Annotated in this window: 52 protein-coding genes, 1 tRNA gene and 1 other RNA gene (2 of these 54 running past the window's edge); 17 read left to right on the top strand and 37 right to left on the bottom strand. The window is 61.4% G+C overall.

Features of this window, described 5'->3' with window-relative positions; genetic code table 11:
- The 15 genes from GTP23_RS08325 to ndk form a co-directional block, all read right to left on the bottom strand.
- On the bottom strand, window positions 1-472 hold the 5' end (the start) of the coding sequence (locus tag GTP23_RS08325; RefSeq protein WP_155434883.1) for an adenylosuccinate synthase. It extends 839 nt beyond the left edge of the window; 472 of the gene's 1311 nt are visible here — the first part of the coding sequence; it begins with the start codon at window positions 470-472; its stop codon lies off the left edge, out of view.
- Between the two features lie 4 nt (window positions 473-476).
- Window positions 477-1637: an ATP phosphoribosyltransferase regulatory subunit gene (locus tag GTP23_RS08320; RefSeq protein ID WP_161034773.1), complete on the bottom strand. Its 1161-nt coding sequence runs from the start codon at window positions 1635-1637 to the stop codon at window positions 477-479.
- A 195-nt stretch (window positions 1638-1832) separates the two neighbouring features.
- On the bottom strand, window positions 1833-2747 hold the full coding sequence (hflC, locus tag GTP23_RS08315) for a protease modulator HflC (protein ID WP_161034772.1): 915 nt from the start codon (window positions 2745-2747) through the stop codon (window positions 1833-1835).
- Window positions 2747-4042, bottom strand: coding sequence for an FtsH protease activity modulator HflK (hflK, locus tag GTP23_RS08310; protein ID WP_161034771.1), 1296 nt, complete (start codon window positions 4040-4042; stop codon window positions 2747-2749). The genes hflC and hflK overlap by 1 nt, the downstream gene beginning before the upstream one ends.
- Window positions 4042-5235 carry a GTPase HflX gene (hflX, locus tag GTP23_RS08305; RefSeq protein WP_161034770.1) on the bottom strand — a complete coding sequence of 398 codons (1194 nt, stop codon included), beginning with the start codon at window positions 5233-5235 and terminating at the stop codon, window positions 4042-4044. Before hflX ends, hflK begins: the two co-directional genes overlap by 1 nt.
- A 37-nt stretch (window positions 5236-5272) precedes the next feature.
- The gene (gene hfq, locus GTP23_RS08300; protein ID WP_155434878.1) at window positions 5273-5509 is read right to left on the bottom strand and encodes an RNA chaperone Hfq; all 237 of its coding nucleotides are present in this window, start codon (window positions 5507-5509) and stop codon (window positions 5273-5275) included.
- 195 nt (window positions 5510-5704) lie between these two features.
- Window positions 5705-7051: a ribosome biogenesis GTPase Der gene (der, locus tag GTP23_RS08295; RefSeq protein ID WP_161034769.1), complete on the bottom strand. Its 1347-nt coding sequence runs from the start codon at window positions 7049-7051 to the stop codon at window positions 5705-5707.
- Window positions 7052-7054: 3 nt separating this feature from the next.
- Window positions 7055-8191 carry an outer membrane protein assembly factor BamB gene (gene bamB, locus GTP23_RS08290; RefSeq protein ID WP_161034768.1) on the bottom strand — a complete coding sequence of 379 codons (1137 nt, stop codon included), beginning with the start codon at window positions 8189-8191 and terminating at the stop codon, window positions 7055-7057.
- A 51-nt stretch (window positions 8192-8242) separates the two neighbouring features.
- Complete coding sequence (locus GTP23_RS08285; RefSeq protein ID WP_161034767.1) at window positions 8243-8896, bottom strand: YfgM family protein; 654 nt, start codon at window positions 8894-8896, stop codon at window positions 8243-8245.
- Between the two features lie 55 nt (window positions 8897-8951).
- Entirely contained in the window at window positions 8952-10304 is a 1353-nt protein-coding gene (gene hisS, locus GTP23_RS08280; protein WP_161034766.1) for a histidine--tRNA ligase, read from the bottom strand.
- Window positions 10305-10321: 17 nt separating this feature from the next.
- Window positions 10322-11590, bottom strand: a complete 1269-nt coding sequence (gene ispG, locus GTP23_RS08275) for a flavodoxin-dependent (E)-4-hydroxy-3-methylbut-2-enyl-diphosphate synthase (RefSeq protein WP_155434873.1) — start codon at window positions 11588-11590, stop codon at window positions 10322-10324.
- A 30-nt stretch (window positions 11591-11620) separates the two neighbouring features.
- Entirely contained in the window at window positions 11621-12697 is a 1077-nt protein-coding gene (locus tag GTP23_RS08270; RefSeq protein WP_161034765.1) for a helix-turn-helix domain-containing protein, read from the bottom strand.
- A gap of 13 nt (window positions 12698-12710) precedes the next feature.
- Window positions 12711-13532: a type IV pilus biogenesis/stability protein PilW gene (gene pilW / locus GTP23_RS08265; RefSeq protein ID WP_155434871.1), complete on the bottom strand. Its 822-nt coding sequence runs from the start codon at window positions 13530-13532 to the stop codon at window positions 12711-12713.
- Window positions 13532-14704, bottom strand: a complete 1173-nt coding sequence (gene rlmN, locus GTP23_RS08260; protein ID WP_503826589.1) for a dual-specificity RNA methyltransferase RlmN — start codon at window positions 14702-14704, stop codon at window positions 13532-13534. The genes pilW and rlmN overlap by 1 nt, the downstream gene beginning before the upstream one ends.
- Window positions 14705-14806: 102 nt before the next feature.
- A complete protein-coding gene (gene ndk / locus GTP23_RS08255) occupies window positions 14807-15214 on the bottom strand; it encodes a nucleoside-diphosphate kinase (RefSeq protein WP_155434869.1) in 408 nt (135 codons plus the stop codon).
- Window positions 15215-15465: 251 nt separating this feature from the next.
- Between ndk and GTP23_RS08250 the strand changes: the two genes are divergently transcribed.
- Together GTP23_RS08250 and GTP23_RS08245 are read left to right on the top strand one after the other, a co-directional pair.
- The gene (locus GTP23_RS08250) at window positions 15466-16146 is read left to right on the top strand and encodes a Bax inhibitor-1/YccA family protein (RefSeq protein ID WP_155434868.1); all 681 of its coding nucleotides are present in this window, start codon (window positions 15466-15468) and stop codon (window positions 16144-16146) included.
- Between the two features lie 163 nt (window positions 16147-16309).
- Window positions 16310-16861, top strand: coding sequence for a hypothetical protein (locus tag GTP23_RS08245; RefSeq protein WP_161034764.1), 552 nt, complete (start codon window positions 16310-16312; stop codon window positions 16859-16861).
- Between the two features lie 44 nt (window positions 16862-16905).
- Here GTP23_RS08245 and GTP23_RS08240 read toward each other — a convergent pair whose 3' ends face one another.
- On the bottom strand, window positions 16906-17406 hold the full coding sequence (locus tag GTP23_RS08240; protein ID WP_161034763.1) for an HPP family protein: 501 nt from the start codon (window positions 17404-17406) through the stop codon (window positions 16906-16908).
- 121 nt (window positions 17407-17527) lie between these two features.
- Between GTP23_RS08240 and GTP23_RS08235 the strand changes: the two genes are divergently transcribed.
- Complete coding sequence (locus GTP23_RS08235; protein ID WP_161034762.1) at window positions 17528-18064, top strand: TetR/AcrR family transcriptional regulator; 537 nt, start codon at window positions 17528-17530, stop codon at window positions 18062-18064.
- A 71-nt stretch (window positions 18065-18135) separates the two neighbouring features.
- Here GTP23_RS08235 and GTP23_RS08230 read toward each other — a convergent pair.
- The 5 genes from GTP23_RS08230 to GTP23_RS08210 all read right to left on the bottom strand — a co-directional run bounded on the left by GTP23_RS08230 (window position 18136) and on the right by GTP23_RS08210 (window position 23791).
- Window positions 18136-18225, bottom strand: a tRNA-Ser gene (locus tag GTP23_RS08230).
- Window positions 18226-18285: 60 nt separating this feature from the next.
- The gene (locus GTP23_RS08225; RefSeq protein ID WP_161034761.1) at window positions 18286-20370 is read right to left on the bottom strand and encodes a putative bifunctional diguanylate cyclase/phosphodiesterase; all 2085 of its coding nucleotides are present in this window, start codon (window positions 20368-20370) and stop codon (window positions 18286-18288) included.
- Between the two features lie 3 nt (window positions 20371-20373).
- On the bottom strand, window positions 20374-21540 hold the full coding sequence (locus tag GTP23_RS08220; RefSeq protein ID WP_161034760.1) for an EAL and HDOD domain-containing protein: 1167 nt from the start codon (window positions 21538-21540) through the stop codon (window positions 20374-20376).
- 241 nt (window positions 21541-21781) lie between these two features.
- Entirely contained in the window at window positions 21782-22396 is a 615-nt protein-coding gene (locus GTP23_RS08215; protein ID WP_161034759.1) for a response regulator, read from the bottom strand.
- Window positions 22397-22429: 33 nt separating this feature from the next.
- A complete protein-coding gene (locus GTP23_RS08210) occupies window positions 22430-23791 on the bottom strand; it encodes a cache domain-containing protein (RefSeq protein ID WP_161034758.1) in 1362 nt (453 codons plus the stop codon).
- Between the two features lie 194 nt (window positions 23792-23985).
- On the opposite strand from GTP23_RS08210, the gene GTP23_RS08205 reads away from it, so the two are divergent.
- The 6 genes from GTP23_RS08205 (at window position 23986) to GTP23_RS08180 (ending at window position 30165) form a co-directional block, all read left to right on the top strand.
- Window positions 23986-26070 (top strand): carbon starvation CstA family protein, encoded by a 2085-nt coding sequence (locus GTP23_RS08205; protein ID WP_161034757.1) that lies wholly within the window; start codon window positions 23986-23988, stop codon window positions 26068-26070.
- Window positions 26070-26270 carry a YbdD/YjiX family protein gene (locus GTP23_RS08200; protein ID WP_155436495.1) on the top strand — a complete coding sequence of 67 codons (201 nt, stop codon included), beginning with the start codon at window positions 26070-26072 and terminating at the stop codon, window positions 26268-26270. Before GTP23_RS08205 ends, GTP23_RS08200 begins: the two co-directional genes overlap by 1 nt.
- Before the next feature lie 158 nt (window positions 26271-26428).
- On the top strand, window positions 26429-27295 hold the full coding sequence (locus GTP23_RS08195) for a ThiF family adenylyltransferase (RefSeq protein ID WP_161034756.1): 867 nt from the start codon (window positions 26429-26431) through the stop codon (window positions 27293-27295).
- Window positions 27292-28392, top strand: coding sequence for a nitroreductase family protein (locus tag GTP23_RS08190; protein ID WP_161034755.1), 1101 nt, complete (start codon window positions 27292-27294; stop codon window positions 28390-28392). Before GTP23_RS08195 ends, GTP23_RS08190 begins: the two co-directional genes overlap by 4 nt.
- The gene (locus GTP23_RS08185; RefSeq protein ID WP_161034754.1) at window positions 28392-29057 is read left to right on the top strand and encodes an acyltransferase; all 666 of its coding nucleotides are present in this window, start codon (window positions 28392-28394) and stop codon (window positions 29055-29057) included. Before GTP23_RS08190 ends, GTP23_RS08185 begins: the two co-directional genes overlap by 1 nt.
- 160 nt (window positions 29058-29217) lie before the next feature.
- A complete protein-coding gene (locus tag GTP23_RS08180; protein ID WP_161034753.1) occupies window positions 29218-30165 on the top strand; it encodes a PEP-CTERM sorting domain-containing protein in 948 nt (315 codons plus the stop codon).
- Between the two features lie 110 nt (window positions 30166-30275).
- Here the strand turns inward: GTP23_RS08180 and GTP23_RS08175 are convergent, their stop codons facing one another.
- Entirely contained in the window at window positions 30276-31496 is a 1221-nt protein-coding gene (locus GTP23_RS08175) for a glycosyltransferase (RefSeq protein WP_161034752.1), read from the bottom strand.
- Between the two features lie 184 nt (window positions 31497-31680).
- Between GTP23_RS08175 and GTP23_RS08170 the strand changes: the two genes are divergently transcribed.
- The 6 genes from GTP23_RS08170 to GTP23_RS08145 all read left to right on the top strand — a co-directional run bounded on the left by GTP23_RS08170 (window position 31681) and on the right by GTP23_RS08145 (window position 40499).
- Window positions 31681-34512: a hybrid sensor histidine kinase/response regulator gene (locus GTP23_RS08170; RefSeq protein ID WP_161034751.1), complete on the top strand. Its 2832-nt coding sequence runs from the start codon at window positions 31681-31683 to the stop codon at window positions 34510-34512.
- Between the two features lies 1 nt (window position 34513).
- Complete coding sequence (locus tag GTP23_RS08165) at window positions 34514-36712, top strand: putative bifunctional diguanylate cyclase/phosphodiesterase (protein ID WP_161034750.1); 2199 nt, start codon at window positions 34514-34516, stop codon at window positions 36710-36712.
- Window positions 36713-36784: 72 nt separating this feature from the next.
- Window positions 36785-37753, top strand: coding sequence for a hypothetical protein (locus tag GTP23_RS22580; protein WP_202412096.1), 969 nt, complete (start codon window positions 36785-36787; stop codon window positions 37751-37753).
- Window positions 37740-38816, top strand: coding sequence for a radical SAM protein (locus tag GTP23_RS08155; RefSeq protein ID WP_161034749.1), 1077 nt, complete (start codon window positions 37740-37742; stop codon window positions 38814-38816). The genes GTP23_RS22580 and GTP23_RS08155 overlap by 14 nt, the downstream gene beginning before the upstream one ends.
- Before the next feature lie 7 nt (window positions 38817-38823).
- Window positions 38824-39831: a hypothetical protein gene (locus GTP23_RS08150; protein WP_161034748.1), complete on the top strand. Its 1008-nt coding sequence runs from the start codon at window positions 38824-38826 to the stop codon at window positions 39829-39831.
- Window positions 39832-39833: 2 nt separating this feature from the next.
- Entirely contained in the window at window positions 39834-40499 is a 666-nt protein-coding gene (locus GTP23_RS08145) for an FkbM family methyltransferase (RefSeq protein WP_161034747.1), read from the top strand.
- Here GTP23_RS08145 and GTP23_RS08140 read toward each other — a convergent pair.
- The 4 genes from GTP23_RS08140 to dnaX are packed head-to-tail and all read right to left on the bottom strand — an operon-like array spanning window position 40496 to window position 45262.
- Window positions 40496-41710, bottom strand: a complete 1215-nt coding sequence (locus GTP23_RS08140) for a CaiB/BaiF CoA transferase family protein (protein ID WP_161035541.1) — start codon at window positions 41708-41710, stop codon at window positions 40496-40498. The two genes, GTP23_RS08145 and GTP23_RS08140, sit on opposite strands and share 4 nt — an antisense overlap.
- On the bottom strand, window positions 41710-42300 hold the full coding sequence (gene recR / locus GTP23_RS08135; protein WP_161034746.1) for a recombination mediator RecR: 591 nt from the start codon (window positions 42298-42300) through the stop codon (window positions 41710-41712). Before recR ends, GTP23_RS08140 begins: the two co-directional genes overlap by 1 nt.
- Window positions 42301-42318: 18 nt before the next feature.
- Window positions 42319-42645 carry a YbaB/EbfC family nucleoid-associated protein gene (locus GTP23_RS08130; protein WP_155436507.1) on the bottom strand — a complete coding sequence of 109 codons (327 nt, stop codon included), beginning with the start codon at window positions 42643-42645 and terminating at the stop codon, window positions 42319-42321.
- A gap of 37 nt (window positions 42646-42682) precedes the next feature.
- Window positions 42683-45262 (bottom strand): DNA polymerase III subunit gamma/tau, encoded by a 2580-nt coding sequence (dnaX, locus tag GTP23_RS08125; protein ID WP_161034745.1) that lies wholly within the window; start codon window positions 45260-45262, stop codon window positions 42683-42685.
- A 155-nt stretch (window positions 45263-45417) separates the two neighbouring features.
- Between dnaX and GTP23_RS08120 the strand changes: the two genes are divergently transcribed.
- The gene (locus GTP23_RS08120; protein ID WP_161034744.1) at window positions 45418-46071 is read left to right on the top strand and encodes a hypothetical protein; all 654 of its coding nucleotides are present in this window, start codon (window positions 45418-45420) and stop codon (window positions 46069-46071) included.
- A gap of 78 nt (window positions 46072-46149) precedes the next feature.
- Here the strand turns inward: GTP23_RS08120 and ffs are convergent.
- Both ffs and ubiD read right to left on the bottom strand, forming a co-directional pair.
- An RNA gene (gene ffs, locus GTP23_RS08115) (signal recognition particle sRNA small type) lies at window positions 46150-46248 on the bottom strand.
- A 15-nt stretch (window positions 46249-46263) separates the two neighbouring features.
- Complete coding sequence (gene ubiD, locus GTP23_RS08110) at window positions 46264-47748, bottom strand: 4-hydroxy-3-polyprenylbenzoate decarboxylase (RefSeq protein WP_155436510.1); 1485 nt, start codon at window positions 47746-47748, stop codon at window positions 46264-46266.
- Between the two features lie 500 nt (window positions 47749-48248).
- Between ubiD and GTP23_RS08105 the strand changes: the two genes are divergently transcribed.
- On the top strand, window positions 48249-49139 hold the full coding sequence (locus GTP23_RS08105; RefSeq protein WP_161034743.1) for a transglycosylase SLT domain-containing protein: 891 nt from the start codon (window positions 48249-48251) through the stop codon (window positions 49137-49139).
- Between the two features lie 70 nt (window positions 49140-49209).
- Here GTP23_RS08105 and GTP23_RS08100 read toward each other — a convergent pair whose 3' ends face one another.
- The 9 genes from GTP23_RS08100 to GTP23_RS08060 form a co-directional block, all read right to left on the bottom strand.
- Window positions 49210-49779, bottom strand: a complete 570-nt coding sequence (locus GTP23_RS08100) for a hypothetical protein (protein WP_371866863.1) — start codon at window positions 49777-49779, stop codon at window positions 49210-49212.
- A 287-nt stretch (window positions 49780-50066) separates the two neighbouring features.
- Window positions 50067-50537 carry a transcription antitermination factor NusB gene (gene nusB / locus GTP23_RS08095; RefSeq protein WP_155436513.1) on the bottom strand — a complete coding sequence of 157 codons (471 nt, stop codon included), beginning with the start codon at window positions 50535-50537 and terminating at the stop codon, window positions 50067-50069.
- A gap of 84 nt (window positions 50538-50621) precedes the next feature.
- The gene (gene ribH, locus GTP23_RS08090) at window positions 50622-51110 is read right to left on the bottom strand and encodes a 6,7-dimethyl-8-ribityllumazine synthase (RefSeq protein WP_155436514.1); all 489 of its coding nucleotides are present in this window, start codon (window positions 51108-51110) and stop codon (window positions 50622-50624) included.
- A gap of 35 nt (window positions 51111-51145) precedes the next feature.
- Entirely contained in the window at window positions 51146-52255 is a 1110-nt protein-coding gene (gene ribBA, locus GTP23_RS08085; protein ID WP_155436515.1) for a bifunctional 3,4-dihydroxy-2-butanone-4-phosphate synthase/GTP cyclohydrolase II, read from the bottom strand.
- A gap of 159 nt (window positions 52256-52414) precedes the next feature.
- Window positions 52415-53050 carry a riboflavin synthase gene (locus tag GTP23_RS08080; protein WP_161034742.1) on the bottom strand — a complete coding sequence of 212 codons (636 nt, stop codon included), beginning with the start codon at window positions 53048-53050 and terminating at the stop codon, window positions 52415-52417.
- A gap of 31 nt (window positions 53051-53081) precedes the next feature.
- Complete coding sequence (gene ribD / locus GTP23_RS08075; protein WP_161034741.1) at window positions 53082-54173, bottom strand: bifunctional diaminohydroxyphosphoribosylaminopyrimidine deaminase/5-amino-6-(5-phosphoribosylamino)uracil reductase RibD; 1092 nt, start codon at window positions 54171-54173, stop codon at window positions 53082-53084.
- Between the two features lie 6 nt (window positions 54174-54179).
- A complete protein-coding gene (locus GTP23_RS08070) occupies window positions 54180-54752 on the bottom strand; it encodes a GspH/FimT family pseudopilin (RefSeq protein ID WP_229256009.1) in 573 nt (190 codons plus the stop codon).
- A 69-nt stretch (window positions 54753-54821) separates the two neighbouring features.
- Window positions 54822-55277, bottom strand: a complete 456-nt coding sequence (locus tag GTP23_RS08065; RefSeq protein WP_161034739.1) for a type IV pilin protein — start codon at window positions 55275-55277, stop codon at window positions 54822-54824.
- Window positions 55274-57398, bottom strand: partial view of a pilus assembly protein gene (locus GTP23_RS08060; protein WP_229256008.1) — the 3' portion only. Its footprint extends 83 nt past the window's final position; 2125 of the gene's 2208 nt are visible here — the last part of the coding sequence; its start codon lies off the right edge, out of view; the stop codon is at window positions 55274-55276. The genes GTP23_RS08065 and GTP23_RS08060 overlap by 4 nt, the downstream gene beginning before the upstream one ends.

Below are 57398 nucleotides of genomic sequence, written 5' to 3'. Positions count from 1 at the left end.
TCAGCAGGTCGGCCACGCGAATCGCGCGACGGGCCACTTTATCTTCATAGGCCGGGCCGATGCCCTTGCCGGTGGTGCCGATCTTGGCAGCGCCACGGGCCGCTTCACGGGCCAGATCCAGTGCCGAGTGGTACGGCAGAATCACTGGCGCTGCATCCGACACTTTCAGACGCGATGCCACTTCCACGCCGACTTTTTCCAGCTTGTCGATTTCGCGCAGTACATCCGGCACCGACACCACCACACCGTTACCGATGTAGCAGGCCACGCCCGGACGCATGATGCCCGAAGGGATCAGTTGCAGCGCAGTCTTGACGCCGCCGATCACCAGCGTATGGCCGGCGTTGTGACCGCCCTGGAAGCGGACCACACCCTGTGCATGATCGGTCAACCAGTCGACGATCTTGCCTTTACCTTCATCGCCCCATTGGGTGCCGATGACGACGACGTTTTTTGCGTTTTTATTTGACATCACACTAACCTAAGTTTTTAAGAATCCAGTTACTACCATTATCGTCGAGCACCAGCGCGCGATCGCACTCGAACTCGTCCAGTTCGTTGCTGTGACCCGGCAAACTCTGGATCACCACTTCGCCGGACTTGCGCAGCTCGGCGATTTTTTCCTTCAATTCCGGCGCATTGCCCCATGGTGCACGGATCGAATGCTTACGTTCCGCCGTGGGCAACAGACGCGCCAGTTCGCGCAAATCGAGCGAGAAGCCGGTGGCGGGACGTGCCCGGCCAAACGCCTCGCCGACGTGATCATAACGGCCACCGCGCGCCACCGCATTCGGCAGGCCGGGCACGTACAGTGCAAACATCGCACCGCTTTCATACTGATAACCGCGCAGGTCGGCCAGATCGATGGCCACTTCGGCCCGGCCCAGTGCCGATGCTGCCAGCGCGGCCAGTTCGGCCAGCGCCTTGCTGATACCGGGCAGGTCCGGCAGCACTGCGCGCGCACGCCCCAGCACTTCCACGCTGCCGTACAGGCTAGGCAGGGCCAGCAGCGCGTCGCGCACCACCGGCGTGTAGTCACGCGTCAGCGCCTGCAGGCCCGGCACATCCTTGGCGCGCAGCAGTTGCACGATCTGCGCCGCATCGCGCGTGGCCGCAGCATCACCCTCGGTGATGGCGCGCAGCACGCCGACATGGCTGAGGTCCAGACGGGCGCTGGTGAAACCGGCCAGAGCCAGCGAAGCCAGCGCCAGTTCCTGAATTTCCGCATCCGCTTCCAGCCCCGCATGGCCGTAGATCTCGGCACCGATCTGGAGCGGCTCGCGGGTAGCGTGCAGGCCCGATGGACGGGTATGCAGTACGCTGCCGGCGTAGCACAGACGGGTGACGGAGGCGCGGTTCAGCAGGTGGGCATCGATGCGCGCTACCTGGGTGGTCATGTCGGCGCGCAGGCCCAGCATGCGGCCCGACAGCTGATCCACCAGCTTGAAGGTGCGCAGATCGGTATCTTCGCCCGCGCCCGTCAGCAGCGACTCGAGGTATTCGAGCATGGGTGGCATCACCAGCTCGTAACCGTACAGACGGAAGTTATCCAGCATCAGACGACGCAATTCTTCAATCTTGCGTGCTTCCGACGGCAATACGTCGGCGATATTCTCGGGCAAAAGCCAATTTGGCATGGGGAACTGGTACGGAATATTTAATTAAATAAAGAGCAATACGCAGCAATAGACTGCGCGCACGGCGACCGACAAGCGGTAGGCCGAACCTGATATTTTACGCGAAAATGGATTTTAAGACGAGAAAAGATGCGTATAAGCACCTGAAAACGCCGCTACCGGACTGCCATCTGGCAGCCCGGCAGGGTTGTGACTTTACTTCTTGCCGCCGGCAGCAGCAGCGGCCGGAGCTGCGCCCGTGCCTTTGAAGTATTTGAAGAAGTCCGAGCTGCTATCCATCACCATCACGTCGCCGTGGTTCTTGAAGGTGGCGCGGTAGGCTTCCAGACTGCGGTAGAACTTGTAGAACTCGGGGTTCTTGCCGAAGGCTTCAGCGTAGATGGCCGATGCCTTGGCATCGCCCTCACCCTTGATCTGCTCGGCGTCACGGTAGGCCTCGGCCAGAATCACCGAACGCTGACGCTCGGCATCGGCACGGATTTTTTCCGAATCGGCCGAACCGGTCGAACGCAGTTCATTGGCCACGCGCAGACGCTCGGCCTTCATACGGTCATACACCGAGTTATTAATCTGCTCGACATACTCGACCCGCTTCAGACGCACGTCGATAATCTCGACGCCGATCTGGGCCGCTTCCGCCACCACCTTGGTGCGTATGCCTTCCATCACCTTGCCGCGCTGGCCGGAGATCACTTCGCCCACGGTACGCTTGGTGATTTCTTCGTTCAGGGCAGCCTTGATAATCTGCGACATGCGGTCACGCGCACGGTTCTCGTCGCCATTGAAGGTGACGTAGTACAGCTTGGGCTGGCCATCGGCACGGCCGATACGCCATTTGACGAAGCTGTCGACCAGAATATTCATCTTCTCGGCCGTGATGAAACGCTCGGCATCAGGCGATTCGATGGTCATGATGCGGTTGTCGAGGAACAGCACGTTCTGGAATGGCGGCGGCAGCTTGAAGTGCAGGCCCGGCTCGCGGATCACTTCCTTGATCTGGCCCAGCGCGAACACGATCGCATACTTGCGCTGATCGACCACGAACACGGTGGACGACAGCAGCAGGAAAGCGACGAAAGCCGCCACGAGGAAACTGGCTATACGATTCATTAACGGCTCTCCCGGTCACGTAAGGCTTCGCGCGAACGCGGATCGCGCGGACGGTTCACTTCCACCGTCTGCATGGTCTCGCTGCTGCCGGCGCTGCTGATGGCAGCCGGCTTGGCGGCACTGGCGCTGGCGGCAGCATCGGTCGCCGCAGCCTGCGCAATCAGCTTGTCGAGCGGCAGGTAGAGCAGATTGCTGCCCGACTTGGCGTCCACCATCACCTTGCTGGTGCTCGAGTAAATCTGCTGCATGGTGTCCAGATACATGCGGTCGCGCGTGACGGCCGGTGCTTTCTGGTACTCGGCCAGTACCTGCTTGAAGCGGGCTGCGTTACCGGTAGCATTTTCCACCACCATCGAGCGATAACCTTCGGCTTCCTGCAGCAGGCGCGATGCCGTACCGTGGGCCTTAGGAATCACATCGTTGGCATAGGCCTGACCTTCGTTCTTCTGGCGCTCGCGGTCCTGCCCTGCGCGCACGGCGTCATCGAAGGCTACCTGCACCTGCTCGGGCGGCTGCACGGCCTGCAGGGTAACATTCGAGATCAGCACGCCGGAAGCGTAGCGGTCGAGAATCTGCTGCATCAGCTGCTGGGTTTCCAGCGCCACCTTGTCGCGGCCTTCGTACAGCACGAAGTCCATCTTGTTCTTGCCGACGATTTCGCGGATCGAGGTCTCGGCAACCTGACGCACGGTATCTTCTTCGTCGCGGTTATTCAGCAGCCATGCCACCGGGTCCTTCAGCTTGAACTGCACGGCGAACTGGATATCGATGATGTTTTCATCGTCCGTCAGCATCAGCGATTCGCGCGCCTGCTTGTTCTTGATATTGCCGCGATAGCCGATTTCCACCACCCGCATCTGCGACACTCTGACCACTTCGTCGCTCTGGAACGGATACGGCCAGCGCCAGTTAAAACCCGCACCGGTGGTGTGGCTGATCTTGCCGAAGGTGTAGACCACGCCGGTCTGGCCTTCCTGCACGATGAAGGAACCGCTGGCCAGCCAGATCAGGGCCGCCACCACGGCTACCGCACCGGCCGTGGCACGCAGGCCGCCCGCATCGGGACGGCTAGGCGGCACGCCGCCATTGCCACCGTCTGGACGGTTCTTCTGGCCGAACATGCTGTTCAGGCGCTGATTGAAATCGCGCCACAGCTGTTCCATATCGGGCGGGCCTTCGCCCGGCTTTTTGCCTTCATTGGCTTGCGGCTTGCCGTCCTGCTGATCCGAACCCCAGCGCGGGTCGTTCAGATTGGCTTTCAGGCCGAGACGTTTGAATATCGAGGAGACACGCATCAGTGTGATCCAACTTGAGTGAGGGTGGGACTGCTTTCGGCTGCTTCGGCGTCATCGGCTAGTTCAGCGTCATCCGCCAGCTCTTCTTCATCAACTGCATACGACTGGTTCAGGCGCGCGCCGGGCGCACTCATGGCCCATTCGACGATAGCACCGCGCAGCAGATCCAGTCCGGCGCCCGTGCGGGCACTGAGGAAAACGCGGGAAATCTTATCATATTCATCGCGCTCGACCGAAGGCTCCAGCTCGGCCGCATCGATCTTGTTCCACACCAGAATCTGCGGAATATGGTCGGCACCGATTTCCTTGAGCACCAGATTGACCTGCTCGATCTGCTCCATGCGTACGGGCGAGGATGCATCGACCACATGCAGCAGCAGATCGGCGTGGATAGTTTCTTCCAGCGTGGCGCGGAACGCGGCCACCAGCTGGTGCGGCAGTTCGCGCACAAAGCCCACCGTATCGGAGATCACCACATTGCCCACTTCCTGTCCCATGTAGACGCGGCGCGAAGTGGTATCCAGCGTAGCAAACAACTGGTCGGCCACATACACACCGGCCTTGGTGACAGCATTGAACAGGGTGGATTTGCCGGCATTGGTGTACCCCACCAGCGAGACGGAGAAAGTCTGGCTGCGGCCGCGCGAACGGCGCTGGGTTTCATGCTGCTTGCGCAGCTTGCCCAGACGGGCACGCAAGGCTTTGACCCGCTCTCCGATCAGACGGCGGTCGGTTTCCAGCTGGGTTTCACCGGGACCGCGCAGACCGATACCGCCCTTCTGGCGTTCCAGGTGGGTCCAGCCGCGAATCAGGCGCGTGGCCAGATGCTGGAGCTGGGCCAGTTCCACCTGCAGCTTACCTTCGTGGGAAGCGGCACGCTGGGCAAAGATATCGAGAATCAGGCTGGTGCGGTCCAGCACCCGGATATTCAGGCGCTTTTCCAGATTGCGCTGCTGGGCAGGCGACAGCGCATGATTGAAAATGACGATTTCGATGCGGTGATCCTGCACCGCCATAGCGATTTCGTCGGCCTTGCCGCTGCCGACGAAATAGGCGGCATCAGGCGCCGCCCGCTTGGCCGTGATCGTCGTAATCGGTTCTGCACCGGCCGAACGGGCCAGTAACTGCAGTTCCTCGACGCTGGCGGCAAAGTCGCCCTGACCGAAATCGATACCAACTAAAGCTGCACGCATACGGTCAGGCTAGAAGATGTAGCGGTAAGGCAAACGCTTATTCCGCGTCCGCATCAACGCTGAGGTTGACGGCGCGGGCTGGCACCACGGTCGAAATGGCGTGCTTGTACACCATTTGCGTCACAGTATTGCGCAGCAGCACAACGTATTGGTCGAAGGATTCGATGTGACCTTGCAGCTTGATGCCGTTGACCAGATAGATCGAAACAGGCACATGCTCTTTACGCAAGGCATTGAGGAATGGGTCTTGTAACAGTTGCCCTTTGTTGCTCATAACAGCTCCATTTTTGTGTTGTTGTGTTCGGATTTGGAGGCGAAACGCTTAATTTCAAGTACGTGGCTCAACGAAAGTCAAATGATTTCCGCTGAAACACCGCTCGCCGAAGGAAGAATGGTGCTTCTAAGCCACTGTAACCTGTTTTGACTTTTTTTGCAGTTATGTACAGCAAAAAAAGTCCTTAAAAATGCCTTATTTCGCTGCCGTCTTGGCAAACGGGTTCTTACCGGTACGCAGTTCGATGCGCAGCGGCGTGCCTACCAGCGCGAAAGTATCGCGGAAATGCTTTTCCAGATAGCGCTTGTAAGGCTCGCCCACTGCATCCAGTGCATTGCCGTGAATCACGATCACAGGCGGGTTCATACCGCCCTGGTGGGCATAACGCAGCTTGGGACGGATGCCGCCCTTGCGGCGTGGTTCCTGCTTCTCGACGGCTTCGATCAGCGCGCGCGTCAGCTTAGGCGTGGACAGGTCCGACATCGCTGCAGCATAAGCGGCATCGACGGATTTCATCAGCGGGCCTATGCCCTGTGCGCGCAAGGCCGAAATGAAGTGGGTCTTGGCGAACGACAGGAAGTCCAGCTTGCGGTCGATATCGATCTTGATTTCGTCGCGCTCATCGCTGCGCAGACCGTCCCACTTGTTGACGGCTACCACCAGCGCACGGCCAGTCTCCAGCACGAAGCCGGCGATGTGGGCATCCTGCTCGGAGATGTCCTGCTGGGCGTCCAGCAGCAGCACCACCACGTTGGCTTCGGAAATCGACTGCAGCGTCTTCACCACCGAGAACTTCTCGATCGCTTCGAACACCTTGCCGCGGCGGCGGATACCAGCCGTGTCGATCAGGGTGTACTGCCTGCCATCGCGCTCGAACGGAATCTCGATCGAATCGCGCGTCGTACCCGGCATGTCGAAAGCGATCACGCGCTCTTCGCCCACCAGCGTATTGATCAGGGTGGACTTGCCCACGTTAGGACGACCGACCAGCGCGATCTTGATACCGCGTTCGTCTTTTTCCAGTTCTTCCGGATCTTCCGGACGCTGGGCAAACGCCAGATCCAGCGCTTCCTGCACCAGATCGGCCACGCCGTCGCCATGCGCCGACGAGATCGAATACGGTTCGCCCAGACCCAGTTCGTAGAAGTCGGCCACCACGCTGGTATAGCGCATGCCTTCCGATTTATTCACCACCAGCATCACCGGACGACCGCTCTTGCGCAGGAAGTCGGTAATGGTTTTATCGTGCGGTGTCAGGCCCTGACGGCCGTCGACCAGAAACACGACCACGTCGGCTTCGGCCACAGCCTGCTTGGTCTGCAGCGCCATCTGATACATGATGCCTTCCTTGGCCACGGGTTCGAAACCACCCGTGTCGATGACGAGGAAGGGACGTTCGCCGACACGGCCCTCGCCATAGTGACGATCGCGCGTCAACCCAGGCAAGTCCGCCACCAGCGCATCGCGCGAGCGGGTCAGACGATTAAACAAGGTCGATTTCCCTACATTGGGTCGACCCACTAGTGCGATTACCGGCTTCATTTTTTACTCGACTGCGAGTGCAGTCACTGTCCCTGATTGGGTTTGGAAAATCAAATTCGCGCCAGCGATGACAGGGTCCGCTTGGATCGGGCTGCCATCGGTCGCGGCGCGACCTATAAATGCGCCATCTTCCCGCGAGAGCAGATGGACATAACCCTGGAAGTCACCCACTGCCACGGCACGGCCGTACGACACAGGGGTCGACAGGCGGCGATAGGACAGTTTGTCGTTCTTCCAGGCGTTGCTGCCGTTTTCACGGCTGTAGGCGGCAACTTCACCTTTGTCGTCGGAGACGAATACAAAGCGCTGATCGACCGTCACGCCCACATCGGACGATGCCGGCTTGCTCCAGTGCGGAGCACCGGTCAGCGCATCAAAGCAGGCCACACGGCCCTGATACGATACAGCACACACATCTTTTTCGAAGATCACCGGTGTGCCGGCGATGTCCGTAACACGTTCCAGTTCAGTCGCGCCGCGTGGCTCGCCCACCACCACTTCGTAGCGCTGCAGGCCGGTGGCCAGCACCAGCACCAGCAGCTTGCCGCCCGGCTGGGCCACATACACGTTAGCGCCGTTGATCACCATGCCCGGTGCGTTACGCAGCGTCAGAGCCGGCGTGGTACGGGCCACGCTCCAGCGCTTGGCGCCACTCTTGGCATCGAAGGCCGTGATCTGGTTGTCGACGCTGCGCACTACCACCATGCCGCCGCCGACTACGGGCGAGGACAGCACTTCGCTGGTCGCCTGGGCTTTCCACAGCTGCTTGCCGCTGGCGTCATAGGCAAGGATAGCACCCTTGACACCACCCACTGCCACTACCTCGCCATCACTGCCTACACCCGCCGTCAGATCGGTGCCGGTCTTGACGCGCCACTGCTCCTTGCCGCTGGCCGCGTTCAGACGTGCCAGCACGCCGTCGCCATCGGCCACATACAGGCTGTCGCCCACCAGTGCCGGCGTGAACACGGCATTGCCGGCTTTACCGAGCGAGTATTTCCATACGGTGCGCGGCGTTACGCCACCCTTCAGGTCCACCAGTGCTGCTGGCTGAACCTTGGTATCTTTCGACGAGAACAAGGAACAACCGGCCAACGTCGCCAGCAAGCTTGCAGTAATAACTTTTTCGGTAATACGCATATTTCAACCTTGATCGGAAAGCGCCGCAGCCAGGCTGGCGGCGCCAAAATATTAAGCTGCGTCTTTAGCGGCTGGCACGGCGCCGCCGATGGCTTCAAATTTCAGCTGGATCAGCTGGCGGCCGGGTGCCTTCTTGTCGCTGGCATCCAGTGCAGCCTGATAGGCCGCACGGGCCTCTGCCAGCTTGTTCTGGGCTACCAGAATGTCGCCCTTGCGGTCGGCTACAGCGGCTGCGAACTGGGCTGGCACTTCGCCGGCCAGTACTTTCAGCGCTTCGTCGTAAGCTTTTTCATCCAGCAGCACGCCGGCCAGACGCACTTTGGCCACCGCCTTGAACTCGTCGCCACCATGCTCGATCGCCCATTGCAGCTGGGCCTTGGCCGATTTCACGTCGCTGGCATCGAAGCTGCTCTTGGCGGCCACCAGCGCGCTCATAGGCGCATAGGTGGTGCTACCGAATTTGCTTTCCATGTCGCCGGCAGCGCGCAGCACCTTGGCGTTGTCTTTGGCATCGACGGCCGAAGTCAGCTCGTCATACAGGGCCGCAGCCTGGGTGGCCTGATTACGCTGGTAGTAGTTCCAGCCGTTGTAACCGGAATACGCTGCCAGACCGGCGATCACCACCCACGAGGTCAGATTGCCGTACTTTTCCCACCATGCTTTAAGGGACGCAATTTGTTCTTGTTCTTCGAGATCGTATGCCATGTCAGTGTGTCTGCTAGTTGTAAGAGTTATTCAAAATGAAGCTGCACTCGCGCTATCAGTGATTGCAGTTCTCGTCATGTACGTGGTGGTGATGATCGCCGCTTTCGGTGATCTGGTCCACTACGAAATCTACCACCTCGTCGAACGGTACGGTGCTCTGCTGCTGCTCGCCTTCGGCAGCGCGCATGGATTTGACTGCTGCCGTATGGTTAGCCACTTCGTCTTCACCGATGATGACGGCGAAAGCAGCACCGCTGCCATCGGCTTTCTTCATCTGCGACTTGAAGCTGCCGGCACCGGCAGCGGTGGAACCGTGCATGATCACATCCAGACCGGCGTCGCGCAGACGCTCGCCCAGCACGAAGGCTTGCAGCTGGGCCGCTTCGCCCTGATGCACGAGGTAGACGTCGCACTGGCCAGGCTGTTCCGGCTCGCCGGCAGCTTTCAGCAGTTCCAGCAGGCGTTCGATGCCCATGGCGAAACCGACGGCCGGCGTAGGCTTGCCGCCGAACGAAGCGATGAGCGGATCATAACGGCCGCCGGCACACACGGTGCCCTGCGAACCCAGCGAGTCCGTCACCCATTCGAATACGGTGCGGTTATAGTAGTCCAGACCGCGCACCAGACGGGTGTTGATCACGTATGGAATGTTGTTGTGGTCGAGGATCTTGCGCACGCCGTTGAAATGGGCCAGCGATTCTTCGCCCAGATAGTCGAGCAGTTTCGGCGCCTGATTGACCATCTCCTGCATGGCAGGGTTCTTGGTATCGAGTATGCGCAGCGGGTTGGAATGTAGACGGCGCTTGGCTTCCGCATCCAGAATCTCTTCGTGCTTTTCCAGATAGGCGATCAGGTCGACGCGGTGGCGCGCACGCTCTTCCGCATCACCGATGGAGTTCAGTTCCAGACGGATGTTTTCCAGACCCAGATCATCCCACAGGCGGCGGCACATCATGATCATTTCGGCGTCCACGTCCGGGCCGCTGAAGCCCACCGCTTCGCAGCCGAACTGGTAGAACTGGCGATAGCGGCCGCGCTGTGGACGCTCGTGGCGGAACATCGGGCCCGTGTACCACAGGCGTTTCGGGCCTTCGTACACCAGATTGTGTTCGATCACGGCACGCACGGCACCGGCCGTACCTTCAGGGCGCAGCGTCAGCTGGTCGCCGTTCATGGAATCGGTGAAGGAATACATTTCCTTTTCCACGATGTCGGTCACGGCGCCGATGGCGCGCGCGAACAGCGCGGTGTTTTCCACGATAGGAGTGCGGATCTGCTGGAAGCCGTAGCTTTGCACCACCGACTGGGCGGTGTTTTCGAACAGCTGCCACAGATGCGAGTCGGTCGGCAGGATGTCGTTCATGCCTTTGATGGCAGTGATTTTTTCAGCTTTCTTCGTTTCGGACATATCAGTTCTTTTCAGCTTCAGGCAGCCTGCGGCTTGCCATAGTTATTCTTCACGTAGTTCAGGACGATTTCCTGGAACTCTTCCACGATGCGCTCACCGCGCAGCGTCGCCACCTTGGCACCATCGACAAACACCGGTGCAGCAGGCGATTCGCCCGTGCCCGGCAGGCTGATGCCGATATTGGCATGCTTGGATTCGCCGGGGCCATTGACGATGCAGCCCATTACCGCCACGTTCATGGCTTCCACGCCCGGATAGATTTTTTTCCACTCCGGCATTTGCTCGCGCAGGAAGGTCTGGATGTTGTCCGCCAGTTCCTGGAAAGTGGTCGAGGTAGTACGGCCGCAACCCGGGCAGGCAATCACCATCGGGGTGAATTTGCGCAGGCCCATGGTTTGCAGGATCTCCTGCCCCACCACCACTTCACGACTACGGTCACCGCCCGGTTCGGGGGTGAGCGAAATGCGGATGGTATCGCCGATACCTTCCTGCAGCAGCACCGACAGCGCCGCCGTCGAGGCCACAATACCTTTGCTGCCCATACCCGCTTCCGTCAGGCCCAGATGCAGCGGATAGTCGCAGCGGCGCGCCAGTTCGCGGTACACGGCGATCAGGTCCTGCACGCCGGAGACCTTGCAGGACAGGATGATCTTGTCGCGGCCCAGCCCAAGTTCTTCGGCGCGCACGGCATTTTCGATGGCCGAAGTAATCAGCGCTTCGTACATCACTGCCTGCGCCGGCCATGGCTCGGCGCGCGCTGCGTTTTCATCCATGATGCGGGCCAGCAGGGCCTGATCCAGACTGCCCCAGTTGACGCCGATACGCACCGGCTTGTCGTAACGGGCCGCCACTTCGATCATCTGGGCAAACTGGGTATCGCGCTTGGCGCCCTTGCCCACATTGCCGGGATTGATGCGGTACTTCGACAGCGCCTTGGCGCACTCGGGATAGTCGGTCAGCAGGGTGTGGCCGTTGTAGTGGAAATCGCCCACCAGCGGCACATCGATATCCATTTTGTCCAGCTGCTCGCGGATGTAGGGGATCGCAGCAGCCGATTCGGGACGGTCCACCGTCAGGCGCACCAGCTCGGAACCGGCACGCGCCAGCTCCTTAATCTGGATCGCCGTTTCCAGCGCATTGGCGGTATCGGTATTGGTCATCGACTGCACCACGACAGGCGCGTCGCCGCCCACCCAGATCTTGCGCTGGCCGTGCGCGATCAGCACGCTGCGGCTGGCGCGGCGCGGTGCAGGACCCGATGGAATGGCAGTAAGACTAGAAGACATAAATTTCAGCTTGGTTATACAGCGTATCGATTACTTGATGTTCACGCGCGAAATCGTGCCGCCCGCAACAGGTGGCAGCGCCAGTGCTGTTCCGCCCAGCGTAGCTTCCACACCGCCCGGTTTGCCAACGATCAGCAGTGCCGGTTCCTTGATGTCAAAGGTCTCGGTGCTGCCCGCTTTCACGGTGCGCGAAATCAGCGACGCAGCACCGGGACGGCGAATCTCGACCCACGAATCCTCATTCACTTTCAGCACCAGCTGGGTACCGGAAGGCGCAGGGGCTGCCGGAGCAGCAGTCTGCGGCTTGGCGGCTGCCGCAACAGGCGTCGTGGTGGCAGCTGCCGTCGTGGCGGCCGGCGCAGGCACTACGCCAGTGGCGGCAGGCGCGGCTGCCGGTACATTAGCGGGTACATTAGCTGGCACGTTTGCTGGTGCAGCGGTAGCGCCAGGCGCAGTGGCCGCAGCAGGTGCAGCAGCATCGGCGACCGGTGCCGGTACGGATACCAGCGGCACATTGGTGCTCTGCACGGCTGCACCTTCTTCACCCGGCTTGACCAGCGTGGTTTCAATCGGCGTCACCGCCGCTTCCGCCGCCTTGGCCGCATCGGCCACGGCGCTCGCACCATCCGCATCCGAACGCTGGAACATCGTCAGCGGGATGATGCCGCTCTGGTAGGCATACACGCCGCCAGCGACCAGCGCAACGGCAACAGCAGCACCGGCCAGCCAGCCTACCGAACTGGTAGGCCGCGGCGTCATCGACGGGAAGCGTGATTCCGTGAATTTGGGCGCAGCTTCCTTGCGCGGCGGCGCCGCTTCGTAGCTGGTCGGCGAAATCACTTCGATCATCGCTACCAGAGGCGTTGCATCGATTTTCACGACCTTGGCATAGGCGCGCACAAAACCGCGCACCACGGCCATATTCGGCAGTGCCTCGTAATCACCGGCTTCCAGTGCGCGCACCTGACGCGTCGCCAGTTTCAGTTGATCCGCAATCTGTTCTACCGTCAGCCCCAGCGCTTCACGCTGTGCTGCCAGTTGCGCGCCGGGCGTAGCCGCGCTGGGTGCTGCCTGTTCCTGCGGCGTATCAACCCACTCTGAATTCATCGATTCCCCTGTATCACTCATCAAACGCCCCACGTTGATAAGCAGCATACTCGGCCGAGCCGGCATGGTGACGACGCAATTGGGTCGCCCACGCTGCTTCGGCACCGGCATCGCCGAGCTGGTGCTGCACTTTAATCGCTAGCCATAGCACATCGGCCGTCAGACTCTCCATCTTCGCCACCTTGTTGAGGCGCGTAATGAAGAAATTGGCGCGTACCACATCGCGCTTTTCAAAATACACCTTCGCCAGATTGGCGTTGGTTGCCGGCAGATCGGGCGTCAGCTGCAAGGCTTGCAGCAGATAACGCTCCGCGCTGGCGTAATCCTTCACTTTCAATGCACACGAGCCGGCGTTATTGGCCGCGCTGGCAGGCGCGCGATAGGCGCGGTTGGCCAGTGCAGCATCGAACAGCGGCATGGCTTCCTTGACGCGCCCCATCTGGCACAGGAAAGAACCGTAGTTATTGGCCAGATCAGGATTGCCGGGCGCCAGCTTGCGCGCGCGCACAAAGTTATCTTCGGCCAGCGCCAGCTCGCCCAGCTGCTGGTAGATCAGGCCGCGCATGCCGTAACCGTCCGCATACTGGGGATCGGCCGCCAGCGCCAGCTTGACTTCATCGAGCGCCACCAGATACTGGCCCTGCTCGTAGTAGCCCACGGCCAGCTGCATGCGGATATCGACCTTGCGCTGGATCGCCGTCTGATCGGATACGGTGCTCAGTTCCGCCTGACCGCTATGGCCGGGATTGGAACCGGACGAGGCGCAGGCAACCAGCAGCGCACCTGCACACAGGGCGACTAGACTGGACTGGCAACGCTGCGCCAGGGCGATCATCAGGAACGGATCTCCACGATCTTGCCGAAATTGGCACCAAACTTCTGCTGGTATTCGCTCATTTTTTCCATGCGCTCCTGCACGCGCGTGCGGTCCTGCACTTCACCGGCCAGCTGGCCGCAGGCCGCATCGATATCGTCGCCGCGGGTTTTGCGGATGGTGGTGACGATGCCGGCATCGAGCAGTATCTGCGCGAAGGCCTTGATACGGGGATTCTTCGAACGCAGCAGGCCCGATTCAGGGAAGGGATTGAACGGAATCAGGTTGAATTTGCAGTTCACGCCAGTCTGGCGATCCTGCACCAGCGCCACCAGTTCGCGTGCATGCTCGTCGCTGTCGTTGACGCCATCCAGCATGCAGTATTCGAAGGTGATGAAATCGCGCGGGGCGAATTCCAGATAGCGCTTGCAGGCCGCCATCAGTTCTTTCAGCGGGTACTTCTTGTTCAGCGGGATCAGGCCATCGCGCAGCGCATCGTTGGACGCGTGCAGCGACACGGCCAGCGCTACCGGCACTTCCTGCGACAGCTTGTCTATCATCGGCACCACGCCCGAGGTGGACAGGGTTACGCGGCGGCGCGACAGACCGTAGGCGTTATCGTCCAGCATCAGCTTGAGCGCCGTAGCGGTCGGCTCGAAATTCAGCAGCGGCTCGCCCATACCCATCATCACCACGTTGGTGATCTGGCGTTCGCCTTTCGGGCCCGGTTCGATACCCTTGGTGCGGCGCAGTTCGAATTCGGCCATCCATAGCTGGCCGATGATTTCGCCCACCGTCAGATTGCGCGAAAAGCCCTGCTTGCCCGTCGAGCAGAAGCGGCAGTTCACGGCGCAGCCGGCCTGGGTGGAAATACACAGGGTGCCGCGGGTTTCTTCCGGAATGTACACGGTTTCCACGGCATTGCCGTTGCCCACGTCGACCAGCCATTTACGCGTACCGTCACTGGAGGTGTGGTCGCTGATGATGGCCGGCGCTTGCACGTAGGCGCGGGTCTTGAGTTTGTCGCGCAGCGATTTGGCCAGATCGGTCATGCTGTCGAAGTCGGACGCTCCGAACTGGTGTATCCAGCGCTGCAATTGTTTGGCGCGGAACGGCTTCTCCCCCAACTCGGCGCAATAAGCGGTGAGCTGCGCGGGATCGAAGTCCAGCAAGTTGGTCAGAGGTGCGTTCACGGTGTTGCCCATTCTATCTAAAACAAATTCCACTACAAATAAAAAACCGCTTCTGCGCGCCGCGCCAGGCCCGGCGCGGCAGAAACGGTGGTACAGCCAGTATTAAGCGCCGAAGAAGTAGGCGATTTCTACTTTAGCAGCTTCAACAGCGTCCGAACCGTGCACAGCGTTCGCGTCGATCGAATCAGCGAAGTCAGCGCGGATGGTGCCCTTGTCGGCTTTCTTAGGATCGGTAGCGCCCATCAGTTCGCGGTTTTTCAGAACGGCGTTTTCGCCTTCCAGAACCTGGATCATGACTGGACCCGAAACCATGAAGTCCACCAGATCTTTGAAGAAGCCGCGCTCTTTGTGAGCAGCGTAGAAACCTTCGGCATCTGCACGCGACAGTTGCTTCATTTGAGCAGCAACGATCTTCAGACCATTGCTTTCAAAGCGGCTGTAGATTTGGCCGATGACGTTTTTTGCAACTGCGTCTGGTTTGATGATCGACAGGGTGCGTTCGATTGCCATTTGAAAAACTCCAATAAAAAGAAAGGTTTAAAACAAAATTGATAACTCAATCAACCTTTAATTTTACCATAGAACACCCCAACTACCGAGTATCGGGGTCAGATAAGCTTGCATTAGCGGCAATTTTACCCCTGAACCAGCTTGTTTAAGGCTAGTCTAAGGGGCAAAGGGCCCGAACTTTGCGCAATTTTGCACAGACATGCTATGCTTTTGGCAAGCAGTACTCGAATCACCAAGAGGGAGATAAGCTCATGAATAATATGCAAAATACTTACGATCTGTCGTCTAGTCGCCAGCTCACCCAGCACAAAGTGCTGCGCAATACCTACTGGCTGCTGGCCCTGTCCATGGTGCCTACCATTTTCGGCGCGGCGCTGGGCGTCTCGCTGCACCTGCCACTGGGTGGCGGTCTGATGGCCCTGCTGTTCCTCGGTATCGCCTTCGGCTTTATCTGGGGCATCGAGAAAAACAAGGATTCCGGTCTGGGCGTGGCCCTGCTGCTGGGCTTCACCTTCTTCATGGGCCTGTGGCTGACCCCGCTGCTGTCGCGCATCCTGGGCTTCTCGAATGGCGGCTTCCTGATCATGACGGCCTTCGGCGGTACGGCGTCCGTGTTCGCCGTGCTGGCCAGCATCGCTACCGTGTCCAAGCGCGATTTCTCGGGCGTGGCTAGCTGGGCGTTTGCCGGTCTGATCGTGATCCTGCTGGCTTCGATTGCCAACATCTTCCTGGGCATTCCAGCGCTGGCCATCGTGATCTCGGTGGTTGCCATCGCCATCTTCTCGGCCTACATCCTGTACGACGTGCAGCAGATCGTGAACGGCGGCGAAACCAACTACATCCGCGCCACCCTGAGCATCTATCTGGATATCTACAACATCTTCACCAACCTGCTGTCGCTGCTGGGCATCTTCGGCGGTAGCCGCGACTAAGATAGTTCTCGCCTCAACAGCAAGCCGGCCTCGCGCCGGCTTTTTTTATTCCGTCGCCGCCCGCACACCTTTGCGCCAGCACAAACGCTGCAGGCAGTTTCAGCTTCAGGATGAGCCATACCCCCACCCGGGCCTACCAACCCACCGCGCTGTGAGCATCCAGATGAGTAAGCCCGCAACCGCACACCTGAAGGCCGCCTTGTCGAAAGAATCCGGGCAGCCACGGAATTCGATTGACGATGACATAAAAACGGCCGAGGATAAAGCTATGGAGCAGACTTTTACAAAACTGGAAGCGGATCTCGCAGTGATCAAAGCCGATCTGGCAACGATCAAGTCCCTCTATGCAACTAAAGCTGACCTCGCGCAAGCGATAGCCGAGCTGCGCAGTGAAATAAGCGCGAAAATCGATAGGATGCAGGGCGAGTTGCATACACTAAAAACAAGCGGCGACACACTTAAGGCCGAGTTCGACAAATTCAGAACGGAGTTCAACCAGTTAAGGGCAGAGTTCAATCAGCTAACCACAGCGTTCAATCAGCTAACCGCAGAGTTCACGAAGTGGTGCATGCAAATCGATCTCAAATTTGACCTGATTCGCGCTGATACCAAAGCCCAGATACTCGAAGCTAAAAACACGATTATCCTTTGGATAGTTTCCACCGTTCTGTTCGCCCAGTTAGTACCGGCCTTACTTAAGCAGCTAGGCCCCTAACTCTTGCACCCCACCGCTGACCAAGCCTTGTCTAAGCGCTTGCTCTAGCGCCAGTAGCGCGGATAACTGCCGCGACTCCGCAAATTATTAATCGCCCAGGCAACTGCCACGATCATGCAGGTACCGCTCAGGACTGGCGTCAGCAGGAAGCCCCAATCCGGCTGCAAGGTCATCACTACCAGCGGATTGGCACCGGCCGGCGCGTGCACTGTGCGGGTTTGCTGCATGGCGAATAATGCCATCCCCACTGCCAGCGCCTCCGACCACCAGCTGTTTCCACATAACGCCAGCATTAACAGTCCAACCAGCGTGGCAATTACGTGACCACCGATGATGCTGCGCGGCTGCGCCAGCGGCGACTCAGGCAAGCCGAACGCCAGCACACAGCTTGCGCCGAATGGCGCGATCAGCCAGCTGGCCTGACTAACCTGCGTCAGCCAGGCCGTCAGCCCGATGGTGATGCAACTGCCTGCCAGCGAGATGGCACTGTAGCCCAGCGAGGGTGCCGCAGGCGCAGCGGATTCCTTGAATAAACCAAACAGCATGATCAGCCCTTCCTATCAATAATTACAAAGTATACCGATCAGTATACATTGAAGTAAACAGATCTGTATACATTTGTATTCTCGCCTCTTATACTAGGAATAATTCAAATAAAAACTCGATATGAATACATCAGACCAGATCATCAGCGCCGCCATGACCGAACTCTACCAACACGGCTTTCATGCGACCGGCGTCGATCAACTCAGTGCCGCAGTGGGAGTTACAAAAAGGACGCTTTACCGCTATTTCCCCAGCAAAGACGATTTGATTGCCGCCGTACTAGATGCGAGAGACGTGCAGTTCATGGAGTTGATGACGGCCTTTATTTCCGGTCATGAGGCAACACAACGGCCGCCTGCCTACGTGGATTTTCTGAATGCATGGGGGCAGCAACGCGGTTTTCACGGATGCATGTTCATCAACGCCAGCGCCGAATATGCCGAGCACGCTTCGCCACCACATAGGCAGGCCAAGGCACACAAGCGTCGCGTGCTCGACTACTTGCAGCAGATCTGCGCTGAAGCGGGATTAGCCACACCGGATCGTTACGCACTGCAGTTGTTTCTGATTGGTGAGGGGCTGATCGTCAGCACTCAGGTCAGTGGCTATGATGAGGAAAATTTTGCAGCGGCGCACCAGTTGCTGGTACAGTCCTAGATGCGTCAGGAACGCTAGAACAGACCACCATAAAAAAAGCCATAGACTCGTCTATGGCTTTTTCTGAATCCTGGCGGAAGCGGTGAGATTCGAACTCACGAACGGCGCAAACCGTCGGCAGTTTTCAAGACTGCTGCCTTCAACCACTCGGCCACGCTTCCTGAACGAGCGACATTATACATTCTTCATCCGCAATTGGGGCGCTTTCCGCCGCCACAGGCTCAGGCTGCGCGGCTGCCCTGCTCTGCCGCCAGATTCTTGCACATGGCCAGTTCGAAGGCATCGGCCTCCAGCGGACGCGAAAACAGATAGCCCTGCACCTCGTCGCAACCGGACTGGCGCAGGAATTCCAGCTGCTCGGCCGTCTCCACGCCTTCCGCTATCACCTTGTGCTTGAGCTGCTGGGCAATGCTGATGATGGTATTGGCAATGGCGCAGTCGTTGGCATCGTCAGGGATGCCGATGGTGAAGGAACGATCGATCTTCAGCGTATCGATGGGGAAGCGCTTGAGATAGGACAGGCTGGAATAGCCAGTGCCGAAATCGTCGAGCGATAGCGTAACGCCCAGCGCCGCGATCTGATCCATGATGCCGATGACGCGCTCGATGTTATTCATCAGCGTGCTTTCCGTGATCTCCAGTTCCAGCCATTCCGGCGCCAGGCCATAGCGCTGCAGCGTGGTCTGCACCCGCCCCGGCAAGCTGGCCGTGAACTCGCGTGCCGACACATTGACGGCCAGCCGCACCGGCGCCAGCCCGGCCTGCTGCCAACGCTGCGCCTGCGCGCAAGCCTGTTCCAGCACCCATTCGCCCACCTGCACCACCAGCCCTGTCGCTTCGGCCAAGGGTATGAACTCGGCCGGCGGCACCAGTCCGCGCTGGGGATGGCGCCAGCGCACCAGAGCCTCCGCACCGATGATGCGGCCACTGGCAATCTCGAACTTGGGCTGGTAATGCAGCAGCAGTTCGCCATTGCTGAGTGCATGGCGCAAGCCCGTTTCGATACGCATGCGTTCCTGCATGCCCTGATTCATGTCCTGACTGTAGAAGGCCACATGGTCGCCCTCGGCACCGCCCTCCTGCTTGGCGCGGTACATGGCAATGTCGGCCAGCCGCAGCAGGGTTTCGGCATCGCTGCCATCCTGCGGATACACGCTGATGCCTATGCTGCCGCCCACGCGCAGATCATGGCCATCGATCAGGAACGGGGTGTTCAGTGTCGCCAGCAGTTTTTGCGCCACCATGCTGGCCTCGAAGTGCTGGCCGATATCGAACAGGCCGATGGCAAACTCGTCGCCGCCCAGACGCGCCACCAGATCCTGATCGCGCAGCACGGCACGGAAACGCCGCGCCACTTCACAGAGCAATTCATCGCCCACTGTGCGGCCCAGGGTATCGTTGATCAGCTTGAAGCGATTCAGGTCGATGAACAGCACGCAGCCATGCAGCTTGCTGCGCTGGGCCACCGTCAGCGCCTGATCGACCAGCTTGGTCAGCAGCGTGCGGTTGGGCAGATTGGTCAGCGCATCGTAATAGGCCAGATGGTGGATGCGTTCTTCCGCCAGCTTGCGCTCGGTGATGTCGGTCAGGTAGGCGATCAGGCCGATAGGCCGGCCATGCGGGTCGCGCAGTGGCGACAGCGACAGGCTGGCCCAGAATACTTCGCCCGATTTCTTTTTGCGCCGCACCTCCATCAGCCGTCCGCCCTGCTCGAGGAAGGTATCGTCTATGCTTTCGTCCTCGTCTTCGTAGAGGAACAGGATGTTGCGGCCTATCGCTTCCACCGAGCTGTAGCCGAACAGCCGTTCGGCGCCCTTGTTCCAGCTGATGATGAAGCCGTTCATATCCATGGTCAGCACGGACTCGTGGATATGGTCGAGTATCTGGGACTGATGCTGAAGCTGGTTTTCCACCTGCACATAGGCATGGGTGGAACGCTGGGCCAGCGACTGGGTATGCAGCACGCCGGCCGCCAGATGGGCCAGCGCCCGCAGGTGCGAACGATCGAGTTCGCTGTATTCGGCCCGCCCCGAGACCACGAAGCGGCCGAAGCACTGCCCTTCATAGTTGATGTCCTGGATCAGGCTGGGCACGGCCGCATCGTTCGCAGCCAGCACTTCGATCACGGGCGGTTCGAGCAGCACCGCCTGCTCGTCCACGGGAATGAACTCCCCTAGCGGACTGTGCATTACGCTGCGCACGATGCGTCCTAGTTCCTCGCTGAGTGCCGTGCCGCGCAAGCGCAACACCGCGTCACATAGTGCCGCGCTGTAACTCAGAAAATCGGAGGATGGAGGCGCGAGCATTGTTTATATATTCCGGCTCACCTGAATCGCCCACTGGTAGGCTTGCAGCTGCGTCGCCCAGTAGGTCGCTGGATCGATTCCGGCCTGCTCCAAGGCAGCGCGGTCCGGCCGTTCGACCAGCTTGAGCAGCTCGCCTAGCGCGCCGCCGCGGTCCAGCAGCGCCATCACCACATCGAGGTCCAGACTCAGGGCCGCGACAATTTCCGTCATCGGCATATCGAGCAGCACATCGAGCAACGAGAACACGCCCGTCACGAAAGCCATATCGAGCTGGTCGCGCTCCCAGTCCAGCGCCTTGCCCAGCGCTTCCATCTGGGCTGCCCGCACGGCGGCCAGCGGCAGCAGCGGATTGGCTTTGCCGTCATCCTGCTGGCGCGCATACAGCAGCAGCTGCAGCCAGCGCTGCAACTGGCGCCGGCCCAGCACATTGATGGCCTGGCCGAAGCTGTGGATAGGCGAACTGAGCGCAAACGCTGCCGAGTTCACCAGTTTCAGTAAATGGTAGGACAGTGCCGGATCCTGCTTGAGCAACACTTCCAGTTCGCGCGAATCGGCATCGCGTGCCAGCAAGCCCAGCAGCGCCAGCAAACGCTTGCGCGAGGTGCCGTCGTTGGCGTTCAGGTCGCGCGGCGGATGCAGGGCGAAATCGCCGCTGAACCACGAGAAGCCCGCCTTGGCACATTCGGCAATGCGCTGCTCGCTCTGCATATTGCTGGCCAGATGGGGGCCAGGCTGGCCGATCAGCGCCAGCACGGGCGGCAGCGAGGTCGAGGCGTCATACATCAGCGATTTGGCGCCGCTCAGGGTGGCGGCCATGCCGGCCAGGCCATCGATCATGATGCGGTAGCCGGCTTCCGTGTAGCCGGCCAGTTTCTTCTGCACGGGCACTTCGGCCACGGCAGCGGCCGGCACACGCAGAACCACGCGGTTAGGCGGCAAGCCGTCCAGTTGCGACAGCTCCAGCTGGGCGGGCTGCGGTACGTTGAGTATGCAGTCAAGCGGCAGGAAGGACTCCAGCACTTCGCTGGTTTTCAGCAGCGACAGCGCGCTCTGCCAGACATCGCCTGCGTCTTCGGACGGCTCTATAGTCAGCGCAACCCACTCGTTATGCGCGTTGGAAACCGCTTGCAATGCTACCAGCGGGAATAGGCTCGATTCAGACGCAGACATCAGATTCTCTTGGATGGTTGAGCTCACAATCTTAGAGTAAGAATTAACATAAAGCAATCAATTACCATTTGGAAGGATTGCATTTCTTATCAAGACCAATCTAAGACCAAAAAACCACAACAGCAGTAACAAAAAATGAACGAGCAGCAATATATCAGAGTTTTTCCGGCAAACAGGAACAGTTGAAAATTGCTCAACGGAATTAGAAGTAAATCTCTGTTTCTTTGCAACAATGCTCGGGCTAGCCATGCTGGACAGCAAAACGGATCAGTTCGGCCTGCCCTTCGATGCCCAGCTTGCGCTTGATGTTGAGACGGTGTGTTTCTACCGTGCGCACGCTGAGATCGAGCGCGCGCGCGATCTGCTTGTTAGATTCGCCACGGGCCAGATGGCGCAGCACTTCCTGCTCGCGCGTAGTCAGTTGCATATCAGGCAACTGCGGCTGGGCCAGCTGACGGGCCAGCGCCGCGCTGTAATAGATGCCGCCGGACATCACCGTTTCGATCGCCACCACGATATCTTTGCCGGGCGCATCCTTGAGCACATAGCCGCGCGCGCCCGCCCGTATGGCTTGCGACACATATTCGAGCTTGTCGTGCATGGACAGAATCAGCACGGCGATGCGGGGAAAGGCGGCGCGGAACTGGGCCGTCGCCTCGATGCCGTTGGTATCGCGCATATTGATATCCATGAGCACCAGATCGATATCGATCTGCGCGGCCTGCTCGAGCGCTTCGGCCGCCCCGCCCGCCTCGGCCACCACCTGGAACTGCGGCATGGCTTCCAGCCGCGCCCGCAGGCCGTCGCGCACCAGTGGATGGTCGTCCACCAGCTGAATTTTGATCGTCCCCGTCATATCACGCTTTCTCTTTACCGATGTTCGGTGGTTCTAACTGTCATTGGCCGCAAATGCCGTCAGCACGGTGCCCGTGCTGCCTGATTCGATACTGAAGCGCCCGCCGATGGCGTCCATACGCTCCATCATATTGCGCAATCCGATTCCCCGCTGAGGATGCAGTGCAATACCCTCGGCATCGAAGCCCTTGCCGTCATCGCGTATGCACAGCGTCACGCCGTCAGCCTCGCCGTGCAGCGTGATCTCGATCCGCCCCGCTGCCGCGTGGCGGCCGATATTGGTCAGCGCCTCCTGCGCCAGCCGGAACAGCACGGTGTTGGCCACATCGGATAGCCCGTCGGTCGCACCGCTGGCCTCGAACTGCACCGGCGTGCCGCTGCTGTGAGTGTATTCCTGTCCCAGATGCTTGAGCGCCGCCGCCAGCCCCAGATCGTCCAGTATGGCGGGACGCAGATTATGGGAGATCCGCCGCACCTCGCCCATCACATTGCTCAATTGATCGGCTGCATGCTCGAACACGGCCTGCGCTGCTTCCGTCTGGCCCGGCTGGCCGGACGACAGCCGTATCATGCCCGCCTCGATCTGCAGCTTGATCGACACCAGCCACTGGCTGATGCCGTCATGCAGGTCGCGCGACAGCCGCGCGCGCTCCTCTTCCTGCGATTCCACCACGCGCTGGGCCAGCACTTTCAGCTTGGCATCGGCCACGCGCAGTTCGCTGATGTTGAGCGCCACGCCGGAACTGGCCACCACCACCGCCGCCGCAATCGCGATCAGCGCGATCCACAGCATGGTGTTATGAATGTTGCCGGACTGCTGGACATCGACCTTGGCCAGCGCCTGTTCCACGTCGTCCAGATAAATGCCGGTGCCCAGCATCCAGCCCCAGCGCGGCAGCGGCACCACATAGCCGAGTTTGGCCACCGGCTTATGGGTAGATGGCTTGATCCACATATAGCGCTGCAGCCCGCCGCCTTCGCGTGCACGCTGCAGCAGCTTCTGGATGGTGGGCTGGCCCTGCTCGTCGCGCAGGTCATACAGATTACGGCCCACCAGTTCCGGCTGGCGCGGATGCATCAGCGAATTGCCCTGCATATCGTAGACAAAGAAATAGCCATCATCGCCATAGCTGAGACTGGACAGGATGCGCTTGGCTTCTTCGCGCGCCGCCGGGTCATCCCGGCCGGCATCGTACAGATGGGCAATGGAGTGCTGGGCCAGCGTGACGTAGTGCTTGAGTTCGGCCTCTTTGCTGCTCAGATAGGCTTGCTGGATGGTGCTGCGCTGCTGCTGGGCCAGCAGTTCCGACTGATGCCAGACCGCCAGTGCAATCGCACACAGGGCGAGGATCAGTGGCGTAATCGCCAGAAACAGCACTTTTTGCCGCAGTCGCATAACTATCCTGCCCGTTGAGATCCTGCGATTTTACGCGCAGGTGGCCACTTCCCACTACGTAGTTATACGCAGCGCACTTGCGTATTGCTGCGCTTGTGAGCGATATGCGTTTCCTGAATACTGTTCATAAGCTGCCAGCATTCCAGATTTACACCGAGTTTTTACGGAGCAGCAACACTATCCTTGGAGGAAGTATGCAAACTATCACCCCTCGTGCGCCCACCACCCTAGCCGCCCGGCTAGGCTGGGCTGCCCTCGCCCTGTGCGGTGCGGCAGCGCTGGGCGTTGTCGCGCTCAAGCGCGGCGAATCGATCAGCGCCATCTGGATCGTCATCGCCGCCGTCTGCGTGTATCTGATCGCCTACCGTTTCTACAGCCTGTACATCGCCGACAAGGTGCTGGGGCTGGACGCACGCCGCCTGACCCCGGCCCAGCGCCTGAACGACGGTCTGGACCACGTACCGACCAATAAATACGTGTTGTTCGGCCACCACTTCGCCGCGATTGCCGGTGCCGGTCCGCTGGTCGGCCCCGTACTGGCGGCGCAGATGGGCTACCTGCCCGGCATGCTGTGGATACTGGCTGGCGTGGTATTTGCCGGCGCCGTGCAGGACTTCATCGTGCTGTTCATCTCGACCCGCCGCGATGGCCGCTCGCTGGGCGACCTGATCAAATCCGAACTGGGCCAGATCCCCGGCATGATCGCCCTGCTGGGCACCTTCATGATCATGGTGATCATTCTGGCCGTGCTGGCACTGATCGTGGTGAAAGCGCTGGCCGGCTCGCCATGGGGCAGCTTCACCGTGATGGCCACCATCCCTATCGCCCTGTTCATGGGCGTGTACACGCGCTACATCCGCGTTGGCCGCATCGGCGAAGTTTCCATTATCGGCTTCATCCTGCTGATCGCTGCCATCTTCGGCGGCCAGATCGTGCAGGAAAATCCGGCGCTGGCACCGATGTTCACCTACACCGGCACCGAGCTGACCTGGATGCTGATCGGCTACGGCTTTGTGGCCTCGGTGCTGCCTGTATGGCTGCTGCTGGCCCCGCGCGACTACCTGTCCACCTTCCTGAAAATCGGCACCATCGTCGGTCTGGCCATCGGCATCATCATCGTTGCGCCTTACCTGAAAATGCCGGCCATGACCAAGTTCATCGACGGCACCGGCCCGGTCTGGGCAGGCTCGCTGTTCCCCTTCCTGTTCATCACCATAGCCTGCGGCGCCGTATCCGGCTTCCACGCGCTGATCTCGTCCGGCACCACGCCCAAGATGATCGAAAACGAAACCCACGCCCGCTTCATCGGCTACGGTGCCATGCTGATGGAATCCTTTGTCGCCATCATGGCGCTGGTCGCCGCATCGACCATCGAACCGGGCGTGTACTTCGCCATGAACAGCCCGGCTGCCCTGATCGGCACCACGGCGGATACGGCCGCTGCCGCGATTACGCAATGGGGCTTCTACGTCACGCCGGAAATGCTGACCCAGACCGCCAAGGACGTGGGCGAGCACACCATCATTTCGCGTGCCGGTGGCGCGCCGACGCTGGCCGTGGGCATGGCCCACATCCTGTCGAACGTGATCGGCGGCCAGACCATGATGGCCTTCTGGTACCACTTCGCGATTCTGTTCGAAGCGCTGTTCATCCTCACGGCGGTGGACGCCGGCACCCGCGCCGGCCGCTTCATGCTGCAGGACTTGCTGGGCGCTTTCGTGCCTGCCATGAAACAGACGGAAAACGTGGTCGCCAACCTGACCGCTACCGGTCTGTGCGTAGCGGCCTGGGGCTACTTCCTGTACCAGGGCGTGGTGGATCCGCTGGGCGGCATCAACACCCTGTGGCCACTGTTCGGTATCGCCAACCAGATGCTGGCCGCCATCGCACTGATCCTCGGCACCTGCGTGCTGTTCAAGATGAAGCGTGCGCGCTTTGCCTGGGTCACCATGGTGCCTACCGTCTGGCTGCTGCTGTGCACGCTGACGGCTGGCTTCCAGAAAATCTTCTCGGCCAATCCTAAAGTCGGCTTCCTCGCCCACGCTGCCAAGTATCAGGCCGCCTACGCGGACGGCAAGCTGCTGGCACCGGCCAAGTCCATGGCGCAGATGCAGCAGGTGATCTTCAACGATTATCTGGATGCATCGCTGGCCGGCTTCTTCGTCGTCGTCGTGCTGAGCATTCTGGTGTTCGGTATCCGCACCGTGCTGCAAGCCCGGGCGGCCAGCGGCCCGACGGCCAAGGAAAGCCCGCTGGTACTGGCTACCGGAGCCCAGTAATGCTAGGCGAAATCGTTCAGGCAGGCCGTTATCTGGGCCAGAGCGTGCGGCTGATGATGGGCCTGCCTGAATACGACACCTATGTGAGCCACCGCGAAGCCACCCATCCGGGCGAGCCCATCATGACGTATGAGGAATTCTTCCGCGAACGTCAGGAAGCCCGCTACGGCGGCGCAGGCAAACGCGGCGGCTGCTGCTAGGCCAGCACACAGCCACGGGGTCAGATCGGGCATCGGTGCAGACTCTGCGCCAACGCCCGATCTGACCCCATTTTATTTTTAGGCAGCGGGGGAACCTCACCCACGCTACAGCGGTCTTATCTTCTGGCGCGGCACGGTCCGCCGCGCGGAGCCTGCTGATGCCGCCAGCTTTTTCCTATCCGCTCGCCTTTGTACGCAACCTCGGCTGGGTCACGCCTGCCGAGCAGGGCATATTGCGCAGCAAGCGCATTGCCATTGCCGGCATGGGCGGCGTGGGCGGGGTCCACCTGCTCACCCTCACCCGCCTCGGCATAGGCGCTTTCCATATTGCCGACTTCGACCGCTTCGATCTGGCCAATTTCAACCGGCAGGTGGGTGCTACGGTCACCACGCTGGACCTGCCCAAGGTCGACGTGCTGGCCACGCTGGCGCGCGACATCAATCCGGAACTGCAGCTGGCCCTGTTCCGCGATGGCGTCCACCACGGCAATATGCCCGCCTTTCTCGATGGCGTGGATCTGTATGTCGACGGGCTGGATTTCTTCGCCTTCGGTGCACGTCAGGCCGTGTTCGCCGCCTGCGCCGAGCGCGGCATACCCGCCATCACGGCGGCGCCACTGGGCATGGGCACGGCGCTGCTGAACTTCCTGCCGGGCGGCATGAGCTTCGATGACTATTTCGGCTGGGGAGATCTGCCCGAAGCGGAAAAAGCCCTGCGCTTTCTGGTCGGGCTGGCGCCGGCGGGCCTGCACGGCAGCTATCTGGTCGATCCGGCCAGCATCAATCTGGAAGCCCAGCGCGGCCCGTCCACCATCATGGGCTGCGAACTGTGCGCCGGTGCTGCCGCTACCGAAGCCCTGAAAATCCTGCTGCAGCGCGGCCCCGTGGCCGCCGCGCCGTTCGGCTACCAGTTCGACGCCTACCATAACCGCATGGTGCGCACCTGGCGTCCGGGCGGCTACCGCAACCCGCTACAGCAGCTGGCCATGTGGGTGATCCGGCGCCGCCGCGGAGCGCGCTCATGAACCGGCCCGGCCTGCTATTCGATCCCACGCTGGAACAGATCCTCGATCTGGCCCGCTGGGCGCCCAGCGGTGACAACACCCAGCCGTGGCGCTTCGAAATTCTGGGGCCGCGCCGCCTGATCGTGCACGGCTACGATACGCGCAACCATTGCGTGTACGACCTCGACGGCCACCCCAGCCAGCTCTCGCTCGGTGCGCTGCTGGAAACCATGAGCATCGCTGCCACCCGCTTCCGCCTGCAGCTGCATGCCAGCCGCCATACCGAAGCACCGGAGCAGCACCCGCGCTTCAGCATCGATCTGCTACCGGCGCCCTTGCTGGAAGCCGATGCGCTGGCCGATTTCATCCAGACCCGCAGCGTGCAGCGGCGCGCCCTGAGCCGACGCCCGCTCAGTCCGGCCGAACGGGCGGCACTGGCCGGCGCCCTGCCGCCCGGCTATCAGGTCTACTGGCTGGAAGGCAGCGCCCGGCGGCAGGCTGCATGGCTGATGTTCGACAACGCCGGCTTGCGCCTGACCATGCCGGAAGCCTGGCAGGTGCACCGCAGCGTGATCGACTGGAACGCGCGCTACAGCGTTGCGCGCATTCCGTCGCAGGCGCTGGGAGTCGATGCGGCCACGGCGCGCCTGATGCAATGGATTATGCAGCGCTGGGAAAGAGTGGCCTTCTTCAACCGCTGGCTGGCCGGCACGCTGGCGCCGCGCGTGCAGATGGACCTGCTGCCGGGGCTGGCCTGTGCCGCCCATTTCGTTCTGGTCGCACCGCACCGCGCCCAGCGCATCGATGATTTCGTCGAAGCTGGCCGTGCCGTGCAGCGTTTCTGGCTGACGGCCGCCAGCCTCGGCCTGCAACTGCAGCCGGAACTGACGCCGCTGATCTTCGCCCGCTATGTGCGCGACGGGCGCATTTTTTCGGCCACAGCCGGCATGCAGGAGCGTGCCGCTGCCCTGTCGCGCCGCGGCGCTGCCCTGCTGGGCGCGGCCGCCTGGGATCAGGCCGTCTTCATGGGCCGCATCGGTGCCGGTCCCGCAGCGCGCTCGCGCTCGCTGCGCCTGCCTCTGCACCAGCTGCTGTACGATGCGCCGGGGAGCTTGTGATGCGCGCCATCCGCGGCAGCCAGATCGTCCTGTTTCTGCTCCTGCTGGCGCTGATACTGGTGCTGGCCCTGCTCACCACCGCCCTGCTCGACGGCGCACCGCTGGGCGACTTCCGTGCGCTGGTACTGGTGTCCGGCGTCGTGCTGCTGGTCTATCTGTACGCCATCCTGATCTATCGCGCCTTGCTGTATGCGGCACCGCTCAAGGAAGGCATCGTTGCCGAACATACGCAGGAAGAAACCATCGCCAACCTGAACATCCTGTTCTACCTGCTGCTGTTCAACTCGCTGATCCGTACCCACTTCATCCCCGTTCCCCTGCTGCGCCTGCTGTATCTGGCACTCGGCGCCAGGCTGGGCAGCAATACCTATTGTGCCGGCGTGATGCTCGACCCGCCGCTAACCCGCATCGGCAGCAATAGCATCGTCGGCCACGATGCAGTGATCTTTGCCCACGTGATCGAGGGCGACAAGCTGGAACTGCGCGCCGTCCAGATCGGCGACAACGTCACCATCGGTGCCACGGCCGTCATCATGGCAGGCGTACGCATTGGCGACCGCAGCATCATTTCGGCCGGCGCCGTCGTCACCAAGGATAGCCAGATCGGCGCCGACGAAGTCTGGGGCGGCATACCGGCCAAACGCTTGCGCAGCCTGAAATCCTGAACCGCATAGCGGCTGTCGGAGATTCTTACAGTCGCCCCCCGCTGCTGTCTCCACCACCTGCTAAGTGCTTGATTCGATTGCCAGCCCTGCCACTGGCAAGGCTTTTGCTCTAACTCGCTTACGACCCCGATTCCCGGGTTCTCACTGATCAGGAGTAATTATGAAACAGCTCAAATTGGCCCTAGGCAGCGCGCTGCTGGCCAGCACCATGGCCGCGCATGCCGGCCCCACCGTAGGCCTGGACCCCACCGGCACCGGCGCCTACACCACCTATGCCGATCTGTGGACCAATGTCACCGACACCGCACTGGCCACCGGCTTCATCCCGGGCCTGACGGTAGGCGGCCCCGGCGGCGCACTCCCTTACCTGACGGAACTGCGTTCGCAAATGGTCATCGGCACTATGACCAACAGCAATATTCCGGCACTGGTCACTCCCGCAGGGCTGAACAGCACGTTTGAAATCAGCAAAGTGGTGCGCTTCCAGGAGCTGGTCGATGCCCAGACACCCACCACCGCCCACTTCACCATGCCGGCCACACAATCGGCCGCCATGGATGTGGATCCGCTGCATGCCGGCGTACAGAATCTGGCACTGTACCTGGACCGGATCGGCCCTGGCGGCGTCAGCAAGGCCGTGCCCGGCAATGGCGCCAGCACCGTACGCTGCTACGGCCAGGGCGTTACCTCGGCCGGCTGCGGCGGGATAGGTGATCCCGACGGCGATGGCATCATGATCCTGTCCGGCCATCTGGTGTTCAACGACGCCAGCTTTACCGCTTCCGGCCCCGTCGGGACGGGCTCCTTCGATTCGCGCTTCATGATCGACTATGTCGATCCGCTCTATCTCGACATCGTCAGCGGTTCCGTGTTCAGCAACAAGATCACGGGTACCACCAACGTACCATCGTTCTTTACGCCAACCAGCATGTGGGATGGTGCCGTGCCTACCACCGTGCCCTTCCTGAAGGCCGATTCTTCGGATAGCTTTGTTGCCGTACCTGAGCCAGCCACGCTGGCGCTGATCGGCCTGGGTTTTGCCGGACTGGCACTGAGCAGCCGTCGTCGCGGTGCTTCGAGCATGGGCGGCAGCCCCATGGCAGCGTAAGCACCAGCGCCTTGCGTGCTAGCCAGCGCGCAGGGCACCCGCAGCGCGCCCTGCCGCAGCAAGGGCGCGCTGTATCGCACACTATCGCACGCTATCGCAGATAAGCTGCGCTATCGCCCCCCTGCAGCACGTGCACCCACCCGGTCGAGTGCGGCCAGCAAGCCTTGCGCCACATCGTAGTGCTGGAAAACTCTGGCCATCTGTGCTGCCGCCGCCCGTATGCCCGGATGCACCAGCATCTGCATCACACTCTCGCGCAAGGTAAACGCCTGCAAACGGTCGGAACGCAAACATCGGCCAGCCCCCACCGCCAGCACCCCCTGCATATTCAGATACTGATCCAGATTCCCGGCTATGCCCAGCACAGGAACACCGGCGGCCAGCGCCTGTTGCGTGCTGGGGCTGCCGCCGTTACAGATGACCAGTTGCGCACGCTGCGCTGCCCGCTCACCGGGCAGATAGTGGGCCACGAAAGCATTGTCCGGTACGGCTTCAGGCATGGCCTGCCCGGCTGTCGCCACCATCAGCCGCAAGGGCAGGCTGGCCAGCGCCTGCAAAATCAAGGGTAACAACTCGCCTTGTCCCGAACTCCCCAGCGTGACATACACGAGCGGCAAATCCTGCGGCAAACCATGCCACCACTGCGGCTCCGGCGTGGGCGGCGACCACGTTACCGGCCCCAGAAAAGCATGGTTGGCGGGCAGGCTGGTGGCGGCAAACATTTCCGCCACATCCGGATACAGCACCTGATCGGCATCCGCATACAGACTACGCAAATCGTAAGGCAAGGTCGGCAATCGGTAGCGCCGCCGCAACTGATTCAGCGGCACGCTATGCAATGCAAACGCGAGCGGACGCACGGCACGGAATAGCGGATTCGCCAGCGCAATGGGCAGCACACGCGCAAGCGCAATCGCGGGCACCGTATATTGCTGCGCTACATAAGGACTCCAGTAGGCATTAATCAGCCCGATATAGGGCAGCGCCAGCAAGCGCGCGCTGACCGCCAGCGACAGGCGGAAGTCACCTATCACAGCGTCCGGCCGCAACCGTTCGAGCAAGCGCCTGTCCTCGGCGACATAGGTCTGCAAGGTCGCCACATCATAAACAGGTTTGCCGGCCGCCAGCGCACTTAGAAACTGCTCACTGGAGATGCTATGCAACGGCCAGTACTGCATGCTTCCATTCGGGAAAAACTGGCTGTAGCCGGCCGCGCAGGCGAAGTGCAGCTCATACGCCAAAGGCGACAACATGCGCGCCAGCGCCAGCGGTCTCCCCACATGTGCCAGCGTCACCGCTTCCGCTACAAACAATATTTTTTTGCGCGCCATGCTGCCAGCATGGTGCGCCGCAATTAAGGCTGTTTGAGCTAGCTCAATGGTACCGGCCTTCGATCCAGATCAACACTGGCACGGGACGAAGGTTATATTTTTCCAATTGGCATTTCGTTTCCCGGCCGAATGCCACGCCAGCTGCCGCGTCGCGCAGCGACTTCTCTTGCCTAGACTGCGCGCAATGTTCCAGACCGAACGTTCAGGGCTTAGCCAGAAACTCACCAGAATTGCCCTGCTGTCGACGGGCAGCGCCATGCTGCTGGCCTTCCTCGCCTTTGCCAGCATGTCCATACTCAGCCGTAACGATGAAGAACGCCAGCAGCTCACCTCGCTGGCCGGCGTCATCGGCAACAACAGCGAACTGCCCCTGCTGTATGCCGACGAGACCCAGGCGCGCAACACGCTGGCCGCCCTGGCGGCCGACAACCGTATCCGCCGCGCCGCCCTCTACACAGGCAAAGGACAGTTGCTGGCGCATTATCTGCGCGCCGCACCGGCCGTGAGCACGCCCATGGACAGCCAGATACCCGCCGCCAGCGACACGCTGCAGCTACACATGGTCTATCCCGACGCACAGCTATTGCCGGCACTGCAGCTCTACCTCCCCGTGCTGCGCGACGGCCAGCACATCGGCACGGTCATGCTGGAAGCCAGCCTGTCGCGCATGTGGCTGGACTTGCTGCGCACGCTGGCTGCCAGTGCGATTGCGGCCCTGCTGGCCTGCATACTGGCACTGCTGATGGCCGCCAGACTGCGTAACAACCTCACCGAAGCGGTAGCGGGGCTGATCAGCGCTGCGCGCCAGGTCAGCCAGGGCGGGCATACCGCCATGATCCGGCATCAGCGCAAGGATGAACTGGGCACCCTGATCGACAGCTTCAACGACATGCTGGCGCAAGTGGCGGCGCGCGACGGCGCTTTGCAGCAGTACCGCGACCAGCTGGAACGGCAGGTCAGCGTGCGTACGGAACAGCTGGAAAAAGCCAAGAATGCGGCCGAGGCGGCGAGTCAGGCCAAGAGCGCCTTCCTGGCCACCATGAGCCATGAAATCCGCACCCCCATGAACGGGGTGCTAGGCATGACAGAACTGCTGCTGGCAACACCGCTGAGCGAGCAGCAGCGTCATTACACCAGCATGGTGCAGCGCTCGGGCGAACACCTGCTGGTCATCATCAACGATATTCTGGACTTCTCCAAGATCGAAGCGGGCAAGCTGACCGTGGAATACATCCAGTTCAACTTCCGTTTGCTGCTGGAAGAAATAGAACATGTGTTTGCCCCGCAGGCACAAAGCAAGCATATCCGCCTTGAACTGGTGCTCGCCCCCAACATTCCGATCGCCGTGTGCGGCGATCCCAACCGGCTGCGCCAGGTCATCTACAACCTGCTGGGCAACGCCGTAAAATTTACCGACAGCGGCCAGATCACCATCGCCGTCAGCGTCACCGGCGAGGATGAACAGAGCATAGGCCTGCGCTTCGAAGTGCGCGACACCGGCATAGGCATATCCGCCGAAGCGCGCGCCCGCATCTTCGATTCCTTCTCGCAGGCCGACGGTTCTACCACGCGCAAGCATGGCGGCACCGGCCTGGGGCTGGCCATCTCCAAGCAGCTGGTAGAACTGATGGGGGGGCGCATAGGGGTAGACCATGCGCTCGCGCAAGGCTCGCTGTTCTGGTTCACGGTAAATTTCGATAAGCGTCGTATCGATGCCGACCAACCTACCAGCCTTGCCAACGGGGAATGCCGCGCCTTGATAGTCGACGATAAGCTCGCCAGCCACGACCTGCTGCCCCGGCTCCTGAACCGCTGGCAGCTGGCCTATACCAGCACCGGTGCCAGCACCGCGCTGGCCACCCTGCTACAGGCGCAGGCGGACGGCTGCCCCTACCATGTGGCACTGCTGGAAATGGATCTGCCACGCACCAGCGGGCTGGCGCTGGCCGCAGCGCTGCATGCCGAGCCACAGCTGGAAAATCTGCGGCTGATCCTGCTCAGCAGCGAGAAGCACGCGGCCGATGCCCAGCAGCAGCGCGCGGCCGGGGTGGCCTATCAGCTGATCCAGCCGATACGCGAGAGCGACCTGTACGAATGCCTGTCCACCACTGCATTGCCGAATGCAGCGGCGCCAGAACTGTCCCGGCTGGCGCCGCCTGTCACCACCCTCACCCCGCTCAGCCAGAGCTCCAGCACCAGCGTACGCCCGCGCAAGGGGCGCCGCGTGCTGCTGGCAGAAGACAACCCCGTCAACGTGGAAGTGGCCAGCGCCATGCTGGAAAGCATGGGGCTCGATGTCAGCCGCGCCGAGAACGGCGAACAGGCGCTGCATTCAGTCCAGAGCAATGCCTACGATCTGGTGCTGATGGATTGCCAGATGCCCGTGATGGACGGCTTTGCCGCGACGGGCGCGATCCGCCGCCACGAGCAGCAGCAGGGTCAGGGTCACAAGCTGCCCATCATCGCCATCACCGCCAATGCCTTGCAGGGCGACCGCGAATCCTGTCTGGCCGCCGGCATGGACGACTACCTGAGCAAGCCTTTCACCCGGCAAGCACTGGGCCACACGCTGGCACGCTGGATCAATCTGCCGCGCCAGAACAGCCAGAGCGTAGACGACACCACCCCGCCCGCCACACCGGAAAGCGCGCCCGCGCCCGCCGGCAGCATACAGCGCGCCGCACTGGAGCATATCCGCGCGCTCAATCCGCAGCACGGCGACGCCCTGCTGGAGAAAATCCTGCAAACCTATCTGCGCGATACGCCGCAACAGCTGCGGGCGCTAGCGCAGGCCCAGCTGCAGCAGGACCATGAAGCCCTGCGTACGCTGGCCCACCGCCTCAAGTCGGGCAGCGCCAATGTGGGTGCAGTCGAACTGGCCGCCAGCTGCAAGCAACTGGAACAGCTGGCTCGCCAGCAAAGCAGCGCCAGCGCCGCCCCTCTGCTGGCCACCATAGAACGGCAATTCCAGTCCGCGCGGCAGGCGCTGGAAGCGATACTGGAAAAGGAAGCCTGACATGGCAGCTGTCCCCCTCGCCCGGCGCGGCCTGGTGCTGGTCGCCGATGATGACCCCGTGATGCGCGTGCTGATGCTGGAAATGCTAGGCCAGGTGGGCCTGGACACGGTCGAAGCGGAAGATGGCGAACAGGCGCTGGCCAGCTTCCGCCGCATCCAGCCCGATCTCGTCATGCTGGACGTGGAAATGCCGGGCATGGACGGACTGGCAGTGTGCCGCGCCATCCGCCAGCAGGAACAGCATGCCACGGTACCCATCATCATGGTGACGGGTGCAGACGAACTGGCCTCCGTCACCAGCGCCTACGAAGCCGGCGCTACGGACTTCGTCTCCAAACCCATCAACTGGCCGATACTGGGCCACCGCGTGCTGTACGTGCTGCGCGCCAGCGATGCGATTAGCCGCCTGCGTCTGGCCGATGCACAGCACCGCGCCGTGATGGCCGCCATCCCCGATACCTTTTTCCGCATGAACCGCGCCGGCTATTATCTCGACTACGAACAGGGCCACGAAGCCAGCGGCGTGTTCGCCAGCGAACGCTGCGTCGGCCAGCATCTGCAGCAGGTGCTACCGGAGGCCATCGCGCAGCAGATGCTGACACAGGTGCACAGCGTGCTGGCCAGCCAGCATGTCGGCTCGCTCGATTACGCCCTGCCGCAAAACGGCATCGCCCGCGCGCGCGCTGGCGAACATGCGGTGGCAGCTCCCGTACGCCATTTCGAAGCACGGCTGGTGGCTACCGGCCCCGATGAAGTGCTAGGGCTGGTGCGCGACATCAGCGAGCGCAAACGCAACGAAGAGCAGATCCGCCGTCTGGCCTATTGCGACAGCCTGACCGGCATCCCCAACCGGCAGGCTTTTCTCGAAACGCTGGAAGCGGAGCTGCGCCGCTCGCGCAAGGACAAGCACAAATTCGCCGTACTGTTCATGGATCTGGATGCCTTTAAACGCATCAACGATACGCTGGGCCACGACGTCGGCGACCACCTGCTCAAGGCCGTGTCGGAGCGCCTGCGCGAAACCATACGGCCCAGCGATCTGGTGTCGCGCACCGAGGCCGACGACAGCAATCTGGCCCGTCTGGGCGGCGACGAATTCACCATCCTGATTCCCGACCTGGAACGGGTCGACGATGCGCTGGCCGTGGCCCAGCGCGTCAAAGATGCCATGTGCCGCCCCTTCCAGCTGGACAGCCACGAAATCTTCGTCACGGCCAGCATCGGCATCTCGCTCTACCCCGACGACGGCGAAGACTGCAGCAGTCTGCTGAAGTTTGCCGACACGGCCATGTACCACGCCAAGAACTGCGGCAAGAACAACGCCAAGATGTATAGCTCCTCGCTGACCATGCAGATCATGAGCCACGTCCAGCTCGAAGTGGGCTTGCGCAAGGCGCTGCAGAATCAGGAGTTATACCTGCTGTACCAGCCCCAGATCGATGTCAGCAGCGCCACCATCGTCAGCGTCGAAGCGCTGGTGCGCTGGCGCCATCCCGAGCGCGGCATCATTTCGCCGACCGAGTTCATTCCGCTGGCCGAGGAAACCGGGCTGATAGTGCCGATCGGCGAATGGGTGCTGCGCACGGCCTGCCAGCAGGCGCGCCAGTGGCAGATCAGCGACGACCGTCCGCTGCGCATCGCCGTAAACCTGTCGGCCAAACAGTTCAAGGACGAGAACCTGAGCCAGATCGTGCTCTCCGCGCTGCAGGATAGCGGCATGCCGGCCGAACTGCTGGAACTGGAACTGACCGAAGGCACGCTGATGGACGATGCGCGTGCCACCATGCAGACGCTGGAACGCTTGCGCGCCATCGGGGTGTATCTGGCGATCGATGATTTCGGCACGGGCTATTCGTCGATGAGCTATCTGAAGCGCTTCAACGTCAGCGCCCTGAAGATAGACCGCAGCTTCATCACGGGGCTGCCGCAGGATAGCGAGAATGCCGCCATCACCCGCGCCATCATCGCCATGGCACATGGCCTGAAGCTGAACGTGGTGGCGGAAGGTGTGGAGACCAACGAACAGCTGCGCATGCTGGAACAGTGCGGCTGCGACATGGTGCAGGGCTACTATCTGGGCCATCCTTCGCCGCCGGAAAATATTGCCCTGATGCTGGCCCAGCGCCCCGTACTCGACGGCAGCGACGATAACGATAGTGGCGACAGCTCAGTGCACAGCAAGTTCCCCGAACAGCATTGAGCCTCATCGCATGATGTTTTTACCACCCTTCTATGCTGAACAGACTCGGATCTGCTCTGCACAGGAGGCACTATGGACCAGCAAGAACACTCTTTCCGTCTGGTGTTTACACCGGAACGGCCGGCCTGCCGCAAACCGCTGGTGCTGCATGCGGCGGCCATCGCCCGCCGGGTAGAGGCGCTGTTCAAAGCCATGGCCCATGACTACCTGCTGCGCGAGCAATTCATTACCGATCCCGCGCAGGTACTGGCCGACTATGCAGAAGGCATGGACCTGCCGCCGCAACGGGCTTCCGTCAGCAATCAGCTGGTCTATGCCGTGCTGGCCAACCGCCACATGCGCCACTGGCTGCGCAACTACGCAGGCGAGCATCAGCAGCGCACACCGTCGCGCAGCGAGTTCATGACCGCGTTCGGCAATGCCGTCATCAAATACGGTGACGAACACGCCATCATCGCCCTGATCCGCGCTGCCATGGAACGCGAATCGCCCTTTGCAGTGGGCGGTATGGAGCAGGCCATGCTGTTCACCAGCAGTCCCATCTTTGCATCGGGCTTCCTCGTTCCCACCGATCACCGCACCATCAACGATTCCAACAGCACGCAGAATTTCGAGCACAGCTCGGCCACCATAGGCACGGGCCCCGGCACGGATGAAGGAACGGAGGTAGGGACGGACACGGGCACCCAGACTGGTACCCACACGGGGACAGATACTGGCACCGACACGGGCACCGATACTGGCACCGATACTGGCACTGATACCGGCACTGATACGGGAACGGATACGGGCACCGACACAGGCACGAATACCGGCACCGATGCCGGAACCGACACGGGAACCGATACAGGTACGGACACCGGCACCGATGAAGGCACGGATGACGGTACCGATACCGGCACCGACAATTCCGAATACGATCCCTATCGGGGCCAGGAATATGTGCGCATCACCATCGAAGCGCTGGTGCAGTACGCCATCACGCTGGAAACGCGCGGTCTGCTCAACCTCAGCGAAGCACAAATGTATGAAACCCGCTGACACAAACGCCGCGCTGTTGCCACAGCGCCGCCGCACGCTCTCCATCATGCCGACCTTTACCTGTCCGGCCGCCTGCGCCGACTGCGGCACCCTATCCAGCCCGCGCGAGCGCGCCCATCTCGATCTGGATACGGTACTGGCGGCCATAGACGAAGCCCGCGCACTCGGCTTCTGCAACGTAGTCTTCACGGGCGGCGAAGCCACGCTGGAATGGGCTACCCTGCTACGCGGCATAGAACGCGCCGCCAGCTATCGTCTGCCCGTAAGGCTGGTGACCAATGCCCACTGGGCCACTAGTACGGCCACCGCACACGACAGGCTGACAGCCCTGATGGCGGCGGGCCTATCGGAAATCAATTACAGCACAGGCGACGAACATATCCGCTACATCCCGCTGGAACGGGTGGCGCACGCCTGCGTGGCCGCCTGCCAGCGCAAACTGCGCACTCATGTCATGATGGAACTGAAAGATGCGTGCACCGTCACGCCGGAATCGCTGCAAGACCATCCGCTGCTACAGAGCCTGACGCCAGAGCAGCGTGCCTATCTGACCATCCTGAGCAGCCCGTGGATGCCGCTCAACCACAGCACCGTGTACCAGTACCCGCAAGGTGCGGCCTGCGACGTACAGGCGGCAGCCATGCGCGGCGGCTGCACCAGCGTGCTGAAGACCTACACGCTGCAGGCCGATGGCCGCGTGGGCGCCTGCTGCGGGCTGGGCTTGCGCGTCATCCCCGAACTGAATGTCAGCACGGTGGATCAAGCGCAATGCCTGCAGCAGGCTATCAGTGTAGCCGAGCAGGATTTCCTCAAATTGTGGATACACTATCAGGGCCCCGCCAAAGTGGTGGCATGGGCCGCCACCCATGATCCGGCGATACGCTGGGAAGGCATGTATGCCCACCAGTGCCAGATGTGCCAGCGGCTCTACCACGACGACGCCATCCGCAACGTCATCGCCAGCCACTGGCAGGAAATGATCGCCGAAGTAATGCAGGCCGCATGGCTGGATGACGTCCACATACCCGAAACGCTGTCACAGCTGCTGCACGAACAGGACTGAGCGCGCCATGTCCGCCCTGCCCGCGCCCGCCCTGCCATCTGCAGCGCCGACCGCGCCGCTCACGGTCGCCAAGCTGCGCCACGATGCCGACCAGTTCGACTACCTGAACATGCGCGGCCTGCTCGATCCTGCCTACAGCGACATGGCTGCCTGCTACCGCCAGCTAGCCGCCCAGCTCGTGGCGGAAGGTGTGAGCAAACGGCCGCAATGGAACAGCGCAGAGCTGCAAGCCATAGGCAGCATCTACAACCGCATGCTATACCGCCGGCCCGCAGCGGTGGTGCCCGAACCGCTGGGCCAGTGGGTCGGCAGCCAGGTGGAGCAGGCCTACCTTGCACAACAGCCCAACGTAGTCATCATCGACGATTTTCTTTCGGCGCCCGCGCTGGCCAGCCTGCGCAGCTACTGTCTGGAATCGATGGTCTGGAATTCCCTGCGCTACTCGCATGGCCGTCTAGGCGCTTTATACCATCGGGGCCTGCGCTGTCCTTTGCTCGACCAGCTAGCCACGGCCCTGCGCGCCACACTGCCCGCCATCATCCGTCCGCGCTACCGTCTAAACCAGCTCTGGGCCTACAAGTACCCGGCCGACATGCCGGGCGATGATGTCCACGCCGACTTTGCCGCCGTCAACGTGAATTTCTGGATCACGCCCGATCAGGCCAATCTCGATCCGGCCAGCGGCGGCATGTACATCTACGACGTGGCTGCACCAGCGGACTGGCAGTTCGAAGAATACAACCGCCACCCCGAACGGATACGCCGCTACCTGAGCGCCAGCGGCGCGCAGGCACGCTACATCCCCTACCGGCAGAACCGCGCCATCATTTTCGATTCCGATCTGTTTCACGGCACGGCACGCTGCCACTTCCGCGATGATTACGAAAGCCGACGCATCAACGTCACCCTGCTGTACGGCCAGCGCCATCAGGACGATAGCCAGCCGGCCCAGTCCTGGCCCCAGCACGAAAGCGGCTGGCGTTCAGCGGCACTGCGCCGCCAGCGCAGAGGCTAGCGATGGCATCGCAACTGGGACAGGATTATTTTGTACTGCAAGTGCTGAACGGCCTGCGCGGCGGCTATTTTCTCGACACGGGCGCCACCGACGGCATTACCTCCAGCAATACCCTGCTGCTGGAGCGCGACTATGGCTGGCATGGCATCTGTGTGGAACCGAATGCCCGCTACTTCGCCGCCTTGCAGAACAACCGGCGCTGTCTGTGCCTGCCGGACTGTCTGGATCAGACAGCAGGCGAAGTGGAATTTGTCGAAGGCGCCGGCATGCTGGGCGGCATACGCCGCCACTATCCCGCCATGATGTGGCGCTATGTGCAGCGCTGCTATGGTGCGCAGCCTGCCAGCGTGCGCAAGCGCACGCGCAGCATAGGCGAGCTACTGCAGGCCAGCGCAGCGCCTGCCGTGATCGATTACTGGAGTCTGGATACGGAAGGCTCGGAGCTGGCCATACTGCGCGGCTTCCCGTTCGAGCACTACCGCTTCCGGGTGCTGACGGTCGAGCATAACCGCCAGCCCGTGCGTGACGAGATCGAACGATTACTGAACCGGCAAGGCTATCGCCGCGTGCATGATTTCGGCATCGACGACGCCTACCTGAGTGCTGACCTCAGCCTGCCCGCCAGCCTGAGCGCCGCATGGCGCAGTGCGGCTCTACGGCGGCGTTAAAGCACGCCGTCCTGTTTCAGCGCGGCGATCTGTTCCGCGCTGTAGCCCAGCGACTGCAGCACTTCCTCGTTGTGCTGGCCTAGTGCAGGGCCTATCCAGCGTGTCTGCCCCGGCGTGGCCGACAGCTTGGGTGAAATGGCCGGCAGCTTGACGGGCGTACCATCCGCGAACTGGTGCTGCTCGAACATCTCGCGCGCCAGGAACTGCGGGTCCGTCATCATATCGCGCACCGAGTAGATTTTCCCGGCAGGGACATCGGCCGCTTTCAGCACCGTCAGCGCGCTATCGATCTCCATGGTGTCGCACCAGGCCTGTATCGCACCATCGATTTCCCCGGTGCGTTTGACGCGGCCATCATTGCGTTCCAGTTCGGGATCGCCAGCCATATCGATGCGGCCTATGGCCAGCATCAGCCGCTTGAAAATGGCATCACCATTACCGGCGATGACGATATTCTCGCCATCACGCGTGGTGTAGGTATTCGATGGCACGATGCCGGGCAAGGCGCCACCGGTACGCTCGCGCACCACACCGGCGTGGTCGTATTCCGGCACCAGCGATTCCATCAGATTGAACACGGATTCATACAGCGCCACGTCCACCATCTGGCCTTCGCCCTTGAGGCGGCCGCCCGTCACATCGCGGTGACGCAGCGCCATCATGGCGCCGATCACGCCATGCAGCGCCGCCACCGAATCACCGATGGATACGCCCACCCGCACCGGCGGACGGTCGGCATGGCCCGAGACATAGCGCAACCCGCCCATCGATTCGCCGATAGCGCCAAAGCCGGGCAAATCTTTCATTGGTCCCGTCTGGCCGAAGCCCGACAGACGCACCATGATGGTGGCGGGATTGATGGCCTTGAGCTGTTCATAGCCCATGCCCCATTTCTCCAGCACGCCGGGGCGGTAGTTCTCGATGATGATGTCGGCTTCCAGCGCCAGCTGGCGCGCGATCTCGCGGCCTTTTTCGCTCTTCATATTGAGCGTCAGCGATTTCTTGTTACGCGACTGTACCGACCACCACAGCGACGTGCCATCCTTGAGCACACGCCAGGTGCGGATAGGATCGCCGCCTTGCGGCGACTCCACCTTGATCACTTCGGCGCCGAATTCACCCAGCATGCGCGCACAAAAAGGGCCCGCAATCAGCGTGCCCAGTTCCAGTACCTTGATGCCAGCCAGCGGCATGGCCTGCTTCGATGTCATCACGTAGCCCTTCGGTCCAGCATGGCGCGCGCGATGGTGCCCGCATCCACGTATTCGAGTTCGCCACCAACGGGCACACCGCGCGCCAGACGGCTCACGCGCAGGCCGCGCGCCTTCAGCATCTCGCTGATGTAGTGCGCCGTGGCTTCGCCTTCGTTGGTGAAATTGGTGGCCAGTACCACTTCCGTCACCAGACCATCGGCGGCGCGGGCCAGCAGTTTTTCCAGATGGATGTCCTTGGGGCCTATGCCGTCCAGCGGCGACAGACGTCCCATCAGTACAAAATACAGGCCCTTGTAGGTCAGGGTCTGTTCGATCATGAGCTGATCGGCAGGTGTCTCGACTACGCACAGCAGATGGCGCTCGCGCTTCTCGTCGCTGCAGGTATCGCAGACTTCTTCTTCGGTGAAGGTATTACACAGCGCGCAGTGGTGCACTGCGCTCACCGCCTGCTGCAAGGCGCGCGACAGCATGTCCGCGCCTTCGCGGTCATGCTGCAGCAGATGAAAAGCCATCCGTTGCGCCGACTTGGGACCGATACCGGGCAGACGGCGCAAAGCTTCCGTCAGAAACTCCAGCGATTTGGACATGGGCCGGCGCGCAGCGGATTAGAAAGGCATCTTGAAGCCGGCTGGCAGATTCATGCCGGCGGTCAGGCCACTCATTTTTTCAGCGGAAGTCGCTTCGGCTTTGCGCACGGCGTCGTTGAAGGCAGCGGCCACCAGATCTTCCAGCATGTCCTTGTCGTCCGCCAGCAGCGATGGGTCGATGGAAACGCGCTTGACGTCGTTTTTGCAGGTCATCACGACCTTGACCAGACCGGCACCGGACTGGCCTTCCACTTCCACCAGCGCCAGAGCGTCCTGCGCCTTTTTCATATTGTCCTGCATTGCTTGCGCCTGTTTCATCAGGCCAGCCAGTTGGTTCTTCATCATGTTGGAATACTCCGTGGATTAAAAGGGTAAAGAATGATCAGTGCAGTGTCGCCGAGCTTGGCGGCGGCACGATGGTGCCGGGGACCACCCAGGCATCGAATTCACGAATCATGGCATTGATAAACGGGTCTTGCGCCACCGTCTGTTCGGCCGCCTTCTGGCAAGCCTCGCGGTGCGCCTGTGCTTCCGCACTGGCCGTGTACCACACAGGGCCCAACTCGGTATCGACCCGCACGCTGCGGGCGAAGCGCTCGTTGAGCGCCGCGTTGAGCTTCTCGACATTACCGGGCGTACGCCAGGTTTCGATCGGCACGCGCAGTTTGAACACGACGGCATTACCGTCCATGCTGCAGGAAATCAGTTCGGCCTGCATGGCCAGCTGCTGGGCCACGCCACGCAGCGGCAGCGTCGCCGCCACTGCCGGCCAGTTACCGTCCCAGTTCAGTTCCGGCACAGGCGTAATCACATAGGCATACGGTGCTTTGGCGGGCGCCGCTGGTGCACGGGCTGGCATCACCACTGCCGGTGCTTCGTCGGCATAAGCTTGCGCGGACGACGGCGCGTTCATATAGGCCGGTATGCCGGCCGGTGCTACCGCACTGTCGTCGGAAAATTCGGTCACCCATGGTGGCAGATCGTCTTCATCGTCGGCAGCGGGAGGCTGTGCCGCAGCACGCTGCATGGCTGGTGCAGCAGCGGGCGCCTGAGTGAACGACAGTACGGCTGCTGGTGCCTGCGACTGTACGTTAGCTTGTACCTGCGGCGGCGCTTCCAGCACGGCAGCCTGCGTGTCGCCTGCCGGCATGTCATCCCACGGTGCCGGACGTGCGGCCGCTACGGCTTGCGCCTGCATGGCCGACGTCGTCGGTGCAGACGGCTGCGCTACCGGCGCTGTATGCGCTGGCGCCGCCATCATCGCGGCAGGCGCCGCCGGTGCGGATGCTGGTGCTGCAGCCGATGCAGCTGCCGGTGCGGATGCTGGTGCTGTAGCCGATGCTGGTGCCGCTGCCGGTACGGGTGCTGGCGCCGGACTGGAAGCCGCGCCCGAACGTGCGCCGGGACGCGACGCAGCACGCGCTGCTTCCAGCGCCGCATTGATCGCTGCCCGTGCTGGGCTCATAGGCGCTGCCGCCGCTGGTGCCGCTGGTGCTGCGGCCGCGCCCGCGGGTGCAGGCGCAGTAGCGGTAGCAACAGGTGCAGGCGCAGCCATCATCTGTGGCGCCGCTTGCGCAGTAGCCTGAGGCTGTGCGGCTACTGCCGGCACTGGCGCTGTATTCATCACTCCCGCGCCAGCCGGTGCTGACATAGGCGGCAGCGGACGCGATACCGGCGCGGCATCTGCCGCTGCCAGCGCGGCGGCCGCGCCAGCGACGACGGATGGTGGCGTCACACTGGCATGGCTGGCCTGCACATGGGCGGCAGCACGGCTGGCCGGTGCAGCCGCAGCACGCACGGCGGCCACGGCGGCCTGCCGCGTCATCGCTGGCGCAGCGGCGGCTTGTCCTTCGGCGCCACCGACGCCGGGGCGAAAGGCCAGCATGCGCAGCAGCGTCATGGAGAAACCGGCATATTCATCAGGCGCCAGCCCCAGTTCGTTACGGCCATGCACAGCGATCTGGTAATACAGCTGCACTTCTTCCGCATCGAAAGCGGCGGCGAGGCGTACCACGTCGGCATATTCAGGCAAATCTTCCGGCAGTGCCGTCGGCACTGTCTGCGCCAGCGCGATACGGTGCAGCAGCGTCCCCAGATCCTGCAGGGCGCCGTTATACGACAGGCTGCGCGTAGCCATTTCATCGGCCACGGCCAGCAGGTCGGCGCCATCCTTGGCGGCCAGCGCGTCGAGCAGACGGATCAGATAGGACTGGTCGAGCGCACCCAGCATGCCCTGCACGGCATCGAGCGTCACCGCACCGGCCGCATAGGCAATCGCCTGATCGGTCAGCGACAGCGCGTCGCGCATCGAACCGTGCGCACCGGCGGCCAGCAGGCGCAGGGCCGGTGCTTCGAAGCTGATGCCTTCCTGTCCCAGAATATTATCGAGGTGGCCGATGATGTGGCCGGGCGGCATCTGCTTCAGATTGAATTGCAGGCAGCGCGACAGCACCGTCACAGGAATTTTCTGCGGATCGGTGGTCGCCAGTATGAATTTGACGTGCTCGGGCGGTTCTTCCAGCGTCTTCAGCATGGCGTTGAAGGCGTGGTTGGTCAGCATGTGCACCTCGTCGATCATATAGACCTTGAAGCGTGCATTGCTCGGTGCGTACACTGCCTGTTCCAGCAGCTGCGCCATCTCGTCCACACCACGGTTGGACGCCGCATCCATCTCTATATAGTCAACGAAACGTCCTGCATCGATGGCCGTACAGGCTTCGCACACGCCGCAAGGGGTGGCAGTAATGCCGCCCTGCCCGTCCGGCCCCACGCAGTTAAGCGATTTGGCCAAGATCCGCGAAAGCGTAGTCTTGCCCACCCCGCGCGTACCCGTGAACAGATAAGCATGGTGCAGACGGCCGCTGTGCAGGGCGTGCGTCAGTGCACGGACTACGTGCTCCTGACCGACGAGCGTGTCGAAGTTCCGGGGACGGTATTTACGGGCGAGGACTTGATAGGACATGCTGGGATTTTACCGTAGATAGCACTGGCCGAGGGAGCCGCTGCAGGACTGCCAGCGTCGCGATGCCAAAAAAAACATTGTAACAAGGCGTGATGGGAATTGGTAATTGACAAGGACCGTCTTACAATTTGTTTTTCTTTTAACTACGTGACTAAATGAAAAAACTGGCCCTGCTCCCACTGCTGTTGCTGTCCCTCGCCGCCCACGCAGAAGAACGCGAATGGGTGCCTTATAAAAAACTGGTTGAACAGATGCGCCTCGACAAGTTCTATGCCATTCCTCCTGCCGAGCGCGACAAGATTAACCTGTTTCTCGTCGTCAAACCGCTGAACAAAGCGTACAAGCCGGAAGATGTGGTGCTGACCGTGGTACAAGGCGGCGAACGCCATCCTCTGCCGGCCCTGACACCGGACTACCGGCTGAATCTGATCCCCAACCCGAAATGGCTGACGGACGACACCAAAATCCTGACCAGCCTGCCGAAAGAGGAGAAATCCAACACCGGCTACGATGTCACCACCCCGCTACCACCGGGCAACCAGTGGAACTACACGCCCATCATGAGCAGCGTGGAGCAGTCCAACCACGCCATCAAGAAGATGGCAGGCGCGTTCAGCCTGTTTGCGCCGACGATTAAAGTAGTGGTGTTCAAGTTCGGCAAACCGGCCCAGCTCAAAGTGGGCAGCACGGTCTACAACACGGATGCCAAGCACCAGATCCGGCTCAAACCGGATTCGGCGTGGATGAAGGAAAACCCCATCATGCTGGCATCGGAGCGCCCGCTGGAAGCGGAACTGGATTCCGAGTAAAGGCCACACATGGGCGGCGGCTGAAATGGCTGCCCAAAACAAAAAAGCTGCCCATGGCAGCTTTTTTTATATCCCGAAGGAGACGAGCCTGATCTGCGGCACTTATGGTGAATAGCTGTGGCTGCTTCGTTCCCGACCTGACCAGGTTGGCCATGCCACAATGCGCAGGGGCCCGTCCGTGATGATTATACCTTACAGCCCCAATTCCTGCCAAATCTGATCGACACGGCTCTTTACCTCGGGCGACATGGTGATGGTCGTGCCCCACTCGCGCGTGGTTTCGCCGGGCCACTTGTTGGTGGCGTCGATACCCATCTTGCTGCCCAGCCCGCTGACGGGCGAGGCAAAATCCAGATAATCAATCGGCGTATTATCCACCAGCGTGGTATCGCGGGTCGGATCGACGCGCGTCGTAATCGCCCAGATCACCTCGTTCCAGTCGCGGATATTCACGTCCTCGTCCACCACCACGATGAACTTGGTGTACATGAACTGGCGCAGGAAACTCCACACGCCGAACATCACACGCTTGGCGTGACCAGCATACTGCTTCTTAATCTGCACCACCGCCATGCGGTAGCTACAGCCTTCGGCCGGCAGGTGGAAATCAGTAATCTCGGAGAACTGCTTCTGCAGCAGCGGCACGAACACTTCATTGAGCGCCAGCCCCAGTATGGCCGGCTCATCCGGCGGTTTGCCCGTGTAGGTCGAGTGATAGATAGGGTCGCGCCGCATGGTGATGCGGTCGATGGTGAATACGGGGAAGCTATCCTGCTCATTGTAATAGCCGGTGTGGTCGCCATACGGACCTTCCAGCGCATGCTCGTAGCCGCTCGGGTGATTCGGATCGGCATAGATATGCCCTTCCAGCACGATTTCGGCCGAAGCGGGCACGCGCAGTTCGCTACCGATGGCTTTGACCAGTTCGGTACGGCTGCCGCGCAGCAGGCCGGCGAACTGGTATTCGGACAGACTATCGGGCACCGGCGTGACTGCACCTAATATAGTAGCGGGATCGGCACCGAGCGCCACACAGATAGGATAAGGCTGGCCCTTGTTCTGGATGGCGTGTTCGCGGAAGTCCAGCGCGCCACCACGGTGGGCCAGCCAGCGCATGATGACCTTGTTCGGCCCCAGCACCTGCTGGCGGTAGATGCCTAGATTCTGCCGCTTCTTATTAGGGCCTTTGGTAATCACCAGCCCCCAGGTAATCAGCGGCGCGATATCGCCGGGCCAGCAATGCTGGATAGGCAGTTTGCCGAGATCCACATCAGCGCCTTCCCAGACGATTTCCTGACATGGCGCGCCACGCAGCTCCTTCGGCGCCATATCCCACACGGCTTTCACCAGGCTGCCCATGCCCATGATGTCCTTGAAGCCCTTGGGCGGTTCCGGCTCTTTCAGACGGGCCAGCACATGGCCGATCTTGCGCAATTCGCTCACGTTTTCCGCGCCCATACCGAGCGCCACACGGCGCTCGGTGCCGAACAGATTACCCAGCACGGGGATGCTGTGGCCGGTCGGATGCTGGAACAATAAAGCCGGTCCGCCCGCGCGCAAAGTACGGTCGCACACCTCGGTCATCTCCAAGTGCGGCGAAACTGGCGTCAAAATGGGCTTAAGTTCGCCCATTCGTTGCAGTTGAGAAATGAAATCGCGTAGGTCGGAATATTTCATCGGTTTTTTACTTTTTCTTTCAAATCAGCATACTGTTTAAAAAGACAGGTCAAGTGGTTGATTTTATTGGTTTTAGACGCAATGCAAGCAAAAAAGTAAGATTTAAAAGTTATAGCTCTTCTGTTTGTTATCATTGACTTGATATAAAACGCCTCATACAATCTGCCCTACTTGAAGAGAACACGGTTTAGCGCGATAGGCAAACCACCATAAGTGTTGCTCATTCATTCACGGAGTCGGGGCTCCACATGACATTTTAAGGAGTGTTTGCCAAAGGCGTCTGCCTTACCCCCGAAAGCAGTTGTATTGCGACTGATAGCGTTTCGAATGAGTACCAGGCGTACCAAAGAAAGCTACAGCTCAGGCAAGCAATGATGGCGTTCAGCGCGCGCTCCCAGCGGCGCAGAACGATGATATTTCTGATGCACGGCATTAGCACCCGGTTAGCTGCGTACAACGCTGGCGGGGAAGCGCTTTTACGGACATTTCAGGGGAAGTCTATGATTAATCGTATTACCGGTGCAACCCAGCTTGCCCACAACATGGCCCGCCAGCCAGCTGCGTGGTTGTCGAACACGCGCGTATCGGCCAAAGGTGTATTAGCCACCGCCCAGCACACGCTGACCATCGTCGGCGTGAGCGCACTGATCATGATGGCAGTATTGTTTGTCCGTCCAGAACTGGCCAAAGACCTGAGCAACCTGCTCAACCGCGCGCCAGAAGCCGAAACTGAACCAGTAGTGGTACCTCCGCTGTCGGAGCTGATGGAAGCCCCGTCGAGCGCGCCAGTGGCCAGTACCGAGCCGCTGACGGCCGAAGAACGTGCCCTGCTGGGCACCAAGAAACAGCAGCAATGGGTTACCTCGTGGCTGTCCAAGCGTTACCGTGTGGCCGGCGATGCGGCCAATATGCTGGTCTCCACGGCCTATCTGACGGCCCGTGAAATCAAACTGGACCCGCTGCTGATTCTGGCCGTGATGGCCATCGAATCGGGCTTCAATCCGTTCGCGGAAAGCCCGGTCGGTGCGCAAGGCCTGATGCAGGTGATGTCGAAAGTACACCATGACAAGTTCCAGGACATGGGCGGCACGCAAGCTGCACTGAATCCGGTGGCCAACATCCGTGTCGGTTCGCTGATCCTGAAAGACTACGTGACGCGCGGCGGTTCCGTGGAAGCCGGCCTGAAGAGCTACGTCGGCGCTGCCGCCTTCGAGCACGACGATGGCTACGGTTCCAAAGTACTGGCCGAATACCAGCGTCTGAAGATGGTTTCGGCCGGCAAGAAAGTGCCGACCACGACCCCGGTCATGGCGGCCGTACCAGCCAAGCCAGCCCAGCCGCTGGCCAGCACTGAGAAATCCATCAGCGGCACCCAGATCGCCGGCCTGTAAGCACTGCCATCCCGATAAATAAACCACCTCGCGAGGTGGTTTTTTTATTGCGGCGGCAGCCAGCGTGGGCTCAGCGTCCGCAAGTCGTGACCTTGGTGCGTATGCCGTCGCGGAAGGGATCACGCCCACCCGTCAGCGCGTTATTCTCTTTGACGGCGCAGAAGGTGGTGCCGGCACCGGTACGGATACGCGTCATCACGCGGCCATCGTCCAGCGTCTCGCTCTCCTGCGTCATGCCCTCCGAACCTGTGTAGGCACCGGCCAGTTTTTCGGCCAGCATGGTACGGTCATTGGCAATTTTCTTGTCACGCGGGTTCCAAGCTTCTTTGCGCAACTGTTTATCCACCGCGCCGGCGCTACGGCGCGCGCGCAGCAGCGCATCTTCCTCCTGCGCTGCTTTGGGCGGCAGGGCAAACGGATCGGCCGGCGGCGTGACCAGCGTCATGGCAGGCGCAGCAGGCGTCTGGACAGCGGAATCTGTCGGCTGGACCGCTGGCGCCGCTGCCGGCGGCAGCTGCGGCCGGATCGCCAGCGCAGGCGCGCGGCGCGGCTCCGGCGTGCGTGCCTGCCGGTCTGGCGGCTTTGGCGCGCTGGGCAGCAAAATATAGGTCAGCGTGGTCTGTACGGCCGCACGGGGCACAGACTGGTGCTGCGGGGCTTGCCAGCACCACACTGCCAGCACGTGGGCCGTGACGATCAGCGCCAGCCAGCCGCGACGCCGCCAGCGGGGCTCGGCCTGAAAGAACTGGTCAATAATGCCACCTCGACATTAATTAAATAACAAGCGATTTTCTGTTGCCGTTTAAATAAAGTCAAATCCTAACGTTCCGGCCCCGCCGCAGGCACTCGGCGGTAGCGCCAGCCGGTACTCCGCAGACATAAAAAAAGCCACCGCAGGCGGTGGCTTGAGTCGGGGCAGTGCGCGGCTTAGCGCTTTTTGTCAGCTGCCACTTCTTCCGGACGCAGTTTGGCGGCCAGCTTGTCCAGCACGCCGTTGACGTATTTGTGACCATCGATACCGCCGAACGATTTGGTCAGTTCCACTGCTTCGTTGATAACGACGCGATATGGAATTTCCAGATTGTTCTTCAGTTCGTAGGCACCGATCAGCAGCACAGCGTGCTCGATCGGCGACAGCTCGGCCACGCCACGGTCTACCAGCGGTGCGAAGGTGTCGCGCAGGGCCACGGAATCCTTGATGGCGCCGTACAGCAGGGCCGAGAAGTGGTCGCCGTCAGCCTTGTCGAAGCCGTGCGCGGAACGGATGTTGTTGACCACGGTGGCCGCATCTTCGTTATTCAGCAGCCACTGATACAAACCCTGCAACGCAAACTCACGCGCGCGGTGGCGCGGCGTACGGTTTTTACTAGGGTTGGCGTGCAATGCTTTATCTGTCATGGTTATACCTATTCTTCAATTCTTACAAAATCCGGCCTGATGCGCCGGCGCATACCGGCACATCCGGCCGTTTTACAGCGCAACTTACTCGTCGTCGCCCTGATCCTGATTCAGCTCTTCCAGAGCAATGGTCAGGTTCGCCATTTCTACTGCTACACGCGCTGCATCCGCGCCCTTCTCGGCCATACGCACTTCCGCCTGCTCATCGTTTTCCGTGGTCAGGATGGCGTTAGCGATAGGAATACCATAATCGAGGCCGATGCGGGTGATGCCGGCGCCCGATTCATTCGACACCAGTTCGAAGTGATAGGTTTCGCCGCGGATCACGGCGCCCAGTGCGATCAGGGCGTCGAACTGCTGCGATTCTGCCATTTTTTGCAGTACCAGTGGCACTTCCAGTGCGCCCGGCACGGTCACGTGCAGAACGTCTTCGTCTTCTACGCCCAGATGCTTGAGCTCGGCCAGGCAGGCCGACAGCAGGCCGTGGCAAACGTCTTCGTTGAAACGGGCTTGAACGATGCCGACGCGCAGTCCGTCGCCGGACAGATTGATTTCATAGCTACCTACGGTCATGTGAGGCCTCTTTTTAGGTGGGTAAGGTGGGTGTATCAGTTAGGTTTGGCCAGATAGCCGGTCACTTCCAGATCGAAGCCCGTCATCGATGGCATTTTGCGCGGGCTGGCCAGCAGCTGCATCTTGCAGACGCCGACTTCGCGCAGTATCTGCGCGCCGATACCGTAGCTACGCAGGTCCATGCTGGCAGCGCGGCCCTTAGGCTTGACTTCCGGCTTGTCCAGCGCGGCGAACTGGGAGAAGAACTGCTCGGCAGTTTCTTCGCAGTTCAGCAGCACGATCACGCCGCGCTCGGCGGCTTTGACAGCGGCCAGCGAGGACGACAGATTCCACGAGTGAGTGGTAGCTTCCGATTCCAGCACATCCAGAATCGACACTGGCTGGTGCACACGCACCAGGGTTTCCTTGTGCTTGTCCATCTCGCCATGCACGAGCGCCAGGTGGGCCGAGCCGCTAGGCTTGTCGCGGTAGGCGATCATGCGGAACTCGCCCTGCGCCGTTTTCAGCGTGCGCTCGCCGACTTTTTCCACCAGCGATTCATTGCGGCTGCGGTACTGGATCAGGTCAGCAATGGTACCGATCTTCAGATTGTGTTCTTTGGCAAATTCCAGCAAGTCCGGCAGGCGTGCCATGGTGCCATCGGCCTTCATGATTTCGCAGATCACCGAGGCAGGCGTCAGGCCCGCCATGGCGGTCAGATCGCAACCGGCTTCGGTATGGCCAGCGCGCATCAGCACGCCGCCTTTTTGCGCTTTCAGCGGGAAGATATGGCCGGGCTGGACGATATCGCTAGGTTCCGTATTCTTGTCCACCGCGACCTGAATGGTGCGGGCGCGGTCGGCGGCGGAAATACCGGTGGTCACGCCTTCGGCCGCTTCGATCGAGACGGTGAAATTGGTGCCGAAGGCGGTGCCGTTACGGGCCGACATCATCGACAGGTTCAGCTGGTCGCAGCGTTCTTCGGTCAGGGTCAGGCAGACCAGACCGCGCGCATGCGTGACCATGAAATTAATGGCTTCCGGCGTGACAAAATCCGCCGCGAGCACCAGATCGCCTTCGTTTTCCCGGTCTTCCTCATCGACCAGAATCACCATGCGGCCTGCGCGCAATTCGGCGACGATTTCTTCGGTGCTGGAAATTGACATGTTAAATCCTTTGTAGCGAAGCTAGAACAGCCCGCTATTTTAAAGGATTTACGCAAGCGCCACCGCAAAAGGCTGATTTTATAGACTAAATCCCCGGTTTTATCGGGCCGATCTGGTCAGAATATCAAGCTTTTACGGCGGAAAACTGGCTGCCCGGGCTTATTTGCCCGCTGCACCCACGGAAACCATGCGCTCCACATAGCGCGCGATCAGGTCGATTTCCAGATTCACCTGCTTACCTGCGGACAGGTGCTTGAGCGTGGTCATGGAGATGGTATGGGGAATCAGGTTGATCGAGAACTGGCAGACCAGCTCCGCACCGCTACCGATATCTTCCACACGGTTGACCGTCAGCGACACGCCATTCACCACGATGGAGCCTTTGAAGGCGAGGAACTTGGCCAGCTCGCGCGGCGCTTCGATCACCAGCTCCCACGATTCGCCGATAGGCTCGAACTTGCGCACCACGCCCAGACCATCGACGTGGCCGGACACCAGGTGGCCGCCCAGACGTTCGTTCAGCGTCAGTGCCTTTTCCAGATTCACTTCCGTCAGCGTATCCAGCCCCACGGTGCAGTTGAGGCTCTCGCGCGACACATCGACACGGAAGCTGGTGTCATCCTTTTCCACCACCGTCATGCAGGCGCCGTTGATGGCGATCGAGTCGCCCAGCGCCACATCGGCCAGCGGCAGGCCGCCCGCGTGAACATTCAGGCGCACGCCTGCAAACGAGCCGCCTACGAGCGGAGTAACGGATTCGATTTTGCCGATAGCGGCGACAATTCCAGTGAACATAGCGTTGTAGTCTTAATGTTGAAGATGAATGTTAAATAAACCGTGCAAGGATACGCAGATCAGCACCGATCTGCTGGACCTCATGGAATTTCAAACGGCGCTGGTCACTCAACTGCGCCAGCGCCGGCAAAGCAAACATGCCCTGCGCGTCACCGAGCAAAGTGGGCGCCAGATACACCAGCAGTTCGTCCACACAGCCGGCGCGGATCAGCGAACCATTGAGTTTGGCACCGGCTTCCACATGCAGCTCGTTGATCTGGCGCCGCCCCAGTTCGCGCATCAGTTCCGCCAGATCGACCTTGCCGCTGGCATTCGGCAGCAGGATGACTTCCGCGCCCAGATCGGCCAGCGCGGCCTGTTTTTCCGCGTCGGGCTGCGCAGCCGCTATCCACGTGCCGCCACCTTGCAGCACCTTGGCGGACAGGTCGATTTCCAGCCGGCTATCGACCACGATGCGGCGCGGCTGGCGCGGCGTTTCAACGGCGCGCACATTGAGCTGCGGGTCGTCGGCTTTGACGGTGCCTATACCGGTCAGGATAGCGCAGGCGCGGGCGCGCCATGCATGGCCATCGGCGCGCGCTTCAGGCCCCGTAATCCACTGGCTCTGGCCATTGTGCAGCGCCGTCATGCCATCGAGGCTGGCCGCGCTCTTCATGCGCACCCATGGCAGGCCGCGCGTCATGCGCGAGAAAAAGCCGATATTCAGTTCATACGCCTGCCCGGCCAGCAGGCCGACGCTGGTGGCGATACCGGCTGCCGCCAGCTTGGCCATGCCCTGCCCCGCTACCAGCGGATTAGGGTCTTCCATCGCCGCCACCACGCGGCCCAGACCGGCGCGCACCAGCGCATCGGAGCATGGCGGCGTGCGGCCGTAGTGATTGCAGGGTTCCAGCGTGACGTAGGCGGTGGCGCCGCGCACATCATGGCCGCGCGCCTGCGCATCCTTGAGTGCCTGTATCTCGGCATGGTCATTGCCAGCCTGCTGGGTGACGCCTGCTCCCAGCACCTCGCCATCGCGCACGATCACGCAGCCGATATGGGGATTGGGCGAGGTGGTGTACAGTCCCCGCGCCGCCCATTCCAGCGCCAGCGTCATACCCTGCAGATCGTTGCTGATTTTCATAAAGCCCTATTCACTCGCGCTAGCGCAGCTAGCCCCTTCCTGCACCGGATCGCAGACACGCAGCCGGCCCAGCATATTGATTTTGATGTTGCGCACATTTTCACCCTGCCGCAGCGTCAGCGTGCCCCAGCGGGCCGCCAGACTATTGCCGGCATTGCAGGGCCGTCCAGCAGCATTATAAGCAAGATAGACAGGCACTGCTGCGCTGGAAAAGGCCGCACGTATGGCCAGACTGCCAGCCACGGGGGCATGCCGCAACAAGATGCTTTCATCGGCATCGGGACGACGGTTGCCATTGCGGTCCACAAACACCACCCAGCCATGCTGCCATGCGCCGCCCTCGGCATCGAGCGGTACCAGCAACACAGCGCCGCCCCGTGCCATGGCATGGGTCCGGGCCAGCCTTAGCGCCGCCAGCATATCATTGACCGCGGTGTGCAGTTGCTGCCGCTGCAGGATGGCTTGGTAGGCCGGCACGGCCTGCGTCAGCACCAGCGCCAGCAATACCAGTACCAGCATGGTTTCCACCAGCGTACGGCCAGCACTGCGCGTGCAGCGCCAGTCTGCGCTACGGTTCAAGGCACTCGCCATTGCTCACCCCTCCTCTACAGCACACCCCCCGCTGACCAGCGCACCGGCCCCGGCGGACTAGGGCCAGCAGCGCGCTTCCGTTCCGCTGGCCGACTGCCTGCCACGGCTGGTCAGTATCAGCTGCTGACAGGCCTCGTCCCGAAACCGGCCGTCCACTCTGCTGGTACCGGGCGTGGCAACCAGCTGTATGCAGGCGCTGATCTGCTCTCCATCACAAGCCTTGCCCTCGATCTCGTAGGCGCTGCTGGCGGCGCCACTGCCGCTCCACCACTTAAACTGGCGCGCTTCTGGCTCGTTCGCACTGGCCGAAAAAGCCTGATAGGAATTGGCCTGCGTGTAAAAGCGCTCCTGCTGTTGCAGCAACTGCCACAAGGCGACCTGCGCTTCCGTGCGGCGCGCACGGATCACGGCCTGCTGATAGGCGGGCAAGGCCAGCGCCATCAGGATGGAAATAATGGCCAGCACGATCATCAGCTCGAGCAGACTGAAGGCGCGCATATGCTGGATATTCATTTCGCCGCCTCGTGCAGTTCACGCCAGTTGTTCACTTCGCGCCAGCTCAGCCGTCCGGCCCGCCTGACCACCTTGATGCGGGCCAGCGCCGCCAGATCCAGCGCCCCGTTGGCACTGGTGACGGGTGCCAGCTGCATCAGCACCTGCGTGCGCCGGAAACTCGCGCCCGGCCCCGGCACGTCGGCATGGCGTGCGACAGGCAGCAGCACGGGCTTGCCCGCATAGTCGGGTTGCATCAGACCTACTTCGGTCAAGGCCGCGTTCAATACCAGTTCGCTACTAGCTGGCAGCCCCGTCAGCGCATTCAGTGCGTAACTGCGGCTATGCGATGCGCCGCAGGCGCTGGCGCCCGGTAACAGCGTCGTAAACACCACCGTTCCATCGACTACGCTAGCACTATCGATGCTGCGTTCGCCCGTGCGTTCCGACTGCCAGAAGTCGATAAACCAGCCACGGCTACCCGCTTCCGCCCTGCCGCCAGAAATATCGAACAGACCCTGCTGCGTAGGAAATAGCTGCCGCTCCATCAACTGCTGCCGTCCGCTGATAGCCGAAACAGGGCGCTCCAGACTGTCGCGCAAGGCGTAGAAAGTCTGCGTGCCGAAGCCGCTTGCCGCCAGATCATCACGATTCAGCAGCCGCCCTGTGCCGAACAGAATCAGATAGGCACCATCGGCGTCATACACGATGGAAGGCTGTGTAGTAATGGGCTGGCGTCTGCCCTGCTGGTCGCGCGCCGTAAATAGCCGCTCGGCGCTGCCACTCCACGGAGCCGCACCGTGCAGATCGAAGCGCCACAGATTGCCCTGCATGTCTCCCGCATAGGCAAAGCGCAGCAAGCCATCGCGGTCGGCCAGCAAGGCGGGCGCGCCTAGTCCGTTGGCCAGCACCGGATCGGTAATCGGCGTGATGAGGCGGAAGTAATTGCCGTTCAGGCGCCAGCCCTGCGCACGCGGCTTGTCCAGCGCCAGCAGGAACAAGGCGCCCTTGCCGGCGCTGCTGGCATGGCCGTCAGCACTGTAGTTGTTCATGCCGCTCGCCACCACGGCAACCGCCAGCTCGCCGCCCCCATGCACCCTTACCCGCGCCAGCTGCGGTGAGCTCAGAACATTACCCACCATGGGGTCATCGGCATCGGTGAACTCCCACAGGGCGCTGTCTACATCGAGCGCTTCGGGGTCCGTTACATCGAGTGCCAACAAGCCCTGTGCCCCCGCGCCGAAAGTGGCCAGCAGCACGCTGCGCCAGCCCGCCGCCAGTCTGACCTCGCCCGCCACCATGGGGCCATCGACGTAGGCACGGTGCACATAGGCGGGATCGCTGAGCAGGCTCAGATAGGGCATCAGCGCATTCGGAACATAGGCGTAGCGTTCCACCCCGTCGGCCAAATCGAACGCATGGAGCATGCCGTCATTTGCGCCCAGATACACCAGAGCACGACGATGCGCATAGCGCTGACGGAACGCCGCATACGCCTCATCCTGTATGTCGTCCGATGGTGCGGCCACCAGCACCGGCGTGCTGTGTAGCGCGTCGCCCAGCAGACTCTGACGGCGCCGAAAGGGATGCCCCTCATCGCTGCGTACGCCACGCAAATAATCCAGCCGCCGCTCTCCCAATCCATCAGCTTGGCGCGCCGCTGGCCCGCGCTTATCCAGCAGCTTTTGCTGCGCTGGCGACAGGGCTGACCAGATAAACGGCTGGCCCAGTATGGCGCCGCTGCTATCCACCTGCGCCGTGTAGATGTGTCGTGCATCGGGCGCGGGTTGCGGGGGATGACTGCTATCGCCCGTCAATACTTGTCCGGCCTCCCATAACGGGGCCACGGCTTGCCCTGATGCGGCACCAACCGCACTATCGGATGGCAGCACGTAGCGTGCAAAGTAGCCACTCCAGTCACGCTGATCCACGCTGGCCGCCAGCCATGTACCTGCGGAAGCATCGCCACGCGGAGCGGGGAAATATGCCGTCGCCCCCGTCACCCTGCCCGAGCTACCCGTGCTACCCGTGCTACCTGAATTACCTGTACTGCCTGTGCCATCCGCAGCGCGGCAGGCAACGGTCAGCGGCTCCGATGCGAGCGGCACTACAGGCGGCGCCGCGCTGACTGCGCCGGCCATT

The sequence above is a fragment of the Duganella fentianensis genome (assembly GCF_009857835.1).
Lineage (GTDB): Bacteria > Pseudomonadota > Gammaproteobacteria > Burkholderiales > Burkholderiaceae_D > Rugamonas > Rugamonas fentianensis.
This window is presented reverse-complemented; position numbering and strand designations above follow the sequence as displayed.

What these genes read in the sequence shown, in the direction of transcription:
- GTP23_RS08320 (WP_161034773.1), bottom strand. Translation starts at nt 1,637, where the DNA reads ATGCCAAATTGGCTTTTGCCCGAGAATATCGCCGACGTATTGCCGTCG.
- hflC (WP_161034772.1), bottom strand. Translation starts at nt 2,747, where the DNA reads ATGAATCGTATAGCCAGTTTCCTCGTGGCGGCTTTCGTCGCTTTCCTG.
- hflK (WP_161034771.1), bottom strand. Translation starts at nt 4,042, where the DNA reads ATGCGTGTCTCCTCGATATTCAAACGTCTCGGCCTGAAAGCCAATCTG.
- hflX (WP_161034770.1), bottom strand. Translation starts at nt 5,235, where the DNA reads ATGCGTGCAGCTTTAGTTGGTATCGATTTCGGTCAGGGCGACTTTGCC.
- hfq (WP_155434878.1), bottom strand. Translation starts at nt 5,509, where the DNA reads ATGAGCAACAAAGGGCAACTGTTACAAGACCCATTCCTCAATGCCTTG.
- der (WP_161034769.1), bottom strand. Translation starts at nt 7,051, where the DNA reads ATGAAGCCGGTAATCGCACTAGTGGGTCGACCCAATGTAGGGAAATCG.
- bamB (WP_161034768.1), bottom strand. Translation starts at nt 8,191, where the DNA reads ATGCGTATTACCGAAAAAGTTATTACTGCAAGCTTGCTGGCGACGTTG.
- GTP23_RS08285 (WP_161034767.1), bottom strand. Translation starts at nt 8,896, where the DNA reads ATGGCATACGATCTCGAAGAACAAGAACAAATTGCGTCCCTTAAAGCA.
- hisS (WP_161034766.1), bottom strand. Translation starts at nt 10,304, where the DNA reads ATGTCCGAAACGAAGAAAGCTGAAAAAATCACTGCCATCAAAGGCATG.
- ispG (WP_155434873.1), bottom strand. Translation starts at nt 11,590, where the DNA reads ATGTCTTCTAGTCTTACTGCCATTCCATCGGGTCCTGCACCGCGCCGC.
- GTP23_RS08270 (WP_161034765.1), bottom strand. Translation starts at nt 12,697, where the DNA reads ATGAATTCAGAGTGGGTTGATACGCCGCAGGAACAGGCAGCACCCAGC.
- pilW (WP_155434871.1), bottom strand. Translation starts at nt 13,532, where the DNA reads ATGATCGCCCTGGCGCAGCGTTGCCAGTCCAGTCTAGTCGCCCTGTGT.
- ndk (WP_155434869.1), bottom strand. Translation starts at nt 15,214, where the DNA reads ATGGCAATCGAACGCACCCTGTCGATCATCAAACCAGACGCAGTTGCA.
- GTP23_RS08250 (WP_155434868.1), top strand. Translation starts at nt 15,466, where the DNA reads ATGAATAATATGCAAAATACTTACGATCTGTCGTCTAGTCGCCAGCTC.
- GTP23_RS08245 (WP_161034764.1), top strand. Translation starts at nt 16,310, where the DNA reads ATGAGTAAGCCCGCAACCGCACACCTGAAGGCCGCCTTGTCGAAAGAA.
- GTP23_RS08240 (WP_161034763.1), bottom strand. Translation starts at nt 17,406, where the DNA reads ATGCTGTTTGGTTTATTCAAGGAATCCGCTGCGCCTGCGGCACCCTCG.
- GTP23_RS08235 (WP_161034762.1), top strand. Translation starts at nt 17,528, where the DNA reads ATGAATACATCAGACCAGATCATCAGCGCCGCCATGACCGAACTCTAC.
- GTP23_RS08225 (WP_161034761.1), bottom strand. Translation starts at nt 20,370, where the DNA reads ATGCTCGCGCCTCCATCCTCCGATTTTCTGAGTTACAGCGCGGCACTA.
- GTP23_RS08220 (WP_161034760.1), bottom strand. Translation starts at nt 21,540, where the DNA reads ATGTCTGCGTCTGAATCGAGCCTATTCCCGCTGGTAGCATTGCAAGCG.
- GTP23_RS08215 (WP_161034759.1), bottom strand. Translation starts at nt 22,396, where the DNA reads ATGACGGGGACGATCAAAATTCAGCTGGTGGACGACCATCCACTGGTG.
- GTP23_RS08210 (WP_161034758.1), bottom strand. Translation starts at nt 23,791, where the DNA reads ATGCGACTGCGGCAAAAAGTGCTGTTTCTGGCGATTACGCCACTGATC.
- GTP23_RS08205 (WP_161034757.1), top strand. Translation starts at nt 23,986, where the DNA reads ATGCAAACTATCACCCCTCGTGCGCCCACCACCCTAGCCGCCCGGCTA.
- GTP23_RS08200 (WP_155436495.1), top strand. Translation starts at nt 26,070, where the DNA reads ATGCTAGGCGAAATCGTTCAGGCAGGCCGTTATCTGGGCCAGAGCGTG.
- GTP23_RS08195 (WP_161034756.1), top strand. Translation starts at nt 26,429, where the DNA reads ATGCCGCCAGCTTTTTCCTATCCGCTCGCCTTTGTACGCAACCTCGGC.
- GTP23_RS08190 (WP_161034755.1), top strand. Translation starts at nt 27,292, where the DNA reads ATGAACCGGCCCGGCCTGCTATTCGATCCCACGCTGGAACAGATCCTC.
- GTP23_RS08185 (WP_161034754.1), top strand. Translation starts at nt 28,392, where the DNA reads ATGCGCGCCATCCGCGGCAGCCAGATCGTCCTGTTTCTGCTCCTGCTG.
- GTP23_RS08180 (WP_161034753.1), top strand. Translation starts at nt 29,218, where the DNA reads ATGAAACAGCTCAAATTGGCCCTAGGCAGCGCGCTGCTGGCCAGCACC.
- GTP23_RS08175 (WP_161034752.1), bottom strand. Translation starts at nt 31,496, where the DNA reads ATGGCGCGCAAAAAAATATTGTTTGTAGCGGAAGCGGTGACGCTGGCA.
- GTP23_RS08170 (WP_161034751.1), top strand. Translation starts at nt 31,681, where the DNA reads ATGTTCCAGACCGAACGTTCAGGGCTTAGCCAGAAACTCACCAGAATT.
- GTP23_RS08165 (WP_161034750.1), top strand. Translation starts at nt 34,514, where the DNA reads ATGGCAGCTGTCCCCCTCGCCCGGCGCGGCCTGGTGCTGGTCGCCGAT.
- GTP23_RS22580 (WP_202412096.1), top strand. Translation starts at nt 36,785, where the DNA reads ATGGACCAGCAAGAACACTCTTTCCGTCTGGTGTTTACACCGGAACGG.
- GTP23_RS08155 (WP_161034749.1), top strand. Translation starts at nt 37,740, where the DNA reads ATGAAACCCGCTGACACAAACGCCGCGCTGTTGCCACAGCGCCGCCGC.
- GTP23_RS08150 (WP_161034748.1), top strand. Translation starts at nt 38,824, where the DNA reads ATGTCCGCCCTGCCCGCGCCCGCCCTGCCATCTGCAGCGCCGACCGCG.
- GTP23_RS08145 (WP_161034747.1), top strand. Translation starts at nt 39,834, where the DNA reads ATGGCATCGCAACTGGGACAGGATTATTTTGTACTGCAAGTGCTGAAC.
- GTP23_RS08140 (WP_161035541.1), bottom strand. Translation starts at nt 41,710, where the DNA reads ATGACATCGAAGCAGGCCATGCCGCTGGCTGGCATCAAGGTACTGGAA.
- recR (WP_161034746.1), bottom strand. Translation starts at nt 42,300, where the DNA reads ATGTCCAAATCGCTGGAGTTTCTGACGGAAGCTTTGCGCCGTCTGCCC.
- GTP23_RS08130 (WP_155436507.1), bottom strand. Translation starts at nt 42,645, where the DNA reads ATGATGAAGAACCAACTGGCTGGCCTGATGAAACAGGCGCAAGCAATG.
- dnaX (WP_161034745.1), bottom strand. Translation starts at nt 45,262, where the DNA reads ATGTCCTATCAAGTCCTCGCCCGTAAATACCGTCCCCGGAACTTCGAC.
- GTP23_RS08120 (WP_161034744.1), top strand. Translation starts at nt 45,418, where the DNA reads ATGAAAAAACTGGCCCTGCTCCCACTGCTGTTGCTGTCCCTCGCCGCC.
- ubiD (WP_155436510.1), bottom strand. Translation starts at nt 47,748, where the DNA reads ATGAAATATTCCGACCTACGCGATTTCATTTCTCAACTGCAACGAATG.
- GTP23_RS08105 (WP_161034743.1), top strand. Translation starts at nt 48,249, where the DNA reads ATGATTAATCGTATTACCGGTGCAACCCAGCTTGCCCACAACATGGCC.
- nusB (WP_155436513.1), bottom strand. Translation starts at nt 50,537, where the DNA reads ATGACAGATAAAGCATTGCACGCCAACCCTAGTAAAAACCGTACGCCG.
- ribH (WP_155436514.1), bottom strand. Translation starts at nt 51,110, where the DNA reads ATGACCGTAGGTAGCTATGAAATCAATCTGTCCGGCGACGGACTGCGC.
- ribBA (WP_155436515.1), bottom strand. Translation starts at nt 52,255, where the DNA reads ATGTCAATTTCCAGCACCGAAGAAATCGTCGCCGAATTGCGCGCAGGC.
- GTP23_RS08080 (WP_161034742.1), bottom strand. Translation starts at nt 53,050, where the DNA reads ATGTTCACTGGAATTGTCGCCGCTATCGGCAAAATCGAATCCGTTACT.
- ribD (WP_161034741.1), bottom strand. Translation starts at nt 54,173, where the DNA reads ATGAAAATCAGCAACGATCTGCAGGGTATGACGCTGGCGCTGGAATGG.
- GTP23_RS08065 (WP_161034739.1), bottom strand. Translation starts at nt 55,277, where the DNA reads ATGAATATCCAGCATATGCGCGCCTTCAGTCTGCTCGAGCTGATGATC.